61 protein-coding genes and 1 riboswitch (2 of these 62 running past the window's edge) are annotated in these 57,671 nt (G+C 36.9%); of the genes, 58 read left to right on the forward strand and 3 right to left on the reverse strand.

Features of this window, described 5'->3' with window-relative positions:
• The 8 genes from resB to NST46_RS15825 form a co-directional block, all read left to right on the forward strand.
• Positions 1-900, forward strand: partial view of a cytochrome c biogenesis protein ResB gene (gene resB / locus NST46_RS15790; RefSeq protein ID WP_341137464.1) — the 3' portion only. 738 nt of this gene lie to the left of the window's left edge; only the last 900 of its 1,638 coding nucleotides appear in the window; the start codon falls outside the window, past its left edge; it ends in the stop codon at positions 898-900.
• 225 nt (positions 901-1,125) lie between these two features.
• Positions 1,126-2,316, forward strand: coding sequence for a c-type cytochrome biogenesis protein CcsB (gene ccsB / locus NST46_RS15795; RefSeq protein ID WP_095308919.1), 1,191 nt, complete (start codon positions 1,126-1,128; stop codon positions 2,314-2,316).
• Between the two features lie 218 nt (positions 2,317-2,534).
• Positions 2,535-3,251 (forward strand): response regulator transcription factor, encoded by a 717-nt coding sequence (locus tag NST46_RS15800; RefSeq protein ID WP_095308920.1) that lies wholly within the window; start codon positions 2,535-2,537, stop codon positions 3,249-3,251.
• A complete protein-coding gene (locus tag NST46_RS15805) occupies positions 3,251-5,017 on the forward strand; it encodes an ATP-binding protein (RefSeq protein ID WP_303449160.1) in 1,767 nt (588 codons plus the stop codon). Before NST46_RS15800 ends, NST46_RS15805 begins: the two co-directional genes overlap by 1 nt.
• A 54-nt stretch (positions 5,018-5,071) precedes the next feature.
• Positions 5,072-5,269, forward strand: a riboswitch (cobalamin riboswitch).
• Positions 5,270-5,430: 161 nt separating this feature from the next.
• A complete protein-coding gene (locus NST46_RS15810) occupies positions 5,431-5,859 on the forward strand; it encodes a DUF4430 domain-containing protein (protein ID WP_240033787.1) in 429 nt (142 codons plus the stop codon).
• A 4-nt stretch (positions 5,860-5,863) separates the two neighbouring features.
• The gene (locus tag NST46_RS15815) at positions 5,864-6,379 is read left to right on the forward strand and encodes an ECF transporter S component (protein ID WP_341137465.1); all 516 of its coding nucleotides are present in this window, start codon (positions 5,864-5,866) and stop codon (positions 6,377-6,379) included.
• 93 nt (positions 6,380-6,472) lie between these two features.
• Positions 6,473-7,018: an RNA polymerase sigma factor SigX gene (locus tag NST46_RS15820; RefSeq protein ID WP_303449164.1), complete on the forward strand. Its 546-nt coding sequence runs from the start codon at positions 6,473-6,475 to the stop codon at positions 7,016-7,018.
• Positions 7,005-8,186, forward strand: coding sequence for a hypothetical protein (locus NST46_RS15825; RefSeq protein ID WP_340001943.1), 1,182 nt, complete (start codon positions 7,005-7,007; stop codon positions 8,184-8,186). Before NST46_RS15820 ends, NST46_RS15825 begins: the two co-directional genes overlap by 14 nt.
• Positions 8,187-8,301: 115 nt before the next feature.
• On the opposite strand, the gene NST46_RS15830 is transcribed toward NST46_RS15825, so the two are convergent.
• Positions 8,302-8,553 carry a ferredoxin gene (locus NST46_RS15830; protein WP_303449168.1) on the reverse strand — a complete coding sequence of 84 codons (252 nt, stop codon included), beginning with the start codon at positions 8,551-8,553 and terminating at the stop codon, positions 8,302-8,304.
• Positions 8,554-8,661: 108 nt separating this feature from the next.
• Here NST46_RS15830 and NST46_RS15835 point away from each other — a divergent pair, with 108 nt between their 5' ends.
• The 8 genes from NST46_RS15835 (at position 8,662) to NST46_RS15870 (ending at position 16,623) form a co-directional block, all read left to right on the forward strand.
• The gene (locus NST46_RS15835) at positions 8,662-9,726 is read left to right on the forward strand and encodes a helix-turn-helix domain-containing protein (protein ID WP_341137466.1); all 1,065 of its coding nucleotides are present in this window, start codon (positions 8,662-8,664) and stop codon (positions 9,724-9,726) included.
• Between the two features lie 23 nt (positions 9,727-9,749).
• A complete protein-coding gene (locus NST46_RS15840) occupies positions 9,750-11,300 on the forward strand; it encodes a RecQ family ATP-dependent DNA helicase (protein ID WP_341137467.1) in 1,551 nt (516 codons plus the stop codon).
• A complete protein-coding gene (locus NST46_RS15845) occupies positions 11,287-11,853 on the forward strand; it encodes a CPBP family intramembrane glutamic endopeptidase (RefSeq protein ID WP_341137468.1) in 567 nt (188 codons plus the stop codon). The genes NST46_RS15840 and NST46_RS15845 overlap by 14 nt, the downstream gene beginning before the upstream one ends.
• Before the next feature lie 11 nt (positions 11,854-11,864).
• Positions 11,865-12,185: a hypothetical protein gene (locus tag NST46_RS15850; RefSeq protein WP_303449174.1), complete on the forward strand. Its 321-nt coding sequence runs from the start codon at positions 11,865-11,867 to the stop codon at positions 12,183-12,185.
• 320 nt (positions 12,186-12,505) lie between these two features.
• Entirely contained in the window at positions 12,506-13,084 is a 579-nt protein-coding gene (locus NST46_RS15855) for a genetic competence negative regulator (RefSeq protein ID WP_095308932.1), read from the forward strand.
• A gap of 44 nt (positions 13,085-13,128) precedes the next feature.
• Positions 13,129-14,067 carry a D-alanine--D-alanine ligase family protein gene (locus NST46_RS15860; protein ID WP_095308933.1) on the forward strand — a complete coding sequence of 313 codons (939 nt, stop codon included), beginning with the start codon at positions 13,129-13,131 and terminating at the stop codon, positions 14,065-14,067.
• 108 nt (positions 14,068-14,175) lie between these two features.
• On the forward strand, positions 14,176-15,456 hold the full coding sequence (locus tag NST46_RS15865) for a Glu/Leu/Phe/Val family dehydrogenase (RefSeq protein WP_095308935.1): 1,281 nt from the start codon (positions 14,176-14,178) through the stop codon (positions 15,454-15,456).
• Positions 15,457-15,639: 183 nt separating this feature from the next.
• Complete coding sequence (locus tag NST46_RS15870) at positions 15,640-16,623, forward strand: YpdA family putative bacillithiol disulfide reductase (RefSeq protein ID WP_118889602.1); 984 nt, start codon at positions 15,640-15,642, stop codon at positions 16,621-16,623.
• A gap of 496 nt (positions 16,624-17,119) precedes the next feature.
• On the opposite strand, the gene NST46_RS15875 is transcribed toward NST46_RS15870, so the two are convergent.
• On the reverse strand, positions 17,120-18,088 hold the full coding sequence (locus NST46_RS15875) for an asparaginase (protein ID WP_341137469.1): 969 nt from the start codon (positions 18,086-18,088) through the stop codon (positions 17,120-17,122).
• Positions 18,089-18,176: 88 nt separating this feature from the next.
• Between NST46_RS15875 and prsW the strand changes: the two genes are divergently transcribed.
• From prsW to NST46_RS16055, 36 genes are all read left to right on the forward strand, one after another.
• Positions 18,177-18,860 (forward strand): glutamic-type intramembrane protease PrsW, encoded by a 684-nt coding sequence (gene prsW, locus NST46_RS15880; RefSeq protein WP_095308938.1) that lies wholly within the window; start codon positions 18,177-18,179, stop codon positions 18,858-18,860.
• A 290-nt stretch (positions 18,861-19,150) separates the two neighbouring features.
• Entirely contained in the window at positions 19,151-19,930 is a 780-nt protein-coding gene (sleB, locus tag NST46_RS15885) for a spore cortex-lytic enzyme (protein ID WP_379601289.1), read from the forward strand.
• Positions 19,931-19,944: 14 nt separating this feature from the next.
• Positions 19,945-21,288 carry a germination protein YpeB gene (gene ypeB / locus NST46_RS15890; RefSeq protein WP_118889604.1) on the forward strand — a complete coding sequence of 448 codons (1,344 nt, stop codon included), beginning with the start codon at positions 19,945-19,947 and terminating at the stop codon, positions 21,286-21,288.
• A gap of 96 nt (positions 21,289-21,384) precedes the next feature.
• Positions 21,385-22,038 carry a flagellar brake protein gene (locus tag NST46_RS15895; RefSeq protein ID WP_118889605.1) on the forward strand — a complete coding sequence of 218 codons (654 nt, stop codon included), beginning with the start codon at positions 21,385-21,387 and terminating at the stop codon, positions 22,036-22,038.
• A 207-nt stretch (positions 22,039-22,245) separates the two neighbouring features.
• Positions 22,246-22,917: a (d)CMP kinase gene (cmk, locus tag NST46_RS15900; protein WP_095308965.1), complete on the forward strand. Its 672-nt coding sequence runs from the start codon at positions 22,246-22,248 to the stop codon at positions 22,915-22,917.
• Between the two features lie 418 nt (positions 22,918-23,335).
• The gene (rpsA, locus tag NST46_RS15905; protein ID WP_095308944.1) at positions 23,336-24,469 is read left to right on the forward strand and encodes a 30S ribosomal protein S1; all 1,134 of its coding nucleotides are present in this window, start codon (positions 23,336-23,338) and stop codon (positions 24,467-24,469) included.
• Between the two features lie 195 nt (positions 24,470-24,664).
• Complete coding sequence (locus NST46_RS15910; RefSeq protein ID WP_095308946.1) at positions 24,665-25,561, forward strand: YIEGIA family protein; 897 nt, start codon at positions 24,665-24,667, stop codon at positions 25,559-25,561.
• Complete coding sequence (locus tag NST46_RS15915) at positions 25,558-25,743, forward strand: capping complex subunit for YIEGIA (RefSeq protein WP_341137470.1); 186 nt, start codon at positions 25,558-25,560, stop codon at positions 25,741-25,743. The genes NST46_RS15910 and NST46_RS15915 overlap by 4 nt, the downstream gene beginning before the upstream one ends.
• A gap of 256 nt (positions 25,744-25,999) precedes the next feature.
• Positions 26,000-27,310, forward strand: a complete 1,311-nt coding sequence (gene der / locus NST46_RS15920; RefSeq protein WP_118889606.1) for a ribosome biogenesis GTPase Der — start codon at positions 26,000-26,002, stop codon at positions 27,308-27,310.
• A 183-nt stretch (positions 27,311-27,493) separates the two neighbouring features.
• The gene (locus tag NST46_RS15925) at positions 27,494-28,531 is read left to right on the forward strand and encodes an NAD(P)H-dependent glycerol-3-phosphate dehydrogenase (protein ID WP_095308952.1); all 1,038 of its coding nucleotides are present in this window, start codon (positions 27,494-27,496) and stop codon (positions 28,529-28,531) included.
• A gap of 59 nt (positions 28,532-28,590) precedes the next feature.
• Positions 28,591-28,851, forward strand: coding sequence for a stage VI sporulation protein F (locus tag NST46_RS15930; protein ID WP_095308954.1), 261 nt, complete (start codon positions 28,591-28,593; stop codon positions 28,849-28,851).
• Positions 28,852-29,095: 244 nt separating this feature from the next.
• Complete coding sequence (locus NST46_RS15935) at positions 29,096-29,293, forward strand: DUF2768 domain-containing protein (RefSeq protein WP_095308956.1); 198 nt, start codon at positions 29,096-29,098, stop codon at positions 29,291-29,293.
• A 20-nt stretch (positions 29,294-29,313) separates the two neighbouring features.
• On the forward strand, positions 29,314-30,042 hold the full coding sequence (locus NST46_RS15940; protein ID WP_095308959.1) for a hypothetical protein: 729 nt from the start codon (positions 29,314-29,316) through the stop codon (positions 30,040-30,042).
• 257 nt (positions 30,043-30,299) lie between these two features.
• Positions 30,300-31,778 (forward strand): stage IV sporulation protein A, encoded by a 1,479-nt coding sequence (spoIVA, locus tag NST46_RS15945; RefSeq protein WP_095308961.1) that lies wholly within the window; start codon positions 30,300-30,302, stop codon positions 31,776-31,778.
• Positions 31,779-32,541: 763 nt separating this feature from the next.
• Entirely contained in the window at positions 32,542-32,814 is a 273-nt protein-coding gene (locus tag NST46_RS15950; RefSeq protein WP_010650679.1) for an HU family DNA-binding protein, read from the forward strand.
• A 230-nt stretch (positions 32,815-33,044) separates the two neighbouring features.
• Positions 33,045-33,269 (forward strand): trp RNA-binding attenuation protein MtrB, encoded by a 225-nt coding sequence (gene mtrB, locus NST46_RS15955; RefSeq protein ID WP_095308967.1) that lies wholly within the window; start codon positions 33,045-33,047, stop codon positions 33,267-33,269.
• Between the two features lie 130 nt (positions 33,270-33,399).
• Positions 33,400-34,185 (forward strand): heptaprenyl diphosphate synthase component 1, encoded by a 786-nt coding sequence (locus tag NST46_RS15960; RefSeq protein WP_118889607.1) that lies wholly within the window; start codon positions 33,400-33,402, stop codon positions 34,183-34,185.
• Between the two features lie 3 nt (positions 34,186-34,188).
• Positions 34,189-34,896: a demethylmenaquinone methyltransferase gene (gene menG / locus NST46_RS15965; protein ID WP_095308972.1), complete on the forward strand. Its 708-nt coding sequence runs from the start codon at positions 34,189-34,191 to the stop codon at positions 34,894-34,896.
• A gap of 381 nt (positions 34,897-35,277) precedes the next feature.
• Positions 35,278-36,249, forward strand: a complete 972-nt coding sequence (hepT, locus tag NST46_RS15970) for a heptaprenyl diphosphate synthase component II (RefSeq protein WP_095308974.1) — start codon at positions 35,278-35,280, stop codon at positions 36,247-36,249.
• Between the two features lie 77 nt (positions 36,250-36,326).
• Positions 36,327-36,773: a nucleoside-diphosphate kinase gene (gene ndk / locus NST46_RS15975; RefSeq protein ID WP_095308977.1), complete on the forward strand. Its 447-nt coding sequence runs from the start codon at positions 36,327-36,329 to the stop codon at positions 36,771-36,773.
• A gap of 66 nt (positions 36,774-36,839) precedes the next feature.
• The gene (locus NST46_RS15980) at positions 36,840-37,640 is read left to right on the forward strand and encodes a CheR family methyltransferase (RefSeq protein ID WP_095308979.1); all 801 of its coding nucleotides are present in this window, start codon (positions 36,840-36,842) and stop codon (positions 37,638-37,640) included.
• Positions 37,641-37,789: 149 nt separating this feature from the next.
• Complete coding sequence (aroC, locus tag NST46_RS15985; RefSeq protein WP_095308981.1) at positions 37,790-38,959, forward strand: chorismate synthase; 1,170 nt, start codon at positions 37,790-37,792, stop codon at positions 38,957-38,959.
• Complete coding sequence (gene aroB, locus NST46_RS15990) at positions 38,959-40,032, forward strand: 3-dehydroquinate synthase (RefSeq protein ID WP_095308983.1); 1,074 nt, start codon at positions 38,959-38,961, stop codon at positions 40,030-40,032. The genes aroC and aroB overlap by 1 nt, the downstream gene beginning before the upstream one ends.
• Positions 40,029-40,403 carry a chorismate mutase gene (gene aroH, locus NST46_RS15995; protein ID WP_095308985.1) on the forward strand — a complete coding sequence of 125 codons (375 nt, stop codon included), beginning with the start codon at positions 40,029-40,031 and terminating at the stop codon, positions 40,401-40,403. The genes aroB and aroH overlap by 4 nt, the downstream gene beginning before the upstream one ends.
• Entirely contained in the window at positions 40,403-41,503 is a 1,101-nt protein-coding gene (hisC, locus tag NST46_RS16000) for a histidinol-phosphate transaminase (RefSeq protein WP_341137471.1), read from the forward strand. Before aroH ends, hisC begins: the two co-directional genes overlap by 1 nt.
• Positions 41,504-41,512: 9 nt before the next feature.
• A complete protein-coding gene (locus tag NST46_RS16005) occupies positions 41,513-42,613 on the forward strand; it encodes a prephenate dehydrogenase (protein WP_095308989.1) in 1,101 nt (366 codons plus the stop codon).
• Between the two features lie 30 nt (positions 42,614-42,643).
• A complete protein-coding gene (gene aroA / locus NST46_RS16010; RefSeq protein WP_095308991.1) occupies positions 42,644-43,930 on the forward strand; it encodes a 3-phosphoshikimate 1-carboxyvinyltransferase in 1,287 nt (428 codons plus the stop codon).
• A 221-nt stretch (positions 43,931-44,151) separates the two neighbouring features.
• Positions 44,152-45,420 carry a tetratricopeptide repeat protein gene (locus NST46_RS16015; protein ID WP_095308993.1) on the forward strand — a complete coding sequence of 423 codons (1,269 nt, stop codon included), beginning with the start codon at positions 44,152-44,154 and terminating at the stop codon, positions 45,418-45,420.
• Positions 45,421-45,520: 100 nt separating this feature from the next.
• A complete protein-coding gene (locus tag NST46_RS16020) occupies positions 45,521-46,069 on the forward strand; it encodes a ReoY family proteolytic degradation factor (RefSeq protein WP_095308995.1) in 549 nt (182 codons plus the stop codon).
• 83 nt (positions 46,070-46,152) lie between these two features.
• Positions 46,153-46,611, forward strand: a complete 459-nt coding sequence (locus NST46_RS16025; RefSeq protein ID WP_095308997.1) for a YpiF family protein — start codon at positions 46,153-46,155, stop codon at positions 46,609-46,611.
• A 198-nt stretch (positions 46,612-46,809) separates the two neighbouring features.
• On the forward strand, positions 46,810-47,322 hold the full coding sequence (locus NST46_RS16030; RefSeq protein ID WP_095308999.1) for a QcrA and Rieske domain-containing protein: 513 nt from the start codon (positions 46,810-46,812) through the stop codon (positions 47,320-47,322).
• A gap of 6 nt (positions 47,323-47,328) precedes the next feature.
• Positions 47,329-48,003, forward strand: a complete 675-nt coding sequence (gene qcrB / locus NST46_RS16035; protein WP_095309001.1) for a menaquinol-cytochrome c reductase cytochrome b subunit — start codon at positions 47,329-47,331, stop codon at positions 48,001-48,003.
• A gap of 15 nt (positions 48,004-48,018) precedes the next feature.
• Positions 48,019-48,792 (forward strand): menaquinol-cytochrome c reductase cytochrome b/c subunit, encoded by a 774-nt coding sequence (locus NST46_RS16040; RefSeq protein WP_095309003.1) that lies wholly within the window; start codon positions 48,019-48,021, stop codon positions 48,790-48,792.
• Between the two features lie 76 nt (positions 48,793-48,868).
• Complete coding sequence (locus NST46_RS16045; protein ID WP_095309004.1) at positions 48,869-49,444, forward strand: DUF1405 domain-containing protein; 576 nt, start codon at positions 48,869-48,871, stop codon at positions 49,442-49,444.
• A gap of 166 nt (positions 49,445-49,610) precedes the next feature.
• A complete protein-coding gene (locus NST46_RS16050; protein WP_095309006.1) occupies positions 49,611-49,883 on the forward strand; it encodes a sporulation protein YpjB in 273 nt (90 codons plus the stop codon).
• Positions 49,884-49,946: 63 nt separating this feature from the next.
• Complete coding sequence (locus NST46_RS16055) at positions 49,947-50,627, forward strand: zinc metallopeptidase (RefSeq protein WP_095309007.1); 681 nt, start codon at positions 49,947-49,949, stop codon at positions 50,625-50,627.
• Positions 50,628-51,012: 385 nt separating this feature from the next.
• On the opposite strand, the gene NST46_RS16060 is transcribed toward NST46_RS16055, so the two are convergent.
• The gene (locus tag NST46_RS16060) at positions 51,013-51,885 is read right to left on the reverse strand and encodes a YitT family protein (protein ID WP_095309009.1); all 873 of its coding nucleotides are present in this window, start codon (positions 51,883-51,885) and stop codon (positions 51,013-51,015) included.
• Positions 51,886-52,050: 165 nt separating this feature from the next.
• Between NST46_RS16060 and NST46_RS16065 the strand changes: the two genes are divergently transcribed.
• From NST46_RS16065 to dinG, 6 genes are all read left to right on the forward strand, one after another.
• Positions 52,051-52,395: a nucleotide pyrophosphohydrolase gene (locus tag NST46_RS16065; protein WP_095309011.1), complete on the forward strand. Its 345-nt coding sequence runs from the start codon at positions 52,051-52,053 to the stop codon at positions 52,393-52,395.
• 15 nt (positions 52,396-52,410) lie between these two features.
• On the forward strand, positions 52,411-53,205 hold the full coding sequence (gene dapB, locus NST46_RS16070) for a 4-hydroxy-tetrahydrodipicolinate reductase (RefSeq protein ID WP_095309014.1): 795 nt from the start codon (positions 52,411-52,413) through the stop codon (positions 53,203-53,205).
• Between the two features lie 215 nt (positions 53,206-53,420).
• Positions 53,421-54,563 (forward strand): N-acetyl-alpha-D-glucosaminyl L-malate synthase BshA, encoded by a 1,143-nt coding sequence (bshA, locus tag NST46_RS16075; protein ID WP_251658880.1) that lies wholly within the window; start codon positions 53,421-53,423, stop codon positions 54,561-54,563.
• A 2-nt stretch (positions 54,564-54,565) separates the two neighbouring features.
• The gene (locus tag NST46_RS16080) at positions 54,566-55,765 is read left to right on the forward strand and encodes a CCA tRNA nucleotidyltransferase (protein WP_341137472.1); all 1,200 of its coding nucleotides are present in this window, start codon (positions 54,566-54,568) and stop codon (positions 55,763-55,765) included.
• Positions 55,741-56,736, forward strand: a complete 996-nt coding sequence (locus NST46_RS16085) for a biotin--[acetyl-CoA-carboxylase] ligase (protein WP_095309021.1) — start codon at positions 55,741-55,743, stop codon at positions 56,734-56,736. The genes NST46_RS16080 and NST46_RS16085 overlap by 25 nt, the downstream gene beginning before the upstream one ends.
• 241 nt (positions 56,737-56,977) lie before the next feature.
• Positions 56,978-57,671, forward strand: partial view of an ATP-dependent DNA helicase DinG gene (gene dinG / locus NST46_RS16090; protein ID WP_341137473.1) — the 5' end (the start) only. It continues 2,108 nt past the right edge of the window; only the first 694 of its 2,802 coding nucleotides appear in the window; the start codon lies at positions 56,978-56,980; its stop codon lies off the right edge, out of view.

Genomic DNA, 57,671 nt, shown 5'->3' on the forward strand with positions numbered 1-57,671 from the left:
GAAGAATATGTTTGGGTTCGAGAAGGACAGCAGATCGTTCTTCCTGGAACGAATGGAGAATACTATATCGAAAACAAAGAATTTATCATGGAAGTTCATGACGAAAATGATGAACGATTTGCACAAGCTATTCAGCAGGAAGGTGTAGTACCAAGTAATTTCCAGACAGATATTGTAATTTATCAAGAAACTAACGCTTCGGTACCAGGTGCTGAACCTGAACTTGAGCCAATATTGGAAGAATCAATTCAAATGAATAAACCAGCTAAATTTGATCGATATACACTGTATCAATCTGGATACCAGGTAAATGAATTTACAAATATGACCTTTAAAGTTCATGAAACAGATGATCCAGAAGAATCTTCATTAGGTTCTTTTACGATAGACTTAACAAATCCTGACTCTATATATGAATTGGATAGCGGGTTCCGCGTTCAAGTTGATCAGTATTATCCAGATTACATATTAGATAATGGAATTCCAACTTCGGAAACAAATTTTCCTAGAAATCCAGCTTTCGTCTTATCCGTATACCCTCCGGAAAGTGACACACCTGAAATCAGCTTTATCGGAATCGGGAAAAATATTGACGCTACTGGAGAAAACGAATACAAGGTAGGTATTGAAGATTTTGAATTACATGATGTTAGTGGTTTGACACTACGTGTTGATTTCACGTTGCCGTTCTTTATATTAGGGGCCGCAATATTCATGATCGGAGTTATCCAAGGGATGTACTGGCAACATCGTAGAATTTGGATTCATCCAAAAGAAAATGGCATCTTACTTGCAGCTCATACAAATAAAAACTGGTTTGGTATTAAAAAAGATATTGAGAAATCAATTGAAAATACACCAATTACGATGGCCCGAGACCAGCAGGAATTAGACGAATAGCATGCTATTGGGATATACCGAAGATGGGTAACTTTTTAAGACGAACAATGCACAAACTTAGCGAAGGAGATATACGTTGAATCCTGTAGGAGGAAAGGCATTAGGTGAGACACCAAATTGCGCGAGCATTTGAGCTCACCAGTCCACACCGGGGGCACCATGTATGTCTTCCGAAGCGGGTATTTGCACCAAGTCTCTACTGTTTTAGGATGAGGAGGAATTTTAATGGATTTACTTAATCTAAGTAGCACAATGCTTTATACAGCATTTATTTTATATTTGGTTGCTACACTTTTCTTTGGGGCAACAATTAGACAGGATAAGTCGGAAAGAAGAAAGAAGAGAAAATCCGGAACCATTGGTATTACCATAACGATTATCGGTTTTACTGCGCAGCTTGTCTATCTGATAACAAGATGGATTGCAAGTGGACATGCCCCGGTTAGTAATATGTTCGAATTTATGACATTTCTAGGTATGTCCATGGTTTTAGCTTTTATTATTCTTTATTTTTATTACAAGTTAAGCTTTCTTGGGTTGTTTGCACTCCCAATTGCAATGATCATTATTGCATATGCGAGCATGTTTCCAACTGATATTTCACCATTGGTACCATCGTTACAAAGTCATTGGTTATATATTCATGTAACGACTGTAGCTTTAGGACAAGGAATTTTATTCATTAGTTTTGCAGCAGGAATCATGTATCTAATTAGGCAAGTCGATCAGTCTAGTTTGAATAAAGGTAGCTTATGGCTTGAAATCGTGATGTACGTTATGTTCTTATTTATTGGTTTTATCGTGATCACCACTTCTTTTAACATAATGGATTATCATGCTGAATTTGAATATACAGAAGCTGGTAATGTGACGACAACAGATTATCATTTGCCAGCTATTGCTGGTCCAAATGAGGGAGCATTATTAACAGAAGGTGTTATGGAACCGTGGTTTGAAACTCCAACATGGATGCAAGGCGCAGACGCCGGAAGAAAATTCAATTCGGTCATTTGGTCATTTATTACTGGTACAATTTTATATGGACTCGTACGATTAATTATTCGTAAACGAGTTGGAGCAAAACTTCAGCCGCTTCTAAAAAATGTAAAACCGGATTTATTAGATGAAATCATGTATCGTTCCGTTGCCATTGGTTTCCCAGTATTCACACTTGGCGGTCTTATCTTTGCAGCGATTTGGGCACAAATTGCTTGGGGAAGATTCTGGGGATGGGATCCAAAAGAGGTATGGGCACTTGTAACATGGTTCTTCTATGCAGCTTTTCTTCACCTTCGTTTATCAAGGGGCTGGCATGGTGAGAAATCCGCTTGGTTAGCAGTAGGTGGTTTTGCAATTATTATGTTTAACCTAATTGTTGTTAATCTCGTATTAGCAGGCCTACATTCGTATGCTTAGATGTGAAAACAAAAGCGCGGGGCGCCCTGCAGGCTGAAAATGCGACGTCCTGTGCGTCGTAGTGACGTACGGAGGAAAGAAGTCTCTCTAGTAGTTGGGCGGTAAAGCTGGACGTGTCTGTTAACAAACGGGGTATCATTAGGATACCTCGTTTTTTTATACATTTACTTAGGATTGGTTTATACTAGATACAGTGTAAAGCATAGGGGGAAGTTAAAATGGATGATAATATTAAGATATTAGTTGTTGATGATGAGGAAAGAATTCGTAGACTCATCCGTATGTATTTAGAACGTGAAGATTATATTGTTGAAGAAGCAGAAAATGGAAAAGAAGCCTTAGATAAGGCATTAAATAATGATTATAATGTCATCTTATTGGATATCATGATGCCTGAAATGGATGGTATCGAAACATGTCAAGAGCTGAGAAAAGAAAAAGACACACCTGTTATTATCTTAACCGCTAAAGGAGAAGAAGCAAATCGTGTGCAAGGATTTGAAGTTGGGGCAGACGATTATATTGTAAAACCATTTAGCCCTAGAGAAGCTGTTTTACGAGTAAAGGCATTATTACGAAGAGTGACTGCCGCCTCTTTTCATGAAGCTGATACAGCTTCAAAAAATATATTAGTATTTCCGCATATTACAATTGATCATGATGCCCATCGTGTTTCAGCAGATGGTGAAGAAGTTAGTCTAACGCCAAAAGAATATGAACTGCTATGTTTCTTAGCAAAATCACCAGATAAAGTATTTAATCGAGAACATTTATTGAAGGAAGTATGGCAGTATGAATTCTTCGGTGATTTAAGAACAGTCGATACGCATGTGAAAAGACTTCGTGAAAAACTAAGCAGTGTATCCAAACCAGCCGCTAAAATGATTGTAACTGTCTGGGGTGTTGGTTATAAATTTGAAGTTGATGATGTATAATGTTTTGGCGTAGTGTAGTTGGTAAGCTATCATTAACGATTCTATTACTTGTTGCATTTGTTTTATTTATCTTGTCATTCTTCCTGATGGAGTTCTTTGAAAATTTCCATATACTTGAAGCGGAAGATGATATGTTGCAAACAGCTACAAAAATCTCCTCACTCGTTGAAAGGGGAGAAGATAGAGAATTTATCGAGGAAATGACAGAACTATTAAAAGATCCGTCTAGTCGAATTGTGATTGCGTATAATCAAGATGAACTTTGGACATCCACAAGTAATGATGGTGATTTATTGGAAACCGATGATCATTGGATTGAAGAAAGCGAAGAATTTTCACAAGTACTTCATAACCGTCGGGAAATACAGAAACAAATTATTCAGCCCGATGAGAATAATGAAATTATGATTGTTGGTTCACCAATTGAATCAGGTGGAGCGGTCTTTGTTTATCAATCGTTGGATGTGATTTATCAAACAAAAGCACAAACCTCAAAGTTAATTCTCCTTAGTGCAGGAATTGCGATTATGTTGACTACTTTTTTTGCAGTATTTTTATCAACAAGGATTACTTCTCCACTAATAAAAATGCGAGAAGCGGCATACAACCTTACTAGAGGAGAATTTAATACGAAGGTTCCTGTTTTGACACATGATGAAATCGGTGAACTTGCAACAGAGTTCAATCGCATGGGAAGACAGCTTAAATTTCATATTAATGCTCTAAGACAGGAAAAAGAACAGCTTTCAAGTATTGTTAGTTCGATGGCAGATGGTGTGGTAACATTAAATCGAAATGGCGACATTCTTGTCATGAATCCGCCAGCCAAAAAATATATTGAAAACTGGTATTTTGAAAATGACATTGCAGATGAGCAAAACCGGAAACTTCCAAGTGAACTTAATGAGGCGCTTCAAGAAGTTTTTGAAAGCGAACAGGCAGTGCTTCGGGAAATCAGCCTGCAAGGTAGAATTTATGTTATGTTAATGACACCTTTGTACGACCAATCCTATATTAGGGGCGCTGTAGCGGTTATCCGTGACATGACAGAAGAGAGACGCTTAGATAAGCTGCGTAAAGATTTTATTGCCAATGTTTCACATGAATTACGTACACCAATCTCTATGCTCCAAGGTTATAGTGAGGCAATTGTAGATGATATTGCGGATACAAAAGAAGCTAAAAATGAACTTGCGCAAATTATTCACGAGGAATCTTTAAGAATGGGGCGACTAGTAAATGAACTTCTTGATCTAGCTAGAATGGAGGCTGGACAAATACAGTTAAATTTAGAAAAAACAGCAATTGAGTCCTATGCAAAACGTGTTGTTAATAAATTTAAAAGTTTAGCAATAGATAACGGAATTGAGCTGTCTTTATCATTGGATATCGATTTCCCGGAAGCCATATTTGATCCTGATCGTATTGAACAGGTTTTTACGAATCTAATTGATAATGCGTTACGCCATACTTCAGAAGGCGGTAAAGTCCATGTTACAATAGCTAATCGTGAAAATGAGCTTTATGTAGAAATTGAAGATAGTGGTAGCGGTATTCCAGAAGAAGATTTACCATTTGTTTTTGAACGTTTTTATAAAGCGGACAAATCAAGAGTTCGTAATAAGGAGAAGAAAGGCACCGGTCTTGGTCTATCGATTGTAAAGCATCTTATTGATGCACATCATGGTGTGATTCTTGTTAAAAGTAAGTTGAATCAGGGCACAGCTTTCAGCTTCAGACTCCCGCAGAATAAACAAAATCACTAGAACTTTTCTATTCTAACGTCATATGCTATGATAATTTTGAACTGGAATGAAAAATTATATACATTGAATTTTGGTATTCTAAGAGAACATCAGGGTATTATTTCTTAGATTAGGGAAACCAGTGGAAATCTGGCACTGTCCTCGCAACTGTAATTGATACGAAATAAGCAATACCACCGTAGTAATTACGGGAAGGGCTTAAAGTAGGTTTGAATCTTAAGTCAGTAGACCTGCCAAATTCAATTTGTTTTTCTCAATGCTTCGAGGTATGAGTGATTGAGACATTCGAATACATATAGCTTTTTGTCTATAATTATTTGTTTGTCTAAAAATCCAGCTCCTCTTTGTGAGCTGGATTTTTTTGTTCCCGAATATTTCCAGTTAAATACTTATAAAGATGGGGAGGAATTAAGTTGAAAAAATGGATTTTTCAGTTTGCGGTCATTGTAATGTCAGTTGGATTGCTGTTTGGTTGTTCTTCAGATGAGAATACAAACCAAAATACGTCTGTAAGTACGAATAACTCTTCACAATCTGAAGAAGTTGCAGAAGACTCTGTACGGATTACCATTTCTATTAATGAAGGGGAAGAATATGTAACAGAGGAAGTGATTCAGATAGAAGAAGGTGATATTCTGATGGATGTTATGGAGGAAAACTTCTACATCGAAACAGCGCATGACGGTCAGTATATTACAAGCATTGAACGAGTTGCTGCTAGCGATGAAGAGAAAACTGCATGGATGTTCTTCGTAAATGATGAAATGGCAACAGTTGGTGCAAGTGACTATGAGTTATCGCCTGGAGATGTCGTTGTTTTTGATCTACAACCCTGGGAATAAGTAAATGAGCACATACAAACTTACAATCCTTGCATTATTAGCTGCTTTGGCAGTAGGTGGAAGATATATCTTTCAATTTATTCCAAACGTACAGCCGGTAACAGCGATCATTATCATTTGTGGTATTATACTTGGTCCAACATCCGCTCTTCTTTTAGCAATTTTAACTACATTTCTTTCTAACATGCTTTTAGGCATGGGATTATGGACCTTGTGGCAGATTGTTTCCTGGGGTATTATTGGGATAATGAGCGGACTATTGGGTAAAATGCTAAAACGAGTTCCATTTCTTATCATTGTGCTTTTGGCTATATTCAGTGGTTACTTCTATGGCTTTATCATATCACTAACTACATACCAGGTTACAGGGGAATTTTGGCCATATTATATTGCAGGACTCCCTTTTGATACAAGCCATGCAATTGGTAATGCGGTATTTATTGTACTCTTGTATCCGATGATCTCCTTTTTATTTACAAGATATGCATATAATAGGTTTGATGTAAAAAATACCGACTGATATTCAGTTGGTATTTTTTCTTCATTTACATTATAGTTTAGATGAAACCTTTTTACATTTATAACGACTATATAACTGAACGGGAGGGTCTTTATGAAGGCCGTTTTCGATAAATTTTATGATACCTACCATCAAGACCTTTTCCAGTATATTTTCTATATGGTGAAAGATAAAGAAACAACAGAGGATTTGGTTCAAGAGGTTTATATAAAAGTATTAAAATCATATGCTAATTTCAAGGGTGAAAGTAGTGAGAAAACATGGCTTTTCTCAATTGCGCGTCACGTTACATATGATTATTTCCGTTCATTAAAAAGGAAGAGAGATAGAATATTTGAGTTTTTTGATTGGAATGATAAAGGAGATGTAATTCCTGATCAAAGCAAGCTACCAGATGAGATTGCTGAAGAAAACGATCAAATCAAACAGGTGTATACATACTTAAACTACTGTACACTTGACCAACGGAATGTAATAATACTGCGTTATTTGCAATCATTTTCTATTCAAGAAACTGCTGAAATACTTAATTTTACCGTCAGTAAGGTGAAAACGACTCAGCACCGTGCATTAAAAGCATTAAAAAAAGCAATGCTTGAGAACATCAACGGAGGAGGGGATGCTAATGCGACACAATGAAGAATATGATAAAATTATCGCTAGTTTAAAGCAGCTACCTGTAGTTAAGGATAAGATGGATAAATCCGATTTATACAGTCGCATCTCCCCAAAACTGAAAGATAGCCAGAACGTAAAATCGAAGAGAAAGGTAAAAGTGGTGCCTATTCTGGCAACTGCGATGGTTGCTGTACTTCTGGCTATCATTCCATTTATACTCAATAATTCTTCAACTCAACAGGCAGATTATTCCATGAATCTTGATGTTGCAAATACGTATGATTATATGGAAGAGTCAGGAAAAACGGAGAGTAGTAATGAGCAAGAAGCCCATTCAGGCGGGATAGCAGATGATAGTCAAGAAGAGTCTGCTGAGACACGGGTGGCAATGGATGAAGCACCAATGCAAAGCCATATTATTTCTGCTGATGAAGCTGGTACATTTGTATATGGTGCTGTAGCGGATGCACAGAATCAGTACGTTATTCCGATTACTTTTATTGTGGAGGACTCTGTAAATGTTGCTGCATTCTATAATCAATTGGCAACATATATCCATGAGGATTCGTGGAATACGGCTGAATATTTACTTGAAGGCGCCTCATTTGAACTAAATGAGGCGGATAAAGAGGTATTTATTGAGCTTGAAAATGAATTTACCCTTGAAGAAGGCTCTACAAATGCTTATATATTTGAACAGATGCTTGCTACGATGTTTACACCACTTGGTATTGAAAAAGCTGTTTTTAAAAATGGAGCTGACTTAGGGTCCATAGGTTCTATAAAGGAAATGGTCTTGTATCAAGATGAGGCATTATATAAACTTTATAATAATGAGTTTCTAATCCCGGTACCTACCTCGAAAGAGCTGTCAATTGAAGAGGCTATTGCTGAAATGAGTCAAAATAAGCCTGAGTTTAATGTTAGTCGAACTATACCAGACGATGTTCAATTGGAAGTACAATCAAGTGGCAGCTTATTGGAATTAACATTTGCTGATGAGCAAGTGCTTCTTGACAATCAGGATATTTTAACAATGGTCGAAGCCATTTTAATGACTGCAAAAAGCTTTGGGTTTGAAGAAGTACAATTTCAGAATTCGCCTCTGCAACAAGTTAGTGAATATAATCTATCCAAGCCTATAAGTGTTCCAAGTGCAGCTAATCCTGTCGATTTAAGAGATGAATAAGCAAAAAATTAAAAAAAGTGTTTTTGAAATTATATTTTTCAAAAGCACTTTTTCCATGTATACTAGTAACAACAATTACCCAATTATGATAGCATTGTTAGGATAAAACTTGAGTTTATGTTTGACTATACCTCAACGGATTACCGTGAAACGGATGTTCTGCAATTTTAATTGAATCAGTTGGACATCCTTCATATGCATCGAATAAATCTTCCTCGCAGCTTTCTGGAATTATAGAGGTACCTGTATTTTCATCGATGAGAACATAAGAAAGTCCTTCGTCATCATAGGTGAAAATCCTGGGAGCAGCTGCACCACATGCACCACAGGCTATACATGTTTCTTTGTCTACAATGGTGTACTTCACTTTATATTTACCTCCTGAAATCAAAAGCCTTAATCCTATTCTAAAACTGATTGCTATTCATTTCAATACCCGGTTTGTATGCATCTTTTAAAAAGGGGGCAGTCATTCTTGTTTTTTGAAAGTATTATTTTAAAATGCCTTTCCCAGCTAAATGGAGAAAGGACCATATCCAGCGTGTTTCATTTATTAAATGGAAGTAAATCAATTCAAACGATTCAAGACGTGCATAATTATCAGCTTAACATGTTTTATGGTGTTTATCGTCATTTAAACAGGAACTCGTTCAATCAAAGTGTATCTTTTTTGTTAGAAAATGAATATATACATGCTTCTGAAGGTGAAGTGAACACTTTTCAATTAACAGAAAAAGCATTACCATTTCTTGCTCAGTCCGAGCAGCAATTTCCATTCGAGTATTTCAATGGATTACGATACAATGAAACTGCAGACATGTTTTATTTACGTTTACTGCTACTCATCCAAGCATTAACCAATACAAAAATGAAATTTTATCATTTTATCCCGATAACTGACCAGCCTTCCGTTGAACAATGGGTTAAACAAATTTATAGGAAATTAAAAACCAATGAGACACATGCATTGCAAGGGATTTATCAAGAACTGTACCAGTTGTTAGAAATATTTCCAAATAACTTTGCCTCATTATTTGTAGATCGATTAACGGGATATAAAACTTATGGTAAGAGCTTGAACCAATTAGCAGAATTAAATATGCTGTCAATTGAAGATGTGAATCTTATACTGACAGGCATTATCCATAAAATAATTGCCATAATCGAAGAAAAACGAAAAGAGTTCCCTGTTCTTTCCTTCTTATTAGGTGACTTAACAGAGAAGATCCCGATTACAAATTCTACTAATCAAACCTATCAATTGTTACAAAAGAAGTATACGCTCGATCAAATAGCGCTGATGAGAAATTTAAAAATCAATACAATCCATGATCATATTGTAGAAATTGCTTTATATGATCCATTATTCTCCTTAGATCAATACATAACAAAGGAAAGGCAACAACAAATTATCAATGTAGTCAATCGGAGAAGTACGTTTAAATTAAGAGATATTAAGAATGCTGTCCATGATGACATTAGCTACTTTGAAATTCGACTTGTATTGGCGGCAACGAAAAATAAAAGCACTGGAAAATGATATTATTGAAATAAGGTGATAGTATGCAACAACACACGCTTAACTTAGAAGAAGCATTACAACAATATTTTCAATATGATGCTTTTCGAATTGGCCAAAAAGAAATAATCCAAGATATACTGGCAGGCAAGGATGTACTTGGAATTTTGCCCACAGGGTCAGGAAAATCCATTTGTTATCAGTTACCAGCCAGAATCCTGAAAGGGGTGACGATAGTCGTTTCTCCTTTAATTTCCTTGATGATTGATCAAGTAAAGCAGTTAAAGGCCGCTAATTTTAAGGAAGTTGTTGCTCTTAATAGCTTTATGACACCAAGGGAAAGGCGAAATGTTTTTCAAAATCTTATTAATTATAAATTGATATATGTTTCACCAGAGTTGTTACAGCAGCAAGAACTAATAAGAAAGCTGAAAGAAATACATGTGGGTTTGTTTGTAATTGATGAAGCACATTGTATTTCACAATGGGGGCATGAATTCAGACCAGATTATTTAAAACTTTCCGCAACGATTAAAGAGCTAGGTAATCCAACTGTACTTGCATTAAGTGCAACAGCAACCCCAGAAGTTCAATCTGATATAATGAATGCCCTAGAAAAGCGCCAAATGATCAAGCGAATTTATCCAATGGACAGGGAAAATATAGCATTTATTCTAGAGGAAGTTGCAAATGACCAAGAAAAAATTGACAGACTTATTTCCATATTTAACATGTATCAAGTACCGGCGCTGATTTATTTTACAAGTCGTGCCACAGCAGAAAATATTGCGAGCATTTTGACGCAACGACTTGCAAATAGGGAAGTTGCTTTTTATCATGGTGGTATGGAACAGGTAGATCGCATCAGTATCCAGCAACAATTTATGAATGATCAATTAGACATCATTTGTTGTACGAGTGCGTTTGGAATGGGGATTAATAAAAGTAATATTCGTTTAATCATCCACTTTCATATTCCATTACAACTTGAAGCTTATATTCAAGAAGTAGGAAGAGCAGGAAGGGATGGTAAATCCAGTGTAGGTATATTGCTGTTTTCGCCGAGGGATGCGATCATTCCAAATCATATTATTCAAAATGAACTTCCAGATGAAAAGGATTTGAAAAATGTATTCAATTATTTATATACAATCTGCCACACCGAAAGGGAAATTCCAGCAGATGAAAAAATCCAAGAACATTTACAATTAAATGAAATTCATTGGAAATTTTTTAAGTATCAGATAGAAAAACATGGTATGATAAACAATAATTATATTATCTATCATGAGAACAATTGGAAAATAGCCTACCATTCCATTGAGCAAGTGATTAAAGAGAGAATGCAATATAAAGAAGACAAACTACATGAGGTATTAAGTTGGGTGCAATGTGAAAGTTGCTTGCGAAAAGACCTTTATCAATCTTTTCAGTCAACTTTTCGAAAACCAATGGAACAATGCTGTAGTAATTGTGGGTTTTTATGGAATGAATGGCATCCAGAAAATACAAAAAAAATAATAGAGCGGCATGAAGACTGGAGAGAACGCCTTAAAGATCTGCTGTTAGTTGGAGAAACTTATGAAACAAGCTGAAATAATCAAGCAATTATCCGATGCAGAATTAAGGAAACAGCTATTTTTATCACAGGGCATATTCATATGCATCAGTATCGGGTTGAGCTTTTTTCTTTTTGATCGTTTTTCAGACTGGCTGTTTTATTTTAACTGGAATTTTCGTGAAATTTTGATTTACGGAGTTCTTTCGGGTTTTTTCGTAGTTCTCATTGACCTCGTTCTATTATGGATTACTCCAAAACAATTTTTAGATGATGGCGGAATTAATGAAAGAGTATTTTATAATCAATCCATTCCATTTATTTTAATAATATCACTCGTTGTTGCTATTTCAGAGGAGTTATTGTTTCGAGGGGTCATCCAAACAGTATTTGGTTATATCATAGCTAGTATGGTATTTGCACTTGTCCATTTTCGATATTTGAAAAAGCCGGTTTTATTTATTTCGGTAGTTGGTGTTAGTTTTTTGATTGGATATCTATTTGAGATTACTGGAAACTTACTTGTGACAATTACGATGCATTTTATTATAGACTTTCTATTAGGTTTAGTGATTCGCTTTAAAAAGTGAGGTGCTTTACAGTGAATGTAAAATCAGAAGAACCAAAGGATCAAGCGGACGAACTTCGTCAATTATTTCAAGAAATTGAAGATGGACAGTCCACTGAGCAACATGTGGGAAATAAGAATTCTGAGCAGGAAAGTGAAGCAAAGCGAGACATTGATATTTTAAACCTCCCGCCCAGAAAGGAAATTCATTCAAAGGATAGTCGAACAAGCCTTAAATTAAGCGGGCCGCTTATTCGATTATTGTTTGTGATTTTTATTTTAATTGTTGGACTAGCTGGTGCATACTACATATGGGGAAACGAGCTTTGGGTACTAATTCAAAATCTGTCATAATGTTGTGGATAGATATGGTATATAGCACACAGAATGGTCAAATGACTTTTCCAGTATAAGAAGCCAAGGAAAAAGTTATCATCTTGCATAATTCGAATCATACTAATAGTAAAAGTAACGCTATGGAAAGGTCCACACCATTTGTATTTTATATTTTTGTAAGCAAAACTTCTACATTTAAATAGAATTAAGAAATTGTGCTGTACTGTTCAACAAATGACGAAGTTGCATATAATAAATGAAGTGCTTTCCATTATAATTCGTAGTTATGATGAAATTAGAAAACCATTTAAAAAGCGCCTAAATGAGGGGGATGCAGTATGCGTATTGAACGTTTATCAAATGACCAATTTACGATTTTTTTAACGTTTGATGATTTGATTGAACGAGGTTTTACAAAAGACGACCTCTGGCATGATGCATCGAGCGTCCGCAGCCTTTTCAGTGATATGATGTATGAAGCGAGTTCAGAATTAGGTATTGAGCTTGAAGGAATATTACTCGTACAGGTTCATTTAATGCAGGCACAAGGAATGCATATATTCGTCACGCAACAAGAGGAAGATATGTATTGGGATGATGATTTCATAGAAATGAAAGTAACGCTTGATGAAAGCAAGGAATTAATTTTTTCCTTTGAGGAATTTGAATCGGTTATCCAGGTCACGTCCTATTTATCACCATTAGCGATTGAAGGTGGTAAGGTATATCATATGGATGAACGATATTATATGATCTTAGATGAAGATGATTTATCCGATGTAAATAAAGAGGATATTATAGGGATTATGTCGGAGTATTCAAACCCAAGCATTGTGACATCCTATCGCTTACATGAATATGGCAAAATTATTTTCGATTCACAAGCAGTCAAGAATATCATCAAGTTATTTTATTAACACAACATTGTAGAGAAATAGTGGATGTCAAGGGAGTGCAGATAATGAAGATAGCAGTATTGTATGGTGGTGTTTCAGGTGAGCGTGAAGTTTCGCTTTCATCAGGAAAAGGAATCATAGCAGCCTTAGAAAAAAACGGACATGAAGTTATTGGAATTGATTTTAATCCGAATCAATTGCAGGATATTATACAATTAGATGTAGATTTGGTATTTATTGGACTCCATGGGAAATATGGGGAAGATGGAAGAATTCAGGGACTATTGGATATGCTAGGTATACCTTATGTTGGTTCAGGGGTTCTTGCTTCTGCCTTAGCGATGGATAAAGCAAAAGCAAAACAAATTTTTAATATGAACCATATTCCACAAGCTAAAAGCGAAGTTTACAGGCTTTCTAAGTCGAATCAAGTTGAACAGATTGGTAACGAAATAAAGACAGCTTTTACACCACCATTTGTTATAAAACCGAATAAAGAAGGCTCTACGCTTGGATTAACAATTGTTACAGATACCAGCCAAATTGAGGAAGCACTAACAAATGCTCAAGCAAGTGACGATGCGATTCTAGTAGAAGAGTTCATTGCTGGTAGAGAGTTAACAGTGGCCGTAATGGGAGCAGGCGGGAATGAATTCGCCCTACCAATTATCGAAATAATTCCGAAAAATGCTTTCTATGACTATGAATCAAAATATGCACCGGGCGGGAGCGAGCACATTGTTCCAGCAATTATAGATGAAGCAACAGCAGAACAGATTAAAACATACGCAGTTCTAGCCCATCAATCGTTAGGCTGTGAAACTTACTCAAGAGTAGACTTTATTTTAAATAAAGAAAATGTGCCAATGATTCTGGAAGTAAACACATTACCAGGTATGACGCCAACTAGTTTGTTTCCTGATGCAGCGAAATCGATTGGAATTGAATATCATGAAATGATCGAGAAATTTGTAGAACTAACCATGCATTCTAGACAGGTATAACGAATTAAAAAATGAAACCTATTTTTATTGCATATTTAAATTGAACGTGTATACTAAACTCTGAGTGGGCTATATAAAACTTTTATATATATTGTAGGAGGTAAGTTCATGGTAGCCGAAAAAGCAGCAGATTCTATCAAAGAAAACCAAGAAAATACAGATGTTTTAAGTTCAACACGAACTGTTGTAAAAACTGCATTAGAAAAATTAGGTTACCCGGAGGAGGTTTTTGAGTTACTTAAAGAACCTCTGCGTATGATGACGGTTCGCATCCCAGTACGTATGGATGATGGATCGGTTAGAGTATTTACCGGATATCGTGCACAACACAACGATGCAGTAGGTCCGACAAAAGGCGGAATTCGTTTTCACCCAGATGTAACGGAATCAGAAGTAAAGGCTCTTTCTATTTGGATGAGCTTGAAAGCTGGAATTGTTGATCTACCTTATGGAGGAGCAAAAGGTGGAATTATTTGTGATCCACGAGAGATGTCCTTCCGCGAATTAGAAGCGTTAAGTCGTGGTTATGTTCGTGCAGTAAGTCAAATAGTGGGCCCTACAAAAGACATCCCTGCCCCAGACGTATTTACAAATTCTCAGATTATGGCTTGGATGATGGATGAATATAGTAAAATAGACGAATTCAATAGTCCCGGCTTTATTACGGGAAAACCAATTGTTCTAGGTGGTTCACATGGCAGAGAATCTGCTACTGCAAAAGGTGTTACGATTGTATTGAATGAAGCAGCGAAGAAAAAAGGTATTGAGTTAAAAGGAGCAAGGGTAGTCGTTCAAGGATTTGGAAACGCTGGAAGCTTCCTTTCCAAGTTTTTGCATGATGCAGGTGCAAAAGTTGTTGGTATTTCAGATGCATACGGCGCGCTGCATGATCCGGATGGACTAGATATTGATTATCTCTTAGATCGAAGAGATAGTTTTGGAACCGTAACCAAGCTATTTAACAATACAATTTCAAATAAAGAATTATTTGAGTTGGATTGTGATATTATTGTTCCTGCGGCTGTAGAAAATCAAATTACACAGGACAATGCACATAATATTAAGGCAAGCATTGTGGTAGAGGCTGCCAATGGTCCAACAACAATGGAAGCTACTAAAATTTTAACAGAACGGGGCATTCTTCTAGTCCCGGACGTATTAGCATCTGCTGGTGGGGTTACCGTATCATACTTTGAGTGGGTTCAAAATAATCAAGGATATTATTGGTCAGAGGAAGAAATCGATAAAAAGCTTCATGAAATTATGATTAGATCTTTTAATTCTATATATAACACAGCTGAAACAAGACGTGTGGATATGCGTTTAGCAGCGTATATGGTGGGTGTACGAAAGATGGCCGAAGCATCTAGATTCCGTGGTTGGGTTTAATGAAGCCGTTTAGCTGTATTGTACCAATTGATTTAATCCATATGTGAAATAAAAAACTCTTATCGGATAAGAGTTTTTTATTTTAGTGGCAGAATACGCACTAAACTGCCATTCGTTCAAAAGTTTATCATTACTAAATTTTGAAGTTTAAAAGTTATTTCAACAATAAAGGAAGTGCCTTATATGCAAATGGAAAAAGTAATTATTATTGGTGGAGGCCCGTGTGGTATGTCATGTGCTATTGAATTGCAACGATACGGAATTAATCCATTAATTATTGAAAAAGGTAATGTAGTAAACACCATTTATAATTTCCCTACGCATCAAACCTTTTTCAGTTCTAGTGAGAAGTTAGAAATTGGTGATATGCCGTTTATAACGGAAATGAAAAAACCTGTTAGAAATCAGGCATTGGCCTATTATCGTGAAGTTGCGAAGCGGAAACAGATTCGTATGCATACATATGAAAAAGTGAAGGAAGTAAAAAAGGATAACGATATATTTCGTGTGATGACGGAAAAGGTTGATGGACAAGAAACGACCTATCAGGCAGAAAAGGTCATTATTGCGACTGGCTATTATGATCAACCTAATTATCTTCATATTCCTGGAGAAAATTTGAAAAAAGTAATGCATTATTTTAAAGAGGCACATCCTTTCTTTAATAAAGATGTTGTTGTCATTGGAGGGAAAAATTCTGCTGTTGATGCGACATTGGAACTGCATAAAGCCGGAGCTAATGTAACAGTTCTTTATCGTGGAGGTGAGTATTCAAACAGTATTAAGCCTTGGATCCTTCCAGAGTTTGATTCGCTCGTTAAGAAAGGGATTGTAAAAATGGTTTTCCATTCACAGGTTACAAAAATTACGGAGGATGCAGTTTATTTTGAAGCTGATGGAGAAATAAATGTAATTAAAAATGATTTTGTATTTGCCATGATTGGCTATCAGCCTGATATTTCATTTCTAAATGCAAGTGGAGTAGAGGTTGATGCATCGAACGGGAAACCGAACTATAGTTCAGCAACATACGAAACAAACGTAAAAGGGATGTATGTAGCAGGCGTTGTGGCTGCTGGTTACAACAACAACGAAATATTCATTGAAAATGGGCGGTTTCATGGTCAGGAAATTGCCAGGTCAATCATAGAAGAAGCTGGGGCATAACAAAAGTGTTTAATGTTAAAGACGAACGATGCATAAGCTTAGCGCAGGAAATATACGTAGACTCCAGCGGGAGGTAAGGCATAGGTGAGACACCGTAGTGCGATAGCACAAGGGGACTCACCAGCCGCCTTTGGGTGCGCGAATTATATTTCGGGAGCGAGTTATTTGCATTAATCATGTTCGGTTTTTATTTCATAAAAGTACTTTTGTCTCAGTCTCACTATAACTTAAAAAAAGAAATAGTGGGTAAAGTCACCCGTCGATGACCTTACCCACTAATCTTAGTATGTTTTTTAGGTTATAAGGATTACTATAAAGTTACTGTGGACAGATTAGGTTCTTTAACAGCTCCATCCCAGCTAGCAATCTTGGTCAGCTTCGACTCCTTACGGTACAAGAGTATTGACTTGATCGTCTCCATAAGAATGTGTGAGCAGTGGTACACGCAGCGGGCGCAACTCGTACGTCGCTAACCGAATGCGTCTGCTTTTGTGCTCTATAGCGTTTCAAATAGTTCTTTTAGATGGTTATAATTAGATGTCTTTTCTAGAGCAATTAATAAACGAATCCTCGCTTTTGGACCAGATAACCCCCTGGCAAAAATGACTCCTAACTGTTTCAGCTGCTTGCCTCCACCGTCATAGCCATATGTCGGTTGGACAACACCTTGGTAGCATCTAGATACTAGTACTACAGGTATATTGTCTTCAATCAGTTGTTGGATTGGTTTAATTGTATCCTTTGGTAAATTGCCTTGCCCAAGACCTTCAATTACGAGACCATCCGGTTTTGCGAGCCGAATTGATTGCAAAAATTGTTCATCCATACCAGCAAAGGCTTTCAGCAGAAATACCTTCTTCGATATTGTTTGAACGGGCTGTACTCGGCGAGTGCGGATTCTTCGATGAAAAAGTATAGAATCCTTTGTAATTAAGCCAATTGGTCCAAATTGCGGACTTTGGAAGGTTGCTACGTTACTAGTTGATGTCTTTGTTACGTTTTTAGCAGCATGGATTTCATCATTCATCACAACTAATACACCTTGACGTACTGCATCTTCATCGCTGGCAACGCGAATGGAGCTAATTAGATTGTACAATGCATCAGAGCCGATTTCGTTGCTCGAACGCATCGCTCCTGTTACGATAACGGGCTTGTCAATTTCCAATACAACGTCTAGAAAATAAGCTGTTTCTTCTAATGTGTCCGTGCCGTGCGTTACAACAATACCATCATATTTAGGAATGAATTCAATAATTTTCTTTGCCAATTCTAGCATGTGAACTGGCGTGATTTGAGGGGAGGGTAACTCAAAAACAATTTTCTCATCAATTGTTGCGTAATGTCCTAATTGACTACCTAATGCACTTAATGGATGGATGTCTGCTGTATTTACTTCACCCGTCTCTTTATCTTCCAGCATGGAAATCGTCCCACCAGTATGAATAATGAGTATATTTTTCATAAAAATCACCTGTTCTTTAATTTCTATTTTCATTTACATGACTTAATGATACGATAAAAGTAATGTAATTGGAAAGAGGTAAACTATTATGATTGCAATTTTATCAGCTGGAATTGCACCGATTGTTGCATTAATGTCATTCATTTATTTAAAAGATCGTATTACGGAACCAATCCCTTTAATTATTCGAATGTTTATACTGGGGGCTTTATTGGTGTTTCCAATTATGTTTATCCAGTATGCTTTTGCAGCTGAAGGGATAAATAGTAATCGAATCATTGAATCTTTTTTTCAGATTGCTTTTTTTGAAGAATTTTTTAAGTGGTTTATTTTTATGTTTGCTATCTATCACCATCCTGAATTTGATGACCATTATGACGGTATCGTTTATGCTGGATCTATTAGTATGGGGTTTGCATCTGTCGAGAATGTTCTCTACCTAGTAACAAATGGGATTGAGTACGCATTTTTACGTGCATTTTTCCCGGTGTCGTCCCATGCATTGTTCGGTATTATTATGGGTTACTATTTTGGAAAGGCCAAGATGAATGAACAAAAGCAGAAACTAAATTTAGGATTAGCATTTATTATTCCGTTTACGTTACATGGAATCTATAACTATATATTAACGAGCTTGGTTAGCTATTGGATGTACTTCTTAATCCCATTCATGGTCGTGTTGTGGGTTATTGCTTTGCATCGTATGAAAATAGCGAACAAAACACCACTTCAAATGGAACATCATAAACAGGTTATTCAAAAAGTCCGGTGAAAAAGAACAGAGGTCCTTCGACTAAGTACCCACACGTCCTGTGTCGAACGTTGAAGTCACCACATCCTTTTAAGCCCGTTACGGAGAGCTTTGCTGCCTCGAACTTCTCAGTCCTTTTCATTCATTATAAAGAAAATTACCTCCTGTAAATCTGTGGATTTGCAGGAGGTTTTTTATTTAAATGGCCAAAGATGAATAAAAAGGCTAATTACTCAAAAAATAGGTATTGCAATCCAATAGAACTAACGGGAGGAAAAAGTATGGTCAATCGAAAAGCAGTCTTTTTACTCATGATTATGATTATATCACTAATTGGACTGCAGCCAGATTCAACTACAAAAACTGTAAATGCTTTTAGCTCACAAGTCATACAGCATGGAGCGGTAGGGGATGACGTTATTGAATTACAATCCCGGTTGCAATACCTTGGTTTCTACAATGGTAAAATTGATGGTGTATTTGGCTGGGGTACGTATTGGGCACTTCGCAACTTTCAATATGAATTTGGTATGGAAGTGGATGGGTTAGCTGGTCAGACTACTAAAGATAAGCTTGTTCAAGCTAGTAACTATGATGAGGGGTTTGTAAAAGAAAATATTAATCAAGGGAAGGACTTCTCCCATTATGGTGGTGGCGATCGTAATGCACAGCAGCAACAAGGGCAAGGTGATCAATCCGGATCAAATGTAACGGCTGTAAATGTGCCTCAGGGATATTCCCAAAATGATATTCAATTGATGGCGAATGCTGTATATGGCGAAGCACGAGGAGAGCCATATGAAGGTCAAGTGGCAGTTGCTGCCGTAATTCTAAATAGAGTAGAAAGTTCGACTTTTCCAAATACCGTATCAGGTGTTATTTTTGAACCGAGAGCTTTTACAGCAGTTGCGGATGGTCAGATTTGGCTAACACCAAACGAGACTGCAAGACAAGCTGTTCTTGATGCAATAAATGGGTGGGATCCTTCAGGAAATGCTACTTACTATTTTAATCCGGATACCGCAACATCAGGATGGATTTGGACAAGACCTCAAATCAAGAAAATTGGTAAACATATATTCTGTAATTAGAAAGGTGTGAGAAAATGTTTCGGTGGATATTAATTGGTTTACTTGCTTTAGGAATTGCAGGAACAGCGTTCTGGGGCTATATGGAACATCAAGAGAAAAACTCCATTCTAATCCAAGCGGAAAATACGTATCAACGTTCATTCCATGAATTAACGTATCATATGGACTTGTTGCATGATCAGATCGGAACTACTTTAGCAATGAATTCGTCAGAAAAATTATCACCCCAATTTGTAGAAATTTGGAGATTGACATCAGAGGCGTTAACCAATGTAGGGCAGCTGCCATTAGGTTTGCTACCTTTTAATAAAACCGAGGAATTTCTTTCCAATATCGGTGATTTTACGTATCGAACAGCTGTAAGGGACTTGGATGATTCACCTCTTACAGATGATGAAACGAGTACATTGAAAAAGCTATATAGTCAATCAGGAGATATTAAGGATGAGTTGAGAGAAGTTCAGCATATGGCTTTAGAGAATAATTTACGCTGGATGGATGTACAACTAGCATTGGCAAATGAAGATGAACCGATGGATAACACGATTATTGATGGTTTCACGACCGTTGAAAAATCGGTTGAAGGTTATTCCGAGGGATATGCGGATTCTCCAATTATTGGGACCTCTTCAGAAGAACATCAGTACAAACATTTAAACGGGAAAGAAATTCGAGAAGAAGAGGCATTAAAAAAGGGAATGGAAATTTTAAATGTAGAAAATCAAGAAAACCTGACTATAGCAGAAACTGGCGAAGGATCAGATATTCCGATTTACAGTCTTTCCTATCAGAATGGAGATGAAAGTGGTTATATGGATTTGGCCAAGCAAGGAGGTCACCCATTAACAGTCTTGATTACAAGACCAATTGCTGAAAATAAAATTAGTCTGAATGAAGGAGCAGAAAAGGCACAAGACTATTTAGAAAAGCACGATCTTGATAGTATGATGCTTTTTGAAAGCAGCGAATACGATAATGTCGGTCTCTATTCCTTTGTTTATAATCAAGATGGAGTAAGAGTATACTCGGATGCAGTAGAAGTAAAAGTAGCATTGGATGATGGAGAGGTTATTGGATTAACAGCGCGTAACTACTATATGAATCACACCGAACGTGATATACCTGAACCAACATTATCGATGGAAGAAGCGAAAGAAATGGTTAATTCGAATGTGGATATTCAGGAAGAGTTTTTAGCTGTTATCGACAATGATCTTGACGAAGAAGTACTGACCTATGAATTTTTGGGTGTAATGGATAATGACACCTATCGTATATTTATTAATGCAATGAATGGCAGAGAGGAAAAGGTAGAGAAATTAGACGGCACTGAAATTAATTTTGCAGCAAACTTTTAGGGATAGGCAAAAAGCCTTTCCCTTTTTCTATGTTTCTGCAATAATATAGGTATATCGTATGACGTTTGAAAATTGCATAAACTGGGGTGATTCATTATGGAAATCGGAACACTACTTAATCTTGAACTAAAAGAGTCCGGAAAACAGTATACTTATTATTGCAAAATTATTGAAAAAAATGATAACTATTTAATTATTGATTATCCAATCGATGAAAAAACGAGAAAAACAAAAATATTACCGAAAAGAAGACTATTTAAAGTAAAATTCGTAGGAAAAGATCAAGTCGTCTATCAATTTACATCTGAGATAGTGGCAAAGGTAAATTTAAACATACCAGCACTCGCTATTAAAAGTCCTTCACCAGATAAAGTGGAGCGGATACAACGCAGGGAATATGTAAGGGTTGAAACAGCAGTCGATATCGCCATACATAGTACGAATCATCAATTTGAACCATTTGTTACAGTTACCTCCGATATTAGTGGAGGTGGGCTTGCAGTCCTCGTACCAAAACATATTTCGTTGGAGATTGGTACAATAGTTGATGCTTGGTTTGCGTTACAAATGAATGATAATCAATTTTATTATATATATGCCCGGGCTGAAGTAGTTTTAAATAGGGAAGCTAATAGTCGAATTAATCTTATATCGCTGAAATTCCATACTATCACAAAGCCAAATCGTCAACTGATTGTACGATTCTGTTTTGATAAACAACGAGAAGCGAAAAAGAAAGAATTAACATAATATGTTGACTGGTTTGACGTATTTTATTGGTGCAACAGAGGAGTTATGTTATGATAAACTAAGTATGAAAAACTTGGCGTTTGCCAAGTTTTAATTAGTTATCTGCTGCTTTATATCCTACTTAATAGGTACATAATAAACAAGAAGGGATTATTCAGTAATTAGCAGGCATGAAGTTTTACTTGATGAGAGGAATGAATGTCAACAATGCAAAAAGGAAACATTGCAATTGCCATCGATGGCCCGGCAGCTGCTGGGAAGAGCACCGTAGCTAAAATTGTCGCAGAAAAATTATCTTATATTTATATCGATACTGGTGCTATGTACCGGGCGTTAACGTTAAAAGCAATAAACCAAGGTATTGATCTAGAAAATGATCAAGCTATTTTAGAAGTATTAATGCATACAGTAATTGAATTAAAACAATCGGAAGCTGGACAAGTTGTTTTATTGGACGGAAAAGATGTAACCAATGAAATAAGATTTCAAGATGTAACGACGAAGGTATCTCACGTTGCCAAGCATGCATCGATTCGGGAAGAAATGGTTCAAAGACAACAAGAGATGGCAAACGATCGTGGTGTAGTCATGGATGGAAGAGATATAGGTACACATGTACTTCCAGATGCAGAGGTGAAGATTTTCTTAATTGCTTCCGTTGAAGAGAGAGCGAAACGAAGATATGAGGAAAACATCAAGAAAGGCATTGCATCGAGTATGGAAGAATTAAAGAAAGAAATCGAAGAAAGAGATCGAATTGATACAAATCGCGAAGCTTCTCCTTTAATTAAAGCAAAAGATGCAATCGAGGTTGATACGACATCCCTAAGTATTAATGAAGTAGCAGGGGAAATTCTAAAAGCTGTGGCAAAGATATGAGATAGGGTCCATTGGAAGAGACAACATACCTAAAATTGGGCCATTAATTATATGCTTCAACCATATTCGAAATTGGATCCTTTGTTGAAATCACTTTTACAGCAAACATCTGTCTATAGTGAAAAAGGAATTGTTTGAAAGACGTTTTTTAGGGGAATTATGTTTATGAATCAATTCCTTTCCAGTAAAAAGAGGTCTTTCAGATAGAAAGTTTACTAACTAGAATCTAAAGCATCTCCAAAGTAAACGGCACATGACATCACACAGGAAATGATCGCTTTAAAAGAAAAATATCAAAATGAGTAAACTTTACTTGACAAATAATTGTAATTATTAGAAGTTATAGAAAGAATAGTTTTAATCATGTTTACTATTTCCATTATATTGGGATATTGGACTGTCTAGGAGGGCTATGGATATGAGTGAAGAAAACAAAGATTTACAGCAATTAAATGTAGGGGAAACGGTTACAGGAACTGTAATAAAATTAGAAGAGAAACAAGTTCTTGTAGATATTGGCTATAAAACGGAAGGTATTTTGCCAATCAGTGAACTTTCAAGCTTACATGTTGAAAGTACGTCTGATGTTGTAAAAGAAGGCGATACAGTTACACTAAAAGTAAAAAAATTAGAAGATGATGAAGTTATTTTGTCAAAAAAGGCAGTAGATGCTGAAGCTGCTTGGGAAGATTTAGAGCAGAAATACAACAACGATGAGGTATTTGAAACGGTTGTTAAAGAAGTTGTCAAAGGCGGACTAGTTGTTGATGTTGGGCTTCGAGGGTTTATCCCAGCATCGTTAGTAGAAACGCATTTTGTAGAGGATTTTTCTGATTATAAGGATACGTCTCTAACTGTTAAAATTGCTGATTTAGACCGTGAGCAAAATCGTATTATCCTCTCTCACCGCGCAGTAGTGGAAGATGAAGCAAACGCAAAAAAGAATGAGTTACTGCAATCACTTGAGGAGGGACAGGTTTTAGAAGGAACTGTTCAACGGATTACTAGCTTCGGTGCATTTGTAGATATCGGTGGTGTCGATGGTTTAGTTCACATCTCTCAATTAGCACATGAACATGTTGCTAAAGCTTCGGATGTTGTTTCAGAGGGAGATAAGATTCAAGTAGAAATACTATCTGTAGATCGCGATAATGAGCGTATTTCACTATCACATAAAAACACACTCCCAGGGCCATGGTCAGATATTGAAAATCGTGTTACTGCTGGATCGACTATTGAAGGTACAGTGAAACGCTTAGTGAACTTTGGTGCTTTTGTTGAGATACTACCTGGTGTAGAAGGGTTGGTTCATATTTCACAGATTGCAAACCGTCATATTGGCACACCACAAGAAGTTCTTGAAGTAGGGCAACAAGTAAAAGTAAAAGTACTTGATGTGAATGAAGCTGAAGAACGTATCTCATTAAGTATTAAAGAACTAGAACAGGAGCAAGAACAAAAAGAGTATCAGCAATACGAAAAAGATGACGAACAAACTGGGTTCCAGCTTGGTGACTTTATTGGTGATCAATTAAATAAATATAAAAAATAATACATTTTGGGGTGTTCTCACCCATTTTTAAATGAAAATGGTCTCTGTATAAAAACAGGGATCATTTTTTGTAGGTAATAAATTAATAACTTTTCGAAATACTATTCTCGATAACTTTTAATATCCACTACTATTTTATTCATTTTTAGACATACTACAAATAAGCATTTCTACAGAATTTCTAGAGGTGAGAAAATGAGTGGATATATTTTCCCGATTCTATTTGGGATTGTGACTGGAACAATAGCGAGAATTCTTTTATTGCGAACGGATTACAGACAATATCCTACTTATTTACACGGCAAAATCATTCATTTGTCATTAGGATTTATTGCCGCGTCGTTGGGGGCATTGGCTGTACCTGCTTTATTGGAAAAAGAATTCACTGCTGTGACGCTCTTAACGGTTGCTGCAACTCAATTTAGGGATGTACGCAATATGGAAAGAAATACATTAACAGAAATGGACAGCTTTGAACTTGTAACAAGAGGGAAGACATATATTGAAGGAATAGCAATCTCCTTTGAAAGCAGAAATTATCTAGTTATGTTTACAGGATTTCTAACAAGTCTAACGTATATTATATGGAATGTGTTTATCGCAATTATCATTGCTATTATCTGCTTTATTTTAGGGCACATTTTGATGAGTGGCTCAATACTAGAAGATATTGCAGAAATTAATCGAGCAGATATTTCCTTTGATGGAGCTGGACTTCATGTAGATAATATTTATATTATGAACATTGGATTAGCTGAGCGGCAAAAGGAGATTATGAAATATGGTATGGGGTTTATTGTAACACCTAAGAATATGAATGCAATAACTACAATTGGCAATCTTGGTCAACGTCAAGCGATTATTCACGATGTATCTGTTGCATTAGGTGTTTTTCGAGACTCGGGGACACCTGCACTTATGCCATTAATTAAACGTGACTTAGACGATGGTCGTTTGGGTGTTTTTGTTCTTCCGCAAATCCGTGATGCAGCGGTAGCTAAAAAAGTGATCGGCTCTGTACCAGTACTAGAAAATGCAGTTCGAATGCCTTCGGAAACAAACGCTTATAAAAAAGGAGCGCATAAGAAATGAATATCGAAAAAGCTATTCTAGCTGTAATTACAACCAATAGGGGAAAAATAGCTGGTGGTGCCCCGATCTTTTTATGCGAAACAAAACAGGAATTGGAACTAATTGCAGCTAATCTTGAAGCAATTATGGATGGGATTGCGCATGCTTTAAGTGAAGAACTGTTTATTATTGTGAAACATTAATACTTATTGTTAATATTTCCTTCTTTTGCTAGAATGTATAAAGTGAAACTTCATTCAGTGGGTGGTCTTACTCCTGCTGAAAGTTAGTACACAAGGGAGACCGAAAGCCTTGAACAGAATTAGGAATTTATGAGCTGTTCCTCTCCACTTTCACATGTTTTGGCTACTATAAGCATAAAGGTGGGGATTACAGGATTACAGTCCGTTATCGCGTGAACAAGGTAAATAGACATAAAGAGAGAGGATGTTCCTTTATATGAGGAAATCTGTGGTTGCAATTGTAGGAAGACCAAATGTGGGAAAATCAACCATTTTTAATAGATTGGTTGGTGAAAGAATATCAATCGTTGAAGATATACCGGGTGTAACCCGTGATCGGATATACGCTTCTGCTGAATGGCTGAATCAAGAATTTAATTTAATTGACACTGGTGGAATTGAAATCGGTGATGAACCATTACTTGTTCAAATGCGTCAACAAGCTGAAGTTGCTATTGATGAAGCAGATGTTATTATATTTATTCTCAATGGTAAGGAAGGAATAACGGGCGCAGACGAAGAAGTTGCAAAATTATTATTCAAATCGAATAAACCAGTTGTACTGGCAGTTAATAAAATTGATAACCCTGAAATGCGTGAGACGATTTATGAATATTATTCACTCGGATTCGGAGAACCATTCCCAATTTCAGGTTCACATGGACTTGGACTCGGTGATTTACTGGATGAGGTTGTCAGTCATTTTCCAGAGGTTTCAGAGGACGAAGTAAATGAAGATACCATTTATTTTAGTCTGATTGGTAGACCAAATGTTGGTAAATCGTCATTGGTAAACGCACTTTTGAATGAGGACCGAGTTATTGTAAGTGAAATAGAAGGAACGACCAGAGATGCCATTGATACGCATCTTTATAAAGATGATCAGGATTTCGTGATTATTGATACTGCAGGAATGCGTAAACGAGGGAAAGTATACGAAACAACAGAAAAATACAGTGTTTTGCGAGCTTTAAAGGCAATCGAACGATCAGATGTCGTCCTTATATTGATTGATGCAGAGACAGGCATTAGAGAACAAGATAAGCGTATTGCTGGGTATGCCCACGATGCTGGTCGAGGTATTGTAATTGTTGTAAATAAATGGGATACTGTTGAATCAGATGAAAAGGCAATGAAAGAATTTGAAGCAAATGTACGTGCGCATTTCCAATACTTAGATTATGCGCCAATTGTATTCTTGTCCGCAAAGACGAAGAAAAGGCTGCATACACTAATACCAGCCATCAAAATTGCAAGTGAAAGTCATGCAAAACGTATACCAACAAATGTACTCAATGATGTTATTATGGATGCACTCGCTATGAATCCAACTCCTACCGTAAAAGGGAGACGATTAAAGGTGCTCTATGCGACACAAGTAGCTGTGAAGCCGCCAAGCTTTGTCATTTTTGTTAATGATCCTGAATTGATGCATTTTTCTTATGAACGTTTTCTGGAAAACAAGATCCGGGATGCATTTGGTTTTACTGGTACACCAATTAAACTATTTGCAAGAAGAAGACAATAGTGAACAAAAGCGGAAGCGCCCGGTAAGCGATGTACGGACTCCCGTACTTTGGAGATTCACTTCACCGGAAGGGTATAAGTGCGACTAGGCCTCGTGTCTTGACAGTCGGCAAGTCTTCTTTATCATACGGAGGTGAAGGAAGTCTCGCTAGGCGCTGGAGCTAGAAAAAAGGAGACCAGACTTATGGCAAATGTTGCAGTGTTAGGAGCAGGAAGCTGGGGTACTGCATTAAGTATTGTACTAGCAGATAATGGGCATGATGTTCGCCTATGGTCACACCGTAAGGAACAGGCAGAAACCATTAATCGTACTCGTAAAAACGAAAAATATTTACAGGGCATTTTGCCGGAGCAAATAACAGCTTTTCACGATTTAAAAGAAGCTGTTACTGGAGTTGCCGCTATAATTGTTGTAGTTCCAACAAAAGCGATTCGAGAAGTTTCCCAGAATTTAAATAACATGTTAGCAGAAAAGCCCACCATTATTCATGCATCGAAAGGAATTGAACCAGATACATTAAAAAGGGTCTCTGAAATGATTAGTGAGGAATTGACAACCTACGATTATGAGGAAATCGTTGTTCTTTCAGGTCCTAGTCATGCAGAAGAGGTAGCATTAAGGCACCCTACAACTGTTACAGTATCTGCTGTTAACATGGATAATGCAAAGATCGCACAAGACCTTTTTAATAGTGATACATTTCGAGTTTATACAAGCTCAGATATACTTGGTATAGAGCTAGGTGGGGCTTTAAAGAATATAATCGCTTTAGGAGCGGGAATTTCGGATGGGCTTGGCTATGGCGATAACGCAAAAGCTGCATTAATGACTAGGGGGCTTGCTGAAATTGCTCGGTTAGGAACATCGCTTGGTGCAAATCCACTTAGCTTTTTGGGGCTGCCAGGTGTTGGAGATCTAATTGTAACGTGCACAAGTGTCCATAGCCGAAATTGGCGTGCTGGAAATTTATTAGGAAAAGGCAATAAGCTAGATGATGTTCTTGAGCAAATGGGAATGGTTGTTGAAGGTGTAAGGACCGTAAAAGCAGCATATCAATTTGCAAAAGAGCAACAAGTGGAGATGCCAATTACTTCGGGAATTTATCAAATATTATTTGAAGAAAAAACACCTAAAGCAGTTGTTGATGAACTCATGAGCAGAGATAAACGAGACGAAATGGATGATATTTCAATCTTATTAAACGAGCGTTATACGCAATAACACGTTATCAACCTCCTTGCATATACTATGTTGAATGATTATAGCAAGGAGGAGAATAAGTGAATAATTTTCAAAAGGGAATGTTTGACAAGTTACAAAAAAATGCCAATATTAACCCGGATGATGTTATGAAGGTGGCCGATTCTGTAAAAAACGCAAATTTTTCGGATGAAAAAACAGTTCGAAATTTAGTGAGGCATTTAGCAAAAATGGCAGATAGACCTTTAACAAAAGAAAAAGAAGATAAAATTGTTCAAGCAATTGTTAATAATAAAATGCCAGGGGACATGCAATCGTTAAACCATTTATTTAAAAAATAACGAATCATAGGTAACCTGCGGATACGATATACTATATCCTTGCATAAGATAAATCGCACAAGCATTCATGGATAGAGTTGCTGAGGATTTTATTTAGTCAACCCGGGATGGAGAGGCCCCCTTCATTTCGGGTATTTGTTTGTTGAAAGCGGCTGTACTAATTTACCATTTCGATACGTGCAGGTATGACTCATATGTTATAATACGGTGTGCAAAGGAAAATAGAGATCTGGGGTGAACAAAAATGTCATTATCGATGCTTATGATGTATATCTCTTTTGTTGGAATGTTTTTATTAATAGTAGCTATTGGTTTAATTGTACTGAGTAGAAAAAAATTGAAAGGATGGTTAGCTGGGATTGTGTCCTTTATGGCATACCTTTCATTAATTTCGGGTGGACTAATCATTCTTTACGTCGTATTAAGTGGTCCTACACGGTAGCTGATAAGGAGGCTATTGCAATGAAGCATACATATTATAAAATTATCGGAATACTATTACTTTCAGTGCTATTAAGTGGCTGTCTGTATCCACAAAGTGAAAGAGAGCAAAATCAAATTCCATACGAAGATCAATTGGATACCGTTCAAAATGCTGTTAACGATTATCGAGAAGAGAAACAAGGTTTGGTGCCAATACGTACAAAGTCGAGCGATACGCCAATCTTTGAAAAGTATTTAGTTGATTTCACTTTATTAAAAGAAAACGGCAATTTATCTAATGCACCTGGAAATGCTTATGAACAAGGCGGCGTTTATCAATATACATTAATCACACCTGAAGATGATCCAAGGGTTAAATTAATTGACTTACGTGTAACCGAAGCAATTCGCAGTGTAAATGTCCAATTAGATATTTTTCGGAGTGAACATATTTATCCAGCATACGGCGAAAAAATTGTAAACGGTCTATATACAATTGATTATGAAAAACTAGGTTTAAATAACGCTCCAACTGTAGTCAGTCCGTATTCGCAGGAGAATTTGCCTATTATTATGGATGTGGACGGTAATCTCTATGTTGATTACAGTATCGATTTAAATAATGCCTTAAATGAATATGATCATGATTATAAAGAAGGCGACGACATCCGTTACATTTTAGCCGATCACACTCCTTTTGTGCCAGCATATTCCCTTCCTTATACCATTAAAGATAATGAGCCGGTTTTCTTAATGGAAGAGGAGTAAAGCGTAGGATGAGAGGAAATTAGAAATAACGGTTAAAGTTTTGATAAATATAACATATAAATTCCCTTGTAACATATATTGTTGCAAGGGAATTTTATTTTTTTCATTTATTTTGCCTGAATAAATTGCTCTAGGGTGAATTAATTTAGGAAACAGACTGAAACAAGTCATATTTTAATAGGACAACATCATAGACTCATAATGTCAATATATTACGGGTGGTCCATATTAAAGTACGGAGATCGGGAGGGGATCTTTTGGAAAAAATCGATATTTTTAAAGATATTTCCAAACGGACAAATGGAGATATTTATCTAGGAATCGTTGGTGCAGTCCGTACAGGAAAATCGACATTTATTAAAAAGTTCATGGAGTTAGTTGTGTTACCGAATATTGAAGATGAGAGTGAACGAACGAGGGCGCATGACGAATTACCCCAGAGTGCAGCTGGACGTACAATTATGACGACAGAGCCAAAGTTTATCCCAAATCAAGCTGTTCAACTAACTGTGGATGAAGGGCTTGACGTAAATGTTCGTCTTGTGGATTGTGTCGGTTATGCAGTTGAAGGGGCTAAGGGGTTTGAAGATGAAAATGGACCAAGGATGATTAACACACCATGGTATGAAGACCCGATTCCGTTTCATGATGCAGCCGAAATCGGTACACGAAAAGTTATTCAAGAGCATTCAACGATTGGCGTAGTTGTGACCACAGATGGATCCATTGGAGAAATTCCGCGTAATGATTATGAAGATGCAGAATCCCGAGTTGTGGAAGAGTTGAAAGAGGTCGGGAAGCCATTTATTATGGTAGTTAATTCCGTTCGACCATCTAGCCAGGAAACAGAATTACTACGTCAAGACTTAGCAGAAAAATACGATATCCCAGTACTTTCTATGAGTATCGAATCGATGACAGAACATGATGTTTATAATGTTCTCCGTGAAGCGTTATATGAATTCCCAGTTCTTGAAGTGAATGTTAATCTTCCAAGTTGGGTCATGGTTTTAAAAGAAAACCATTGGCTAAGAGAGAACTACCAAGAAGCAATTCAAACAACCGTGAAAGATATTAGAAGATTACGGGATGTTGATCATATTGTCGGCAATTTTTCTGAATTCGAGTATATTGATAAAGCAAACCTTGCGGGAATGGAAATGGGTGAAGGGGTAGCTGAGATTGACTTGCATGCACCAGATCACTTATATGATCAAATTTTAAAGGAAATTGTGGGAGAAGAAATTCGTGGGAAAGATCATCTCTTAGAATTAATGCAAGACTTTTCATATGCGAAAAGGGAATATGATCATATTTCCGGAGCTTTACAAATGGTAAAGCAAACGGGATATGGAATTGCCGCCCCAACTTTGGAGGATATGTTATTGGATGAGCCTGAAATCATTCGCCAAGGCTCAAGATTTGGTGTTCGTTTGAAGGCCGTTGCACCTTCCATCCATATGATTCGAGTAGAAGTAGAATCTGAATTTGCTCCTATTATCGGAACGGAAAAACAGAGTGAAGAACTTGTTCGGTACTTAATGCAGGACTTTGAAGAAGACCCATTATCCATCTGGGAATCCGATATTTTTGGCAGATCACTCAGCTCCATTGTGCGCGAAGGTATCCAAGCTAAAATATCACTAATGCCTGAGAACGCCAGATATAAACTGAAGGATACGCTAGAAAGAATCATAAATGAAGGATCCGGAGGACTAATAGCAATTATTTTATAGCAGCTGATTATAAGCTGCTTTTTGTTTTGCTTTAACTTAGCTCAAAATGAATATAAACTTCGAATTAACACATAATGTTTGTGCGTATATCCGCTCCGGAAATATAATTCGCGCATCCAAAGGGGTGCTGGTGAGCCTCCTTGTACTGTCGCTCCCCGGAAGTGGGTTTCTTCCGGAGAGGCTGAAGCCGTGCCCACGGAAAGCATCCGCTCGAAGCGATCCCGGACAGCGATTATTGCACATACTTGAAGAAAACAGCCGAGAAGTTAGTTCGCAGTTACTTTCAATTCTAATGTATTTCAATCTCACGCTGTGAAAATAGGGATATAAAAATGACGTATTAATTACCTTTTTTTATAGAAATTAACAAAATTTCAGTTTGCAAAGCTGAAATTTTTACTTCTTATAGGCTAATTATTGATAAAAAAATTTTTATGAACGGAAGGAAATTTACAGCTAGTGTCGTATATGTATAATAAACCAGCTGTAAGCCATGGGACACATAGCTTTTACAGATTTACCAAAAAATGGGTGGTTTTTCGTCATTCAGAGGGCATTTTTGGCTTTTTTGCAAATAAATATCAATAAAATCGTTACTTATTGTTGAATTTTATCGCAAACTCAGTTAATATAAGCCTTGTCATCAAATGAACTGAATGACATTTGCGTATAAAGAGGCAAACAAGTGTGCAGAATGGATTCATAGAAATGGATTTATTTTGTTCCCATGTCGAAGCATACATTTTGGGAGGAGGTGAATGTCATGAACAAAACAGACTTAGTGAATGCAGTTGCTGAAAAAAGTGAGCTTTCTAAAAAAGACGCTACAAAAGCTGTAGACGCAGTTTTCGAATCTGTCATGGATTCACTTAAAAATGGTGAAAAAGTACAGTTAATCGGATTTGGTAACTTTGAAGTACGCGAGCGTTCAGCACGTAAAGGACGTAATCCGCAAACTGGAGAAGAGATTGAAATTCCAGCAAGTAAAGTTCCTGCTTTCAAACCAGGAAAAGCCCTTAAAGACAGCGTAAAATAAGCTACATAGGGCGTAAAAAGGGTGCGTAATCATACGTACCCTTTTTCTATTATTTTGGCAGATATGAAAGTATAAAACTTTCATATCTGCATAAGTGATTCTAAGAAAGCAAAATACACTTACTAGGAATCCATTTAAAGAACGTCAAGTTTTCTAAAAACGCCGAGAATTAAATTGACTTTCATAATATAATAGGACATAGTAAATATAAAAAGGGGCAAAAAACAGCAATGAACAATTCTTCGATTAAATCGGATTTTTTTGTTATTAAGGCTTTAGAAGATGGAGTAAATGTAATCGGTTTGACCCGAGGGAATGACACGAAATTTCATCACACCGAAAAACTGGATGAAGGTGAAGTTATGATAGCGCAATTTACAGAGCATACTTCAGCTGTAAAAGTCAGAGGTAAGGCAATTATTCAAACGAGTCACGGTGAACTAGATAATCGATAAGGTTTTAGTAAATCCTATCACTTTTTAACCATCCTCCGTATTCTTTCGTTTTTATAACCGACAATATATGCTATAATAACGAAAGCACTCGAAGGATGAAAGGGCTAAGGTGATATCTTTGAACACTTCAATGACAGAAATTCAACATATAAGAAATCTACTAGAAGATAAAATCCATAATGAATATCTTGAAAGACATATACAAAAGCCCATAATTCATGAAGGGAAACTGCAGATTTTAGCTGAATTAGTCTTTAGTTGTGATTCTTTAAGCATCATTCAAAAGGAACGTTTCGTCATCACAACGATGATGGTGCAGATGGCACTTGATACACATGATTTAGTACCAATTGGTAATGAAGAGAATGAAACGAAAGAAGAGAAGCTAAGCAAGCAGCTTAATGTTTTAGCAGGAGATTATTACAGTGGATTATATTATTATCTATTGTCTGAAATAGAAGATGTTGAACTAATACATACACTTGCAATTGCAATTAAGAATATTAATGAATACAAAATGAAACTTTATTACAAAGAGATTGAAACATTTGAGACGTTTATGGATGTAACAAAACAAATTGATTCCATGCTGCTTGTACGAGTAGCGCGATTTCTTCATGGAGACGAATTGAATCAAGTTATAAGTGATTGGTTGCTAACAGAAAGGTTAGTTCATGAAAAAATAGGTGCTACGGCTAATAGGACACCATTACTCGTACAGTGGAAGGAAATGAATATCGATACTTCGTATAAAACGGGGTTAAATCCAATTGATTCGTTAATCGAAAAACAACTAGATAAAGTTGATAAAGCTCTATCACAGGTACCTGGTAAATATGCAGCATTTCAATCGTTAATTAGAAAAAAACTAGAAAATATGAGTTTTTATCAATCCTCGATTGTGGAAGAAGGTTGACTTATGCACGAACAAAGTAAAGAAGAACGTGTGCACCACGTCTTTGAAAAAATCTATACGAAGTATGACTCGATGAATTCGATTATCTCTTTTCAACGACATGTTGCATGGCGTAAAGATGTCATGAAGCGAATGCAGGTTAAGAAGGGGTCTAAAGCATTAGATGTATGCTGCGGTACTGGGGATTGGTCCATCTCACTTGCAGAAGCTGTTGCAAAAGAAGGCACCGTGATTGGTCTTGATTTTAGTAAGAATATGCTCTCTATCGCTAAAAAGAAGCAACAGGAATTAAAACTGGATCAATTGGAACTCGTACATGGAAATGCAATGGAACTTCCATTCGATGATAATACATTTGACTATGTTACAATCGGATTCGGGTTAAGAAATGTTCCTGATTATATGACGGTCTTAAAAGAGATGTACAGGGTTGTAAAGCCTGGTGGAAAGGTTGTATGTTTAGAAACATCACAACCTACGCTAATTGGTTTCAGACAGGGTTATTACTTGTACTTCCGTTTTATTATGCCTTTATTCGGCAAGCTATTTGCGAAAAGCTATAAAGAATACTCCTGGCTTCAAGAATCTGCGAAGGATTTCCCTGGAAAAACCGAATTAAAACAGATGTTTTTGGATGCTGGTTTCTCTCATGTTGAGATGAAAAGCTATACAGGCGGGGTTGCAGCAATGCATATGGGCTTTAAGAAATAATGGTAGAACAAAAGCTCGGTTAGTGGCATATGGACCTTGTCCCGGGTGGTTAAACTTGTCGATAATACCTTAGGCGAAGATTCACTCCTAAGTATAAGATAAACTATGACTTTTCCCGATTTGAACGAAAAGTCAAGTTCATCTAAAATGGAACATGCTCCTGTATGGAGATGCCGACGTTAGGTTTTATCCCGGTATTATTCGGCCATTCTTCATATGAAATCGATGTTAATTTAGATTGTCAAGAGGGTGTGGAAGGCTTACTGCGGCTTTAGCACTTTGTGGACGTGGCTATACCGGTAACTAAGTTATTCACAAAATACAAATTAACCCCGCAAATATACTATTTATTTTTCAAGGTTATAAATAAGGTGACATAATATGAGACTTCCAAAAATGTATAGTTTTTTAAAAAAAGATTTAGATCTAATTGAATCCGCACTGCATCAAAGTATACAAGCAGAACATCCTGTTCTGCGTAATGCTTCTGTTGCTCTTTTGGATGCTGGAGGAAAAAGAATCCGTCCAGTATTTGTATTGCTTGCAGGACAAATTGGAAATTATAACATAGAACGTATTCAAAAGATTGCAGTTACCCTTGAATTAATTCATATGGCAACACTCGTCCATGATGATGTAATTGATGAAGCTGAACTTCGGAGAGGGAAACCAACCATTAAATCTGTATATGGCAATCGTGTTGCTATGTATACAGGTGATTACATATTAGCAAGAGCTTTAGAGGTTGTAACGTCTATTAAAGACGTGCAAGTTCACCAATTGCTTTCTAAAACACTTGTTGAGGTAAGTATTGGAGAAGTAGAGCAGATCAAAGATAAATTTAAGTGGGATCAAACACTTCGTGACTACTTAAGAAGAATTAAACGTAAAACTGCATTGCTTATTGCAACGAGCTGCAAGCTTGGTGCGATCGCAAGCGGCTTATCTGAACGGGATGCAGGGAAATTGTATCGGTATGGATATTATATTGGTATGTCTTATCAAATTATCGATGATATCCTTGATTTTACATCATCTGCCAAGGAACTTGGAAAGCCAGCAGGAAATGACTTGCTGCAAGGAAATATAACATTGCCTGTATTATATGCGATGAGGGATCAAAGCTTTTACAAATTGTTGAGGGAGATTTTTGCAAATCCCAGCACAGTTGGCGATCAGGAGATGCAGCAGATTATTTCTGAATTGAAAAAGACACAAGCGATTAAGCAGGCATACGAAACGAGCGATTTATACCTCCAAAAAGCTTTAAAATCATTGGATTCGTTACCGGCTTCAAAGGCAAAGCAAACCTTACAGGATATTGCGAAATATATTGGTAAAAGGCGTTCATAATGTATATTGTTATTTTTATAAAAATTTGTTAAAATTTTAGAGGTTACTGTTTTTATACATAATAACGAGGTGAAATAATGGAAAAGACATTTTTAATGGTAAAACCAGACGGCGTACAACGTAATTTGATTGGAGAAGTTGTAAAACGATTTGAATCAAAAGGATTTAAACTTGCTGGTGCAAAGCTAATGGTAATTTCAAACGAGCTTGCGGAAAAGCATTATGGTGAGCATAAAGAAAGACCATTTTTTGGCGAGCTTGTTGATTTTATTACTTCTGGTCCTGTATTTGCAATGGTTTGGGAAGGCGAGAATGTAATCGCGACTGCACGCCAGATGATGGGTAAAACAAATCCACAAGAAGCTGCTCCAAGTACAATTCGCGGAGATTTTGGCGTGACGGTCGGAAAGAATATTATCCATGGTTCTGACTCTCCAGAAAGTGCGGAGAGAGAAATTTCACTATTCTTTGATGAAAGTGAAATCGTTTCTTACAATAAACAAGATAGTGCATGGATTTACTAAGTAAAAATAAACCTCCGTTTTTAACGGAGGTTTTTTTACAATTATGGGTGAAAGAGGCTAAGAACAATGAAAGATGACTATATGGAGTTCATTGAGAAGGTAAAGATAAGGCTAGGAATTAATTTACAGTTATATAAAGAAACACAGATGAAAAGACGAATTACAACACTGCGAAATAAAAGAGGCTATTCTAGCTTCGTATCTTATTTTGAAGCATTCAACAAAGATAAAGATATGCTAAATGAATTTACGGATCGATTAACAATTAACGTGTCTGAATTTTACCGCAATGCAAAAAGGTGGGAGGTTTTAAAGGACACTATCCTGCCAATTCTTCTAAAGGATAGGAATCGGTTATCTATTTGGAGTGCCGCTTGCTCAACAGGTGAAGAACCATACAGTTTAGCAATTTTGATGAAAGAACATTTCCCCACTGTACCTGTTCAAATATTGGCAACAGACATTGATACGAATGTGTTGGCAAAGGCAAAGCAAGGAATCTATATGGAACAGGCTTTGAAAGAGTTGCCAACAAGTTATAAAAAGAAGTATTTTGAAATGACGGGCAGTCTTTATAAAATTGATGAGTCACTAAAGCAAATGATTACATTCAAAAAGCATAATTTACTAGCTGATCGCTACCCTACAAACATTGATCTACTCGTATGTAGAAATGTTTTAATTTATTTTACGGATTCTGCTAAGGAAAATATTTATAAAAACTTCAGCAATGCATTAAAACCAAATGGCGTATTATTCGTTGGAAGTACAGAGCAAATTTTTAACCCAGCTAAATATGATTTCAATCTTGCAGAAACATTTTTTTATCAAAAAATTAATGAGTCACCAGTTAAAACGTCTCTTTAATTTTGGGTTACTCCGACTTCATCACTTGTAAAATTATTTTTTTCGAAAAAATGCAACATAAACAAATGGAGTTATGGTATAGTAGTTAGAAAAACTTTGGATTTATCATATCCGCTTTTTAAGTAAATCATTGTAAAGGAGAATGTTCATTGCGCTACTTAACTTCAGGGGAATCTCATGGGAAACAACTAACAACAATTATCGAGGGACTCCCTGCACAAATGCCATTATTAAAAGAAGACATTAATGAGTCCTTAATACGTCGGCAAGGGGGGCATGGAAGAGGAAAGCGAATGCAGATCGAGAAGGATCTGGTCGAGGTAACAAGTGGTATTCGACATGGATATACGTTGGGTTCTCCTATTTCGCTCGTTATACATAATGATGATTTTAAACATTGGACAGATATTATGGGAGAAGATCCTATTAAAGAGGATACAAAGCTTAGACGAGTTGTTACAAAACCAAGACCAGGCCATGCAGACTTAAATGGTGCATTGAAATACGGCCATCGTGACATGCGAAATGTTTTAGAAAGATCCTCTGCCCGAGAAACTGCTGCTCGTGTAGCTGCAGGAGCCGTTGCCAAAACTTTCTTAAAGCACCTTGGGATCGAGGTATGCGGATATGTGAAAGAGATCGCGGGTATTCGTGCAGAAGATAAGGACGACCTTACGATTGAAGAACGTATAAAGATATCGCAGGAATCACCAGTTATGGTTTTGGATAAAAATGTAGAACAAGAAATGATGGATAAAATTGATAAAACGAAAAAAGAAGGAGATTCCATTGGCGGAGTCTGTGAAGTATATGTAGAAGGCATGCCTGCTGGAGTAGGGTCTTATGTTCATTATGATCGTAAGCTTGATAGCAGAATCGCCGGAAGTGTAATGAGTATCAATGCATTTAAAGGGGTCGAATTTGGAATTGGATTTAAAGCTGCTGAATTGTTTGGTAGTGAAGTTCATGATGAAATTGCTTGGGACAAAGACAAAGGTTACTACCGTACATCAAACCGACTTGGCGGTTTTGAAGGGGGCATGACAACTGGTATGCCGATTGTTGTAAAAGGTGTCATGAAGCCAATTCCGACATTGATGAAACGACCACTACAAAGTGTCGACATTGAAACAAAGGAGCCATTCAAAGCAACTGTTGAACGTTCTGATGCATGTGCAGTTCCTGCTGCTTCTGTAGTCATGGAGCATATTGTCGCATTTGAACTAGCAAAAGCTATTACGGAGCAATTTCCGAGTGATGAATTCTCTAGACTGAAAAAAGCAATTGACGATTATCGCGAAGAAATAAGGTGTTTTTAGTGGAGAAAATTTTAGTTAAATCAAGCACGAACGCCTATACGATTTCAATTGGAGAATCATTACGATTGCAAATCAAGCAATTTCTGAATAAAGAATATTCATCCATTTTGGTTGTAACGGATGAGCATGTTGCAGCACTCTATTTAAAGGATATTCTGGAAAACCTACCTGCATATCGGGTTTTCCAGTCTATCGTCCCAGCTGGAGAAAAGTCAAAAAACCTCCAAACCTTCTACCAATTACAAACCGAAGCCATTGAATTTGGTCTGGATCGTGAATCACTAATCATTGCCCTTGGCGGAGGCGTTGTTGGAGATCTTGCCGGTTTCGTTGCTGCAACTTATATGCGTGGGATTGATTATATTCAAATACCGACAACGATTCTTGCTCATGACAGTAGTGTCGGTGGGAAGGTAGCAATTAATCATGAGTTTGGTAAAAACCTGATCGGTAACTTCTATCCGCCAGAAGCAGTTATTTATGATGTTGACACACTACATTCTTTAAGTGAGCGTGAAGTGCGGTCAGGCTATGCGGAATTGATTAAGGAAGCGTTGATTGCTGATAAGAATTTTTTCAATACATTGTTAATGGTGGATATTTATAATGTATCGAATCATGGGCTACAGAAGCATCTGAAGCAAGGCATTAGAATTAAAGCTGCTATTGTAGAAGCGGATGAAAGAGAATCAGGGGTGCGTAAGTATTTAAACCTTGGACATACATTAGGTCATGCATTAGAAGCTGAACTTGGATATGGGACATTGACTCATGGAGAAGCAGTAGCTATTGGTCTTTTATTTTCTATTCATGTGAGCGAAGCATTATATTCGATAAAATTACCATTTGATGAGCTTGTTCAATGGTTTAAAACGAATAAATATCCGATTATTGGAACGGACTTAAACAATTTAGCATTAATAAGTAAAATGAAGTCAGATAAAAAGGCATTAAAGAGCAAAATTCAAATGGTGCTATTAGAGGATGTAGCTAAACCAGTTACAAGAGAATTAGAGGATACTGAAATCGAAATTTATTTAACATCATTTGAGAGAAGGTTGATGGTACAATGAATAGGGGATTAAGAGGGGCAACTACGGTCTTACAAAACGAAGAAAACCAAATGATAGAAAATACAAGATTACTAATTGAGGAAATGGTAGCGAAAAATAATGTCCAACCTACTGATGTTTCACACGTTTTCATATCTGTAACGAAAGATTTAAATGCAGGATTTCCCGCAAAAGCTCTAAGGGAGATTTCGGGTTGGACATATGTTCCTGTCATGTGTATGGCTGAAATCGATGTGCCGAACAGTTTACCGAAATGTATTCGAGTAATGATGGTTGTTAATACAACGGAAGAACAAGAAAAAATTCAGCATGTTTTCCATCATGATGCTGTTAAATTACGACCTGACCTTGTAAAGGGGGATAATAACTAATGGAAGCAAAGCCAGTCTTAAGTCAGCTAACTCCTTACAAGCAGGGAAAGCAGACGAAAGAAATCCAGCAAGAATTTGGGTTAGAACGAATCGTAAAACTCGCGTCGAATGAAAACCCATATGGTTATTCAAATCAAGTGAAAGAGGCGCTTTTACAAGGATTGCCCGACTTTAATATATACCCAGATGGCTATACTGCTGAATTAAGGTCTGCATTAGCAAACAAGCTGGAGGTAGCAGAATCACAATTAGTATTTGGAAGCGGGACAGAAGAAATCATTCAAATGCTGTGCAGAACATACCTTGCTCCGGGATCGAATGTTGTTACAGCAACACCGACTTTTGGCCAATATAAACACTATTCCCTAATCGAAGGGGCAGAGGTAAAGGAAATTGAAGTAACTGCTGACGGTTATCATGCCTTGGATAAGATGCTTGAAGCTATTGATGAAAAAACAAGAATCATTTGGCTTTGTTCACCGAATAATCCAATCGGGACTGTAATTCCAAAAGAGGCATTTGAAGCTTTCTTGAACAATTGTCCGAAACACGTTCTTATTGCTTTTGATGAGGCTTATTTTGAATACGTTGATCCAGAAGCTAACATAGATGTGCTTTCGTACATCAAAAATCATAACAATTTGATTGTAATGCGCACATTTTCTAAAGCTTATGGATTAGCAGGGTTACGAATTGGCTATGGTATAGCAAATCATATGATTATCGATAAGTTAAATGTTGTTAGAGGACCTTTTAACACTACCTCTATTGCACAGCAAGCTGCACTTGTTGCACTATCCGATGACGTATTTATAACGAATAGTTATGAAAAAAATAAAACGGTGAAAGCATCTTTTAAAAACTTTCTCAATCAAATCGGTTGGAAATACTTTCACTCAGAAACAAACTTTCTCCTTGTAGAAACACCGATAAGCGGTATCGATGTATTTCAGTATTTATTAGAGCGTGGTTTTATAGTAAGGCCTGGTGAACTACTTGGTATTCCAAAGACAATTCGAGTGTCTTTAGGGACAGGTGAAGATATGGAAGACCTACAACGCGTTCTGTTAGAATTCCATAACGAAGCAATAGTAAAGTAAGGTGATAAAATGCGAAAGACGATTTTAGTAGCAGGAATTGGTTTAATTGGAGGTTCCCTTGCAAAGGGCATGGCGCAATCAAGTGATCATCATATTATCGGATATGATCTGAATGAAGCTTCACTTGAGTTTGCACGTTTAAACGGTATCATTCATGAGGCAAGTACTAATTTTATAGAGGCAGCACAGCGATCCGATTTTATTATTCTGGCAGCACCAATTTCGGAAACAATCGCATTGGTGAATCTACTTAAAACGGTATCCTTTAAACGGAAAGTGATTATATCTGATACCGCATCCGTAAAGGGAGCGATTTTAAAAACAGCAAGTTCGTTAAACAGTGAAAATGTAACTTTCATTGGTGGCCATCCGATGGCTGGTTCACATAAAAGAGGTGTGCAAGCAGCAAAGGCACATCTATTTGAAAATGCGATTTATGTATTGTCACCTACAAATGGAAATCAACACAATGAGATTGAAGCTTTAAAAGGCGTTTTAATTCAAACGAAAAGTAAATTTGTTGTCTTAATGCCAAATGAGCATGATGAAATGACTGGTGTTGTATCACACTTTCCTCATTTAATCGCTTCATCCCTTGTACATCAAGCAAAAAAATGGGAAAATACGCATGCATTCCTACCAAAGCTCGCAGCAGGGGGCTTTCGGGATATTACGCGCATTGCCTCAAGCAATCCAGAGCTTTGGCAGGATATCTTCTATCATAATCGGGATAAAATGTCCGTGTTACTTCAAGAGTGGATAGAAGAGATGAAAGGTCTAAAGCAGCTTCTGGATCATGATCAAAAAGAGGAAATGATTACATATCTCAATAAAGCAAAGCTATATCGAGACGGTTTGGCAGAATCAAAAAAAGGTGCTATTCCTGCTTTTTACGACTTGTATGTTGATATTAGAGATCAGCCCGGTGCAATTGCTTCCATTGTGCAGTTATTGGCCCAAGAGAAAATTAGTATTAAGAACATAGAAATTCTTGAAGTTCGTGAAGATATTACGGGCCATATGAGACTGAGCTTTAGTTCAAAGAAAGCTCAGGTAGCAAGCTCAACATTATTAGAGAATAATGGGTACGAAACGATGATACAACAATAATGCCAATAGAATAAAGGATGTGAATAGATAGTGAGCGAATGTACATTGCAGCAATCGAACAATCCGCTTTCGGGAGAAATTTTAGTTCCGGGAGATAAATCAATCTCGCATCGAGCAGTAATTTTCGGTTCTTTAGCAAATGGAATAACGAAAATCACGCATTTTCTTGATGGGGAAGACTGCATGAGGACGGTGGAAGCATTTAGGGAAATGGGCGTTTCTATCGATGTTCATGATACAACATTAATAATTAAAAGTAAGGGTGTAAAAAGATTAGTTGAGCCAGATCAACCTTTAGATTTCGGTAATTCAGGAACAACAACAAGACTAATGCTTGGAATCCTAGCTGGGTTACCTTTCTTTACGACAATCTACGGGGATGCCTCTCTTTCCAAACGACCAATGGACAGAGTAGTGAATCCATTGAGACAGATGGGCGCAATAATTGATGGCAGATTTAATGGAAGCTTACTTCCAATAGCAGTCCGAGGGACGGCGATTAAAGGAATCAATTATACCCTGCCAGTTAAAAGCGCTCAAGTTAAATCAGCGATTCTTCTTGCTGGTTTACTTGCAGAAGGTGAAACAAAAGTTACAGAGCCAATTCCGACGCGAAATCACACGGAAAATATGCTTAAAGCCTTTGGTGCAGATCTAACAATTGATGGAAACACAATCACTGTTACGAACAAAAGTGATCTAACTGGGACAGATGTACATGTTCCGGGCGATATTTCATCTGCTGCATTTTTCTTAGTTGCGGGAGCTATTGTACCTGGTAGTGAAATTTTACTGAAAAATGTAGGGTTGAATCCTAGCAGAACTGGTATAATTGAAGTCTTAAATAGAATGGGCGCAAAAATTCAAATTGTAACTGAGCATTCTACAAGTGGAGAGGCATTTGGAAATGTTCGAATTGCCCATGGCTCTTTAAAAGGTATCACAATTGAAGGAGAAATCATTCCTCGATTAATCGATGAAATTCCAGTAATAGCTCTTTTAGCGACACAGGCAGAAGGGACAACGGTAATTAGAAACGCAGAAGAATTACGGGTCAAGGAAACAGATCGAATCACAGCAATAGTAGATGTTTTATCAACCCTAGGGGCTGATATTACAGCAACTGAGGATGGATTAATCATAAAAGGACAAACACCATTAAAAGGTGGTAAAATAGCTTCTTATGATGATCATCGTATCGCAATGATGGGAGTAATCGCCAGCCTCATAACAGATGGTGAAGTGACAATCGATGATACTAGCTGTATCGCAATTTCATATCCGAACTTCTTTAAAGATTTAGAATCCATCTCCTAATAAAAGAGTCTGCGCAAGCAGGCTCTTTTTGTTTCAAACTAAAAACCAGATAACAATTTCTTCTCTTTTAACATAATGTACAACTTTGATGCAAAAACAAACGTATATAGATGCATTTCTGTTTCAGTCATCTTCGCTTTTATTGTATAATTGAATCAATCATTTATTTCATTAATAATAGTCGAAATTCATGCGAGTTTTTTGAAGAGAGGATGTTCGTCATGGACACCATTATGGAAGCAGTAAAATTAATAGAAAATAATCAAGCTGAAAAAGGGATCCAACTATTGGGGGATTACTTATCTAAAGCAAATGATGATGAAAAATATACGATTGCAGAGCTTTATAGACAATGGGGACATCTGCAAGATGCAAGACTTATTTTAGAAGATTTATTGAAACGATATCCGGACGAAAGCGATTTAAAAACCTCTTTGGCAGATATTTTTATTGAGCTCGAGGAAGATGAACCAGCAATAACGCTCCTTAATGAAATAGAAAAGGACGATACAGCATATATACAAGCGCTGATCCAATTAGCTGATTTATATCAAGCGCAAGGATTATTCGAGGTGTCTGAGCAAAAACTATTAACGGCGAAGCAACTTGCACCAGGAGAGGTTGTCATCGACTTTGCGCTTGGAGAATTATATTTTTCGATTGGTGAGTATCTCAAAGCGATTACCTATTACGAAAAGGTTAAGTCAAAGCGTGATGAAGTTGCCCATATTTCAATAGATGACAGACTTGGTGAATCCTATGCAGCTGCTGGCGAATATGAAAAATCATTAACCTACTTTACTGAGGATGGTAATGAAAATGCCGATAAGCTATTTAAATATGGAATTACTGCATATCAAACAGATCGAAATGATATTGCAATTAAAGCATGGGAGCATGTAATTGAAATCGACGAGTCTTACCATACAGCTTATTATCAGCTAGCAATGGTTTATGAAAAAGAAGGGCTATTAGAGGATGCGTATAAAACCGCAAAAAAAGGGCTCGAAATGGATGAATACAATAAAGAACTATTCTTTCTAACAGGTTCTATTGCACATCAGTTAGGTCAGGATGATGAGAGTGAGAAATTTATTCGAGAAGCAATCGCATTAGATCCTGATTATAAAGAGGCTATCCTGTTCTTAATTGAGTTATTTAAAAAGAACGAAGCACATATAAATATTACAGACCTTATAACAGAGGTGCAGAAATTAGGTGCAGAGGATCCACTTTATGATTGGGAATTAGCACGTGCATTTAATGAAATTGAATCGTTTGATAATGCATTAAAAAGCTACCGTGATGCATATACTAGTTTAAATCAAGATAGCGACTTCTTGAAAGAGTTTGGCTATTTTCTTACGGAAGACGGTAAGATCAAAGAAGCTATCCCAGTTTTTGAATCCTATGTTCGTTTGCAGCCGTTGGACGAGGAAGTTGAGTCATACTTAGCACGTTTAAAACAAACATATGAATTAGGTGAGTAGAATTTCAGCAGCTATTAAAGTGTTAGCCGTGTAAGTGCAACTAAGATATACACAAAGGAGCCTTGTTTTCTAATAAAACTTTAAAAGGGGGGTAAAACAGATGATAACGCCTGTCACTGCCAAAGATAAAAAAAGTTTTATTCAATGGTTTTTAAATCATTACCGCCTTAAAAAACGAGAAAGCGTCTGGATCCTGAATTATTTAATCAATCATAGTGATTTATTAGCAAATGTGCATTTTGTCAGAGATGTGAAATATTGTTCTAGAGGGATTATGATGACAAGTCACTGTTCTGATGAAGTAGCATTTCGATTTTACAAGGACCACCTTGTAACCACAGATGCAGAAAAGTCCTTCCATGATATCCGGCTCAATCAGGATGAGTCCTTATATTTACAGCTGAATTTTAAAAATGCTAATCAGAATTCATATTATGCTTCTGTACTGGAAGAAAATCCTTTCATCCCAGTTGATTACTATATTACAAATCAGGATAAGGATATTGCTAACCAGCTATTAAATTATTCCTTACATCAATATAAAAAGGAAAAAATACTCTCTGAAATTGATAATGCATTGAAGAGCAAAGACCGCGAGAGGTTCCTGGTACTTACAAAAGAATTAGCCGATTTGAAAAAATCAACCTAAGCTTTAGGTTGATTTTTTTTGTCTATATAAGATAAGATTTAATAATAGTACACAATTATCGTTATAGAAAGGATGATACAGCGGTGAAATGGAGAAAAGCAGATCTTCAAACATATTTCCAGAGTAAAGAATACATAGATTCTATTGTAGTTCCTCTAGTCCCGTTTGGTATTGCAAATGATGAAGAGTCAGAAAAAGCAGCTATTCAAGCCGAGATGATTACCCTCCTCTCACACGAACTCGAAAAAGAGTTAACCGGAAGAATGTTACTAGCACCACATTATTCTTACTTGAAGTCAATTGATAAACAAACAGAGGTAGCCCGATTGAATAGGTGGTCGGCAGAAATGAAAGAACAGCCTTTTAAGCATATCTTTCACTTAACATTTGACCCAAGTTGGAAAAAGCATGAGCAGGAACTAGAAAGTACCCTGTTATGGATACCGGCTGTACAAACAGGAGAGTTGAACTCAAAAGAAATGCATAAAACCGTCCGTGAACAAGTTGCTCAAATGGTAGAGTTAATTCGTGCATATTGGTAATAATAGATATAGTAGAAGTATAAAAAACGTCATATTTTAGTGTGTCAGTAATTAAAAAATTCTCGATAATGTGTCATCTTTTGTTTGTGAATATTGTTTTATATTGACCGAATAAAAAGATTGCGCTATCATGGTATTGTCCTAGTAATCTGATTAAAAATGATATGTCCGTGATTATGGTAAAGAGGGGGGAAAATCATGAGTGATGAAAAACAGCAAGTATCCCGAAGACAGTTTTTAAATTATACGCTTACAGGGGTAGGAGGATTTATGGCAGCGGGGCTACTTATTTCTCCAATAAGGATGGCCATTGATCCAGTATTAAAAGAATCTTCTGCAGGAGACATGGCAAACGTAGGTTTATCAGTCGACGATATTACAGCAGAGCCACAGCGAATCGATTGGACGATTGATCAAGTTGATGGCTGGTATGAATCTGAAGTAAATCGCGCTGCATGGGTTTATCGAAATGAAAATGATGAAATTGTAGCTTTTTCCCCAGTATGTAAACATTTAGGTTGTGTTGTTTCATGGGAAGGTAGTGACCAGCATCCAAACGAATATTTCTGCCCTTGTCATGATGGACGCTATTACAAGGATGGTACCAACGTTCCAGGTACACCTCCATTAGCTCCTCTAGACGAATATGAGCAGGAAGTAAGAGATGGAATGCTATTCCTAGGCGAACCAAAACCAAGAGGGGAGGCGTAATGACGAATGTTACAGAAAATATATGATTGGATTGATGATCGTATTGATATTACGCCGATATGGCGTGACATCGCAGATCATGAAGTACCAGAACATGTTAACCCTGCTCATCATTTTTCTGCATTTGTGTATTGTTTTGGTGGTTTAACATTTTTCGTTGTGGTAATTCAAATTCTTTCTGGAATGTTTTTAACAATGTATTATGTTCCAGATATTGAAAATGCATGGAAGTCCGTTTACTATCTGCAAACTGAAGTAGCTCATGGGCAGATTGTAAGAGGTATGCACCATTGGGGTGCTAGTGTTGTAATTGTCATGCTATTATTACATACCTTACGCGTATTCTTCCAAGGTGCTTACAAAAAACCACGTGAACTTAACTGGATGGTCGGTGTATTAATCTTCTTCGTTATGCTCGGCTTAGGTTTTACTGGTTATTTATTACCTTGGGATAATAAAGCATATTTCGCAACACAAGTTGGACTAGAAATAGCTGAACAAGTTCCATTTATTGGACAAGAATTGAAAACTTTACTGGCTGGAGATGCAACCATTGTTGGTGCCCAAACATTAACAAGATTCTTTGCAATTCATGTATTCTTCCTGCCGGGAGCATTATTTGCGCTATTAGCAATTCACTTTATTTTAATTCGTAGACAAGGTATATCCGGACCACTATAAAAAGGAGGGTAAGTGATGCATAAGGGTAAAGGTATGAAGTTTGTTGGGGATTCTCGAATCTCTGCTGAAAGAAAACCTAATATACCGAAAGATTATTCTGAGTATCCTGGAAGAACAGAAGCTTTTTGGCCCAACTTTTTATTAAAAGAATGGTTGGTTGGTGCAGTATTTTTAGTTGGATTTTTATGTTTAACATTGGCACATCCATCACCATTAGAGGGGATGGCCGATCCAACTAATGCGTCGTATATACCATTGCCAGATTGGTACTTCTTATTCCTATATGAACTATTGAAATATGAATTTGCAAGTGGAGATTGGACATTAATGGGGATACTAATCCTTCCAGGGCTTGCATTTGGTGCGTTATTACTTGCGCCGTTCTTGGATAACGGTCCTGGCCGCAGACCACACCAACGTCCAGTTGCAATTGGAATGATGCTACTTGGATTAGTAGCTGTTATATGGTTAACCTATACATCGGCAGCACATGTTGATTGGGAAGGCCGTGCTGAAGCGAACAAGCCAGTCCCACAAGCAGAAGTGACAATTGATGAGAGTCATCCTGGATTTGCAGCTTATGAAAATAGCTGTTTAGCATGTCATGGTGCTGAATTAGAGGGTGGCGCGGGGCCATCTTTAGTAGGAATTGAACTTAGCGCCGAGGAAATTGCTACGATTGCTGTAGATGGTATCGGTACGATGCCAGCAGATCAATTCCAAGGAACAGATGAAGAGTTAGAGCAGTTAGCCGACTTTATCATCACAGTAAATGAATCAGCTGAATAATTGCTTTTTAAAACACCTTTACCATTAAAATTGGTGAAGGTGTTTTTACATCGGAATGACAGGAAGGATAGGAAGAATGATTAAATATATATTACTAGACAAGCGATTTATTTTCTGCCTTTTTCTAATTAACTTTTTGGGTACCATTTATGGTTATTATTGGTATAAGGCGCAGCTTTCCATAACGCCAAGTATTTTTCTCATCTTCGTTCCAGATAGTCCTACTGCAAGCTTGTTTTTTACCATTTTTTTGTTGTTCTTTCTTTTCGGTAGAAATATTCCGTATGTGGAAGCTCTCGGTGTAGTGACCTTACTCAAATACGGTACCTGGGCGGTTGTGATGAACCTACTTACATTAATCATTGAAGGATCACTAAGCTGGCAAGGGTATATGTTAATGGCTTCTCATGCAGGAATGGCAATCCAAGGGCTTTTGTATGCTCCATTCTATAAAATTAAATTAAAACATATTGCAGTCGCTGCAATTTGGACTTTACATAATGATGTTATAGACTATGTATTTGAAATGATGCCAATGTATTCTTCTTTGACAAAGTACATGAATGAAATTGGTTATTTTACCTTCTGGCTAAGTATCCTTTGTATCTTTATCACGTATTGGTTAACAATTCATCGAAAAAAATTGATATAAGTGGTTGTTGTTCCAATAGCCATTAAAATGGCTTCGAGAACAAACGGTATTCATCGGATTAGTTTTTTGACTTCCTTATTAAAGGAAGTATTATAAACTTAACTGTTATATACCGAGATCTTTCCTCATACACTTCAAGTAATAATAAAAATATGAGGTGATCTCTATGGTAAACAGATTAAAACTGCTTGTTCGGGTCACAGCTGCGGTACTCATAGGGATAGGGTTAAACATTTACTTTGGAGTTGTATGGATTGAAGCGAGTGTGGGAAATACTGAACATATAGTTGAAAAGCAGTCTGGTATTACTCCGTTTATTTGGGCAGCTATAATTGTTGGTGGCTGTATAACAGCTACATTATCCTATGTAAGTTGGAGAAAATATAAAGCAGAAGTAAAAGCAAGAGAAGCACGTAATAAGGATAAATCAGTTGACTAATACATTAAATTTGACTAAAATTGACCTTAGAAAGTATTTTAAACTTCTAATGGAGGAATGCAAATGAGTTTAGGGAGTTACTTGATTTATATTGCTATATTAATGATTGTACCAATATGGGCGCAATCGCGAGTAAAAAGCACGTACAAAAAGTATTCAAAAAAGCCAACATCATCTGCAATGACGGGTGCTGAAGTTGCCCGCAAAATTTTAGATGATAATGGACTTTATGATGTTCAAATAGGACGAACAAAAGGAACATTAACTGACCACTATGACCCGCGAAATAAAGTAATTAAACTTTCTGACGGAATATACGATGGTCGCTCTATGGCTTCCTCTGCTGTAGCAGCTCACGAAGTAGGACATGCTATTCAAGACCAGCAGGAATATGCATTTTTGAAGTTTAGAAGTGCATTGGTACCTGTAGCAAACTTTGGTTCCAACATCTCCCTTTTCTTGATCCTTGGTGGTATGATATTAGGAGCCATGAACTTAGTACTATTTGGTATCATCTTTATGTCCGCCGCGGTATTATTCCAACTTGTTACACTTCCTGTAGAATTTGATGCATCTAACCGCGCGATGGGGCAATTAGTTTCTTCAGGAGTAATTCGAAATAATGAAGAACGAGAAACAAAGAAGGTTCTGAATGCCGCAGCTTTAACATACGTAGCAGCAGCACTTGTAGCGGTAGCGGAACTTGTTAGATTTATATTGATTTATCTTGCCAGCAGAGAATAGTATGTAAAAACGATCATTTGCTGAACACCATTTTAGGTAAATAAAGTAGAAAAAAGGATGACGCTACGGGTCATCCTTTTTTCTATCTGCTCAGGAAACTATAAAAGGCTTAGGCGCACTTATACCCTTGTGGTGACATCGGGCATCGTCTCCAATTAAAAGGGTGGCCGATTAAAACCAGACTACGCCTGATATCGGCATACCCCTAAATTGGCATGTTTCCTTTTAGATGAACGATGACTTTCGCCCGTGTAGACGAAAGTCATCGTTCATCTTATACTTTGGAGTGAATCTCCTGTGTAGGAATGTTCGACTCATCGAACACCAGAGTTCGGGGCGCAGTCCGTACGTCGCTATCCGGCGTCCCGATTGTGTTCTTGCTTGCTTAATCTTGTATCGGATTTTTATTCTCATCGAGAGTAAAGCCTTCACCAAGCACATCGTGTACGGTCGTTACAGCGACAAATGCGTGTGGGTCTATACTGTTAATAATCGCTTTTAATTTTACAATTTCGTTTCTTGCAACAACACAATAAAGTACATCTCGCTTTTCACCTGAAAAACTACCGCGCCCATCTAATACAGTTACTCCTCGATCCATTGAAGTAAGAATTTTTTCTGCGATTTCATTGCTTTTCCCTGAGATGATGGTTGTTCCTTTAGCTGAATAAGCTCCTTCTTGAAGGAAATCAATTACCCGAGCACCAACATATACAGCGACAAGTGTATACATACCTTCCACTAAATCTAATATTACAAATACGGATGTTGCTATAACAATAAAGTCGAATAAAAACATTGTTCGGCCCATACTCCATCCGACATATTTGTTCACCAGTCTTGCAATAATATCAACTCCACCTGTTGTTCCTCCAAAACGGAATATAATTCCTAGGCCAACACCGATGAATACACCAGCAAATAAAGCAACCAACGTCATATCATTTTCTAACGGGACATTAAATTGGTAGGTCTGAAAAATCCTTAGAAAAACCGAAACCATAACCGTTCCAAGTATTGTATAAATAAAGGTGTTTTTTCCTAAAAATTTCCACCCAATAAAAAACAGTGGAACATTTAATATAATATTGGAGATAGCAGGATCCCATTCCCATAGAAAATAAAGCAGCAATGTAATTCCGGTAAAACCACCTTCACCAAGGTTATTCTGCATATTAAAGTGAACAATACCAAATGAAAAAATGGCGGCTCCTAGTACAATAAAAAGTATATTTTTAAGTCTTAACCCTTTTAGCATCTGCATAACCTCCAGATAACGATATCAATTTCGTAGAAGAATTAAACCTCTTCTTATTATAGTCAATTTCATTTTGAACAACAATTTTATTTTCCCATATAAAAAATTTGTCAAACGTGTAGCTTTTAGCTAACATGAAAGGAGAACAAAAAGGAAGAAGGGAATATCATCGATACACCTACATATAGCACAAAAGAAATACAACAACGGGTTGATGCTTATATTTCTCAGTTTAAAGAGGGATACTTTTCACCTTTATCTCAAATGGCAAGATTAACAGAAGAAATCGGTGAACTTGCCAGGGAAGTAAATCATTATCATGGCGAAAAGCCAAAAAAAACTTCTGAGAAAACACATACTGTTGAAGAAGAACTAGGGGATATCTTATTTGTTCTCGCTTGTTTTGCAAATTCATTAGATATCGACCTTTCCGAGTCATTTCATATGGCGATAAGTAAAATTGAGACAAGAGATAAAGATCGTTGGACTCGTAAAAATGATCAGAACTAAAGGAGAGAGAAATTGATGACAATAAATATTATTTTAGCTGGACCAAGAGGCAGAATGGGTCAAGAAGCAGTAAATATGGTGAATCAGGAATCCGACTTTAAATTAGTAGCTTGCATCGATCGGAAAAATGGTGGTAAAGAAGTTAAGGATATTGCGGGTTTACCTCCATTACATGTACCAGTGTACGAAAATGCAAAAGAATGTTTTGAAGCAGTAAAAGCTGATGTTTTTATCGATTTAACTGTACCCGAGGTTGGCTACTACCATACAAAATTGGCATTAGAAAATAATATAAGACCTGTAGTTGGAACGACAGGATTTACAGATGAACAATTAAATGAGCTAGCGGAGCTTGCAAAGTCCAGTAATTTAGGTTGTATTATTGCACCCAATTTTGCAGTTGGTGCTGTACTAATGATGAAATTTTCCCAAATGGCTGCCAAATATTTTTCCGATGTAGAAATAATTGAAAAGCATCATGACCGAAAATTGGATGCCCCTTCTGGGACTGCAAAGAAAACAGCAGAATTAATCAGGCAATCTAGAGAATATAAAAAACAAGGTCATCCAGATGAAGAAGAAACAATAAGAGGTGCACGTGGCGCTGAAATGGACGGAATGCACATTCATAGTGTTCGATTGCCAGGGCTTGTTGCACATCAGGAAGTGATTTTTGGAAGCCCTGGTCAAACCCTATCCATCAAGCATGACTCTTTAAACCGTGAATCATTTATGGATGGGATTAAACTTTCTGTTAATCATGTTATGGACATGAAGGAGCTTGCCTACGGACTGGAAAACATCTTGTAAGTCATATTAGTAGGATGAAGTTGAATTTAGGATAGTACAAATTCTAAAATCCAGTCAATATATAGTGATGTATTCTTATAGCTGTGAATATCTTCTGTTATGCTACATTAATCATAAAAAACAGAGGAAAGGCATTCATTGGCCTAGAATTGGTGGGTGTCTTTGTTTTCTAAAATGTAAAAAGTGAGAGTAATGGTATAGAAAGAAGGAGAAATGTGAAAAAAATAGGGATTACATGCTACCCAAGTGTAGGTGGATCAGGAGTAATTGCAACAGAACTTGGTAAACTGCTCGCTGAACAGGGAAATGAAATTCATTTTATTACGTCTAGCATTCCTTTTCGGCTAACGAAAATTCACCCCAGAATATTTTATCATGAAGTGGAATTAAATCATTATCCGGTTTTTCAATATCCACCATATGATTTAGCACTTGCAGCAAAGATGGCTGAGGTTATCGATCAGCAAAAACTTGATATCCTGCATGTTCACTATGCAATGCCGCATGCTATATGTGCTATCATGGCTAAGGATATTGCAGACCACGATGTAAAAATAGTAACAACCCTTCATGGAACGGATATTACCGTACTTGGTATTGACCAAACCTTTAAAAAGGTGATTAAGCACGGAATCGAAAAATCGGATGCTGTTACTGCTGTTTCAAAGAGTCTTGTTAAGCAAACAACTGAAATGCTTGATGTAAATAAAGAGATAGCGACAATCTATAATTTTGTAAATGAAGAGGACTATTATAAGCAAGATGTCCCTGCATTAAGGCAACAATACGGAATATCAAACGATGAAAAAGTGCTTATCCATATCTCAAACTTCCGAAAAGTAAAACGCGTACGAGACATCATATATGCTTTTAAACAAGTCCGAAATGAAGTCAAAAGTACATTACTACTTGTCGGCGATGGACCGGAATACCCTGATACGGTACAACTCGTAGAGGCACTTGGGTTAAAAGAGCATGTACGTTTTTTAGGAAAACAAACAAATATAAGTGAATTATTATCCATATCCAATTTAATGCTGCTATTATCAGAAAAAGAAAGCTTCGGTCTTGTTCTACTTGAAGCAATGTTATGCGGTGTACCATGTATTGGTACCAATATAGGTGGGATCCCTGAAGTGATTGAGCATGATAAAACAGGGTATTTGGTCGAGCTGGGAGATACTGATTCTGCAGCAAATTATGCAATTGAAGTGCTAACAGATAATCATTTAATGCGTCGTCTTTCGGAAAATGCTTTAATACAGGCTAAAGAAAAATTTGCGTCAGAAAAAATTGTAAACCAATATCAGCATCTATATGATACTGTTTTAACATCCAATATAGAAAATGGTGATTAACCATGCTACCAGGAGCATTTTTACAGGCAATACCAGTGCTTGAACATATTGAAAAACATCAGCACAAAGCTTATTTTGTAGGTGGATGTGTACGTGATTATTTGTTAAAGCGCCCTATCGGTGATATCGATATTGCAACCTCGGCATCACCTTCATTCATTCAGAAAATTTTCCCAAAGGTGATTCCTGTTGGTATAGAGCATGGAACTGTAATTGTACGGCATAATCACGAATCTTTTGAGGTAACTACATTCCGTATCGATGGAGATTATACGGATAAACGACACCCCGACTCAGTCGTATTCATCGACAATATTGATAAAGATTTAGAGAGACGGGACTTTACCATAAATGCACTAGCAATGGACTTAAATGGTAATATGATTGATTTATTTGACGGAATCCACGATATTGAGAATCGAGTTATTCGAACAGTAGGAAATGGCTATGAGCGATTTACGGAAGATCCACTTCGGATTATACGTGCGATTCGCTTTTCAAGTCAGCTAGGATTTACAATTGACCCGAAAACCTTACAGGAAATGAAGGAAGTAAGCAGTGAAATTAAAACACTTGCAATTGAGCGGATTGCTAATGAATTTTCGAAGCTATTTGCTGGGAATGATGTTAACCAAGCTTTAACTTATGTGAGGAATTTGCAAATCGAACGATACTTACCTGTATTTTGCGATTCCCCTCAGATTCTTTTCTCATTGCCGGTATCAATAACACCATTACAATCCTTTGCCGAAGTTATTGCGCTATTCCATCTTGTCAATCCAAAGATAGAGGTCATTCGGTGGGTCAAGGAATGGAAATGCTCGAACAAAACAAAACAAGGGGCACTCCGATTAGTCGAGGCTTATTCTTATTTCGAAACGCATGGCTTGGATCGATGGCTTATCTATCAATTAACACCGTCTTTATATAAAGGTTTCATACGAATTAGCGAAAATTTAACACAAACAACAGTTAGCTTGCACAAGTTGGAAGCAATTGAACAACAGCTTTCCATTCGTTTGAAAGAAGAGCTGACAATTGATGGATATGATTTAATGGCGATTTTCCCCGAGAGGAAGAGAGGGCGTTGGATACAAGAATTACTAAATTGTATTGAATATAAGGTTGTATCCGGTGAATTAAATAATAATAAAAAAGAGATAAAGGAGTGGATAAAATGGAATCCACCCGAGACCGATTGATTCAGCTCCTCGCAGAAAACGGAGATGCTTATATTTCTGGACAAGCTCTATCCGATGCGATCGGCATCTCAAGAAATGCTGTTTGGAAGCAAATGAAAGAACTCGAAAAAGATGGTTACCAAATCGAAGCTAAATCAAGAATAGGTTACCGTATAACTGAATTTCCAGATAAGTTAAGTAGTAATACACTAAAATGGGGACTCCGTACAGAGTGGATTGGAAAGAAGATTATTCATCATCCGACAGTAGATTCTACACAAGCAATTGGACATCAAGCAGCTCGTGAAGGGGCACCACATGGCACGATAATTGTTGCGGATGAACAAACTGGCGGAAGAGGAAGAATGAACCGATCATGGCACTCTGCAAAGGGACAGGGTATGTGGTTAAGTCTCATTCTAAGACCTAAAATCCCACCTACCCATGCATCTCAGCTTACATTATTAGCAGCTACTGTTTTAGCAGATGTATTGGATCGATATGATACTATTCAACCATTTATCAAATGGCCCAATGATATTCTGATTAACGAAAAGAAGACAGCAGGAATCTTAACGGAAATGCAGGCAGAACAAGATCAAATTCAATACATTTTAATCGGGATTGGTTTAAACGTAAATCAAGCGCGAGATGATCTACATCAGGATATCCAATCCAAAGCAACGTCATTGCGAATTGAAACAGGCAATGAACTATCCATTAAAAATATTATCCAAGAGCTGTTAATTGCTTTTGAAGCTTCCTTCGACAACTATATAGCACAAGGATTTTTACCAATTAAAAAGAAATGGGAAAGCTACGGTTTCAAAATGGGAGAAGATATTATTATCAAAACATTTAAGGATCGTTGGAGAGCGCCGTTTCTTGGGATATCTGACGATGGTGCACTCTGTACAGAATCAATGGAAGGTAAACCAATCTCACTTTATTCTGCTGAAATAGAGTGGTTTGATGATAGTAGCATGAAATAAACAGCTGAAACCTTCTTAACCTCAGCAACAGTTAGTAGTTGACGTTGGTAGAAATCCTGCTATCATTATTATGGAGCTCATTATTCTGTAAAAGGTATGGGCATACCACTAAGTTAACAAACTCTTATCAATATATACGATAAGAGTTTTGCTATTAATAAATAAAAGGTCTGAAAAAATCGAATGAATTTAATGAGAATAACATTTAGTTAAACCGGACTCAGAAGGTAAGGTGGATCAGGTGAATAAATTTGTCGTAGTTGACTTGGAAACAACAGGGCATTCTCCTTTAAAAAATGATAAAATAATTGAAGTTGGTATCGTTGTTATAGAAAATAACGAAATCACGGATACCCGTACAACCTTATTTAATCCGAAGATACCAATTCCACCGTTTATTTCTAATTTAACCGGGATTTCTGATCGTGATGTGGAAGATGCACCGTTATTTAATGAGAAGGCTGATAAAATAGTTGATATTTTTAAAAATAGTTATATAATCGCTCATAATGTAAAATTTGATCTTGGTTTTTTAAACACAGAACTTGCAGCTAATGGAAGAGATCGATTGACAAATCCAGTTTTAGATACGGTAGAGCTTTCACGAATACTATTTCCTCAAGCACCTAGTTATAAACTTGGACAGTTAGCGGAACATTTGGATATTCATCATGATGACCCTCACCGAGCACTGTCCGATGCATATGTTACTGCCAAGTTATTTTTAAAACTGATGGACAAATTAAAGACTTTACCATATGAAACGATTGCCCAATTATTAAAACTGGAGAAACTATTTATTTCCGATCTCCACGAAATTTTGTCAAATCAAATAGATGAATTGGCATTTGCAACTGCCGAACCTGAAGAGCTAACAATTTATCAAGGTCTTGCATTTAAAGAGGCAACGGAGACAAAAATAGAGACACCTAATT

This window comes from Oceanobacillus sp. FSL W7-1309, from assembly GCF_038002145.1.
GTDB lineage: Bacteria > Bacillota > Bacilli > Bacillales > Amphibacillaceae > Oceanobacillus > Oceanobacillus profundus.

What these genes read in the sequence shown, in the direction of transcription:
- ccsB (WP_095308919.1), top strand. Translation starts at nt 1,126, where the DNA reads ATGGATTTACTTAATCTAAGTAGCACAATGCTTTATACAGCATTTATT.
- NST46_RS15800 (WP_095308920.1), top strand. Translation starts at nt 2,535, where the DNA reads ATGGATGATAATATTAAGATATTAGTTGTTGATGATGAGGAAAGAATT.
- NST46_RS15805 (WP_303449160.1), top strand. Translation starts at nt 3,251, where the DNA reads ATGTTTTGGCGTAGTGTAGTTGGTAAGCTATCATTAACGATTCTATTA.
- NST46_RS15815 (WP_341137465.1), top strand. Translation starts at nt 5,864, where the DNA reads ATGAGCACATACAAACTTACAATCCTTGCATTATTAGCTGCTTTGGCA.
- NST46_RS15820 (WP_303449164.1), top strand. Translation starts at nt 6,473, where the DNA reads ATGAAGGCCGTTTTCGATAAATTTTATGATACCTACCATCAAGACCTT.
- NST46_RS15825 (WP_340001943.1), top strand. Translation starts at nt 7,005, where the DNA reads ATGCGACACAATGAAGAATATGATAAAATTATCGCTAGTTTAAAGCAG.
- NST46_RS15840 (WP_341137467.1), top strand. Translation starts at nt 9,750, where the DNA reads ATGCAACAACACACGCTTAACTTAGAAGAAGCATTACAACAATATTTT.
- NST46_RS15845 (WP_341137468.1), top strand. Translation starts at nt 11,287, where the DNA reads ATGAAACAAGCTGAAATAATCAAGCAATTATCCGATGCAGAATTAAGG.
- NST46_RS15855 (WP_095308932.1), top strand. Translation starts at nt 12,506, where the DNA reads ATGCGTATTGAACGTTTATCAAATGACCAATTTACGATTTTTTTAACG.
- NST46_RS15860 (WP_095308933.1), top strand. Translation starts at nt 13,129, where the DNA reads ATGAAGATAGCAGTATTGTATGGTGGTGTTTCAGGTGAGCGTGAAGTT.
- NST46_RS15865 (WP_095308935.1), top strand. Translation starts at nt 14,176, where the DNA reads ATGGTAGCCGAAAAAGCAGCAGATTCTATCAAAGAAAACCAAGAAAAT.
- NST46_RS15870 (WP_118889602.1), top strand. Translation starts at nt 15,640, where the DNA reads ATGCAAATGGAAAAAGTAATTATTATTGGTGGAGGCCCGTGTGGTATG.
- NST46_RS15875 (WP_341137469.1), bottom strand. Translation starts at nt 18,088, where the DNA reads ATGAAAAATATACTCATTATTCATACTGGTGGGACGATTTCCATGCTG.
- prsW (WP_095308938.1), top strand. Translation starts at nt 18,177, where the DNA reads ATGATTGCAATTTTATCAGCTGGAATTGCACCGATTGTTGCATTAATG.
- sleB (WP_379601289.1), top strand. Translation starts at nt 19,151, where the DNA reads ATGATTATGATTATATCACTAATTGGACTGCAGCCAGATTCAACTACA.
- ypeB (WP_118889604.1), top strand. Translation starts at nt 19,945, where the DNA reads ATGTTTCGGTGGATATTAATTGGTTTACTTGCTTTAGGAATTGCAGGA.
- NST46_RS15895 (WP_118889605.1), top strand. Translation starts at nt 21,385, where the DNA reads ATGGAAATCGGAACACTACTTAATCTTGAACTAAAAGAGTCCGGAAAA.
- cmk (WP_095308965.1), top strand. Translation starts at nt 22,246, where the DNA reads ATGCAAAAAGGAAACATTGCAATTGCCATCGATGGCCCGGCAGCTGCT.
- rpsA (WP_095308944.1), top strand. Translation starts at nt 23,336, where the DNA reads ATGAGTGAAGAAAACAAAGATTTACAGCAATTAAATGTAGGGGAAACG.
- NST46_RS15910 (WP_095308946.1), top strand. Translation starts at nt 24,665, where the DNA reads ATGAGTGGATATATTTTCCCGATTCTATTTGGGATTGTGACTGGAACA.
- NST46_RS15915 (WP_341137470.1), top strand. Translation starts at nt 25,558, where the DNA reads ATGAATATCGAAAAAGCTATTCTAGCTGTAATTACAACCAATAGGGGA.
- der (WP_118889606.1), top strand. Translation starts at nt 26,000, where the DNA reads ATGAGGAAATCTGTGGTTGCAATTGTAGGAAGACCAAATGTGGGAAAA.
- NST46_RS15925 (WP_095308952.1), top strand. Translation starts at nt 27,494, where the DNA reads ATGGCAAATGTTGCAGTGTTAGGAGCAGGAAGCTGGGGTACTGCATTA.
- NST46_RS15935 (WP_095308956.1), top strand. Translation starts at nt 29,096, where the DNA reads ATGTCATTATCGATGCTTATGATGTATATCTCTTTTGTTGGAATGTTT.
- NST46_RS15940 (WP_095308959.1), top strand. Translation starts at nt 29,314, where the DNA reads ATGAAGCATACATATTATAAAATTATCGGAATACTATTACTTTCAGTG.
- NST46_RS15950 (WP_010650679.1), top strand. Translation starts at nt 32,542, where the DNA reads ATGAACAAAACAGACTTAGTGAATGCAGTTGCTGAAAAAAGTGAGCTT.
- mtrB (WP_095308967.1), top strand. Translation starts at nt 33,045, where the DNA reads ATGAACAATTCTTCGATTAAATCGGATTTTTTTGTTATTAAGGCTTTA.
- NST46_RS15960 (WP_118889607.1), top strand. Translation starts at nt 33,400, where the DNA reads ATGACAGAAATTCAACATATAAGAAATCTACTAGAAGATAAAATCCAT.
- menG (WP_095308972.1), top strand. Translation starts at nt 34,189, where the DNA reads ATGCACGAACAAAGTAAAGAAGAACGTGTGCACCACGTCTTTGAAAAA.
- hepT (WP_095308974.1), top strand. Translation starts at nt 35,278, where the DNA reads ATGAGACTTCCAAAAATGTATAGTTTTTTAAAAAAAGATTTAGATCTA.
- ndk (WP_095308977.1), top strand. Translation starts at nt 36,327, where the DNA reads ATGGAAAAGACATTTTTAATGGTAAAACCAGACGGCGTACAACGTAAT.
- NST46_RS15980 (WP_095308979.1), top strand. Translation starts at nt 36,840, where the DNA reads ATGAAAGATGACTATATGGAGTTCATTGAGAAGGTAAAGATAAGGCTA.
- aroH (WP_095308985.1), top strand. Translation starts at nt 40,029, where the DNA reads ATGAATAGGGGATTAAGAGGGGCAACTACGGTCTTACAAAACGAAGAA.
- hisC (WP_341137471.1), top strand. Translation starts at nt 40,403, where the DNA reads ATGGAAGCAAAGCCAGTCTTAAGTCAGCTAACTCCTTACAAGCAGGGA.
- NST46_RS16005 (WP_095308989.1), top strand. Translation starts at nt 41,513, where the DNA reads ATGCGAAAGACGATTTTAGTAGCAGGAATTGGTTTAATTGGAGGTTCC.
- NST46_RS16015 (WP_095308993.1), top strand. Translation starts at nt 44,152, where the DNA reads ATGGACACCATTATGGAAGCAGTAAAATTAATAGAAAATAATCAAGCT.
- NST46_RS16020 (WP_095308995.1), top strand. Translation starts at nt 45,521, where the DNA reads ATGATAACGCCTGTCACTGCCAAAGATAAAAAAAGTTTTATTCAATGG.
- NST46_RS16030 (WP_095308999.1), top strand. Translation starts at nt 46,810, where the DNA reads ATGAGTGATGAAAAACAGCAAGTATCCCGAAGACAGTTTTTAAATTAT.
- qcrB (WP_095309001.1), top strand. Translation starts at nt 47,329, where the DNA reads ATGTTACAGAAAATATATGATTGGATTGATGATCGTATTGATATTACG.
- NST46_RS16040 (WP_095309003.1), top strand. Translation starts at nt 48,019, where the DNA reads ATGCATAAGGGTAAAGGTATGAAGTTTGTTGGGGATTCTCGAATCTCT.
- NST46_RS16045 (WP_095309004.1), top strand. Translation starts at nt 48,869, where the DNA reads ATGATTAAATATATATTACTAGACAAGCGATTTATTTTCTGCCTTTTT.
- NST46_RS16050 (WP_095309006.1), top strand. Translation starts at nt 49,611, where the DNA reads ATGGTAAACAGATTAAAACTGCTTGTTCGGGTCACAGCTGCGGTACTC.
- NST46_RS16055 (WP_095309007.1), top strand. Translation starts at nt 49,947, where the DNA reads ATGAGTTTAGGGAGTTACTTGATTTATATTGCTATATTAATGATTGTA.
- NST46_RS16060 (WP_095309009.1), bottom strand. Translation starts at nt 51,885, where the DNA reads ATGCTAAAAGGGTTAAGACTTAAAAATATACTTTTTATTGTACTAGGA.
- dapB (WP_095309014.1), top strand. Translation starts at nt 52,411, where the DNA reads ATGACAATAAATATTATTTTAGCTGGACCAAGAGGCAGAATGGGTCAA.
- NST46_RS16080 (WP_341137472.1), top strand. Translation starts at nt 54,566, where the DNA reads ATGCTACCAGGAGCATTTTTACAGGCAATACCAGTGCTTGAACATATT.
- NST46_RS16085 (WP_095309021.1), top strand. Translation starts at nt 55,741, where the DNA reads ATGGAATCCACCCGAGACCGATTGATTCAGCTCCTCGCAGAAAACGGA.